Source organism: Cellvibrio sp. QJXJ (assembly GCF_024452345.1).
Lineage (GTDB): Bacteria > Pseudomonadota > Gammaproteobacteria > Pseudomonadales > Cellvibrionaceae > Cellvibrio.
Genome location: NZ_CP101662.1, coordinates 3,804,010 through 3,861,680, shown reverse-complemented (window position 1 = coordinate 3,861,680; position 57,671 = coordinate 3,804,010). Strand labels below are relative to the sequence as shown.

The window sequence follows — 57,671 nt, the reverse complement described above, 5'->3', positions numbered from 1 at the left end:
GCGGGATACAGCTTTCACCAAACGGATAAACCGTGCGGGGCGCTGATCGGCGGGGCGGGCAATCATCGCTTGCAAGTCGGCGGCGCCAGAGTTCATGGCGTTAAACGCACCGTCCAAATCATATACGCTGCGAATATGAAGCAGGCCAAGGTTGCGCGCCGCCAGATCCGGGTCGGTAGTGGGCTGGATAAAGGCCGGGTTATAGGCGCTTTGCTCCAATGCCAGCGCTTCGGTAAACACTTTGCCATCTTCGGCCAGCACTACCGGCAATTGGGTTTGATTGTTCAGGTCGTAAATCCACAGGCCATAAAAGGGTGGCGCCTCCTCATAACCTTCGGCAGGCACACCATCAATCAACAAGGTTGGTAAACAGGGCTGGAGACGCGCCGCCGTGGTGGCGGTCTCGGTCTGCAGTAAGCGGCATTGACTCCAACTGACCAGCAGGCGATTGGTACCATCATAGAGTGGCGAGAGCGAGGCAAAACGGCCGTGTAATGACACCAGATCGGTGGCGATATTGACCGGTTTCACCGACAGGGATTGCACCGCACCTTCCAGCGCGTCGGCACCATCCACTACCACCATATCGCCGCCCAATTGCAAGCCGTTTTGCAGATAGATAGCGGCAATACGACCGTCGGGCAATATTTGTGGGCGCAACAGACGCGGCACTTCGGTCATATCATCGGCGATGGGTTGATTGAGGCTTTCATCGCCGAAATAGCGTTGCACGTCCGTGCCATCGGGGTTGGCGCTGTAAAAGCTCAGTTGCTCGCCACTCCAGCGCATAAATACCAAACGGCCATCGGGCATAACTTGCGGCTGCAGGTCATGGCTGAGGTGATAGCTAAGTTGCTGGATATCGGTGCCGTCATCCTTCACGCTGTGCAGCAGGAAACTGGTGATGTCGTTGTCCTGGGTGGTGACGGCGCCAAATTGGGGCTTGCCTTCATCGAGCAGGATTTCCTTACTGCGTTTTTGGCGGTTGGAGCTGAAAATAATGCGGCCGTCGGGCAGGTAGCGAGGGCTGACATCGTGACCTTTTTCGGCTTCAAAATCGGAACTGATGACGCGGCGCAGAACTTTGGTGGCGAGGTGATACTCCCAGATATTCCAAGTGGGTTGATCCTCATCGTCTTCGTCCAGATCCGGGTCGAGCGGCGCGCGCATGGCAAATAACAAACGGGTACCGGCCGAATCGACCGCCACATCTTTTACGTCGTAGTTGGGGTTTTCCGCATCAAAAAATTCGTGCTCCGCAAACGCGGCGCGGGTGATATTCACCACTTCTGCTTGCGTCGTGGCGCGCGCTTTCAGGTAGAGCTCGCCGCCAGGGTTAAAACTGTCGGGCATAAACACATCTGGGTAGACCGGCTCGCCGTCTTCATCCAGCGGTATGGGGCGCTGGATATAGGCCACAGGAATATCCACCACCACCGGGTCTGGATCCTGACCACCGTTGGAACCGCCGCCGGAGCTACCACCGCCACAGGCGGTGAGTGTCAGCAGCGAGCCAAACACCAGCCAGGGGGACAGGAAAAACGATGGAGTAACAAATTGCGTCATAGCCAGTGGCCCAGAATCCGGAAAGTCATGTAAAGAGGGTGTTGCCCTGCGAAGGGCTTTGCTCATCACCCATAAAAGGCATTTCTTATCAAAAGTCACGCCAGTTGTGATTTGGGTGACGGGAATGGCGCGCATGCTAGAGCATAGTGACTAGCGCGTCATAGCGCGCACAATATTCAACCGCTGTCGCCTCAATGATTGTGACTCAGGTCTCGATTCTGCAATGAGCCGGTTGGAAGATTGAAAAAGACGAGGATGATGCCGCATTGCAGCACTTGCCCAGCTTCATACTAATCTGACATTTTTCGTCAGCTACTTTTCCCCGGCAGTATTCAGTAACCCTAACCAGGACGTTTTGCGTCAGCGCTCTCGCGGTCTGGCGCCCCGCCAATAACAATACCGAGCTGACCTTTGCCTTGGCAAAGGCCGAAATCTGGCGCCAAAAGGATATTTTGGAGAACTGTTTCTAATTCTTGAAAAGTATCCCGGCTGCAGCGGCCAGTCCAATGATGTCCGGCATATTCACTGCATAGCACGAACCTTAACAACACCAATAGCATCCGCGCCGTTCGGCGCCCGGATGCAGACCTCTTACCCAGGAGCAACCGTGATCAACACTAACTCCCGCTTATTTACCCAAGCGGCGCGCTGCCTACCCTACGCCGGGCTCGCTGCGCTGCTGGCGTTTAGCAGCGCCAGCTATGCCGGGTCGCGCGAACAAGCGCTGCAAATTCACAACCGCATTGCCGGGGTTCCACCCACCGAAACGGTACTGGCGCAAATGAGCGCCGAGATCGAAGCCGGGCAAGTGGCCAGCGCCGTGCGTATCGCTATGGATAACGAAGCCTTTTACAGCGTTACCTTGAAAAATATGGTCACGCCCTGGACCAATCGCGACCGCACGGTATTTGCGCCGCTCAATGACTACACCGCCACGGTCATCGGTTTGGTGCGCGATGAAGCCGACTTCCGCAGCGCGCTCTACGATGATGTGATCTACACCAGCAGCGCCGCTGGCCTGCCCGCCTACTCCAATAGCAACAACAGCCACTACGAGGCGATCGAAAACCAGGGCGTAAGCTTGAAGGACACCCTGGTCAGACGCACCCAGTCCAGCGTAAATGGCCTACCGGCCGATGCCACCTCGGGCGTAATCACCAGCCGCGCCGCCGCCAAGGCATTTTTTATCGCCGGTACCAACCGCGCCATGTTTCGTTTTACGCTCATCAACCACCTGTGCCGCGATTTGGAACAGGTACACGACACCAGCCTGACGCCGGATTTTGTGCGTCAGGACGTCAGCCGCAGCCCCGGTGGCGATAGCCGCGTATTCCTCAACAACTGCGTTGGCTGCCACAACGGTATGGACCCGCTCGCCAAAGCTTATGCCTATTACGATTACGAATTTGATGTAGACGCCGACCCAGATGGCCTGAATGGCAGCATTCACTACAACACCGAAGGCACCCTCGACCCGGATACCGAAAGCCGGGTGGAAAAGAAATACCGCATTAATTCCAATACCTTCAAATACGGCTATGTGACCACTAATGACGATTGGCAGAACTATTGGCGCCAAGGCATGAACGTACATTTGGGCTGGGACAGCAGCCTGCCCGGCAGCGGAACCGGCGCCAAAAGCATGAACAGGGAGCTGGCACACAGCCAGGCCTTTGCCAGCTGTCAGGTAGAAAAGGTGTTCCAAAATGTGTGCCTGCGCAAACCCGCCGATAGCACCGACCGCAGCAAAGTCAGCGAGATTACCGCCAATTTCGCGGCATCTGGCTACAACCTAACCCAAGTGTTTATCGACACTGCTGACTACTGCAAAGGTGAATAAGGTGATGAAAATGCGCATAACAATAGCATCGTCACTTTTACAGTGGCATAAACCCAAATTGGGGAGAGCCGCGCTCGCGATACTCACCCTCACTGCTGGCCTACTGGGTGGTTGCGGTGGTTCGGGCAGTGGCAGCGAAGTCACCCCCAATAACCCTCCCCCACCTGCCACCGGCGGCGACAACTTTACCTATCGCGGTGAAAAACCGGCGGGCACAGAAGACATCATCAAATTCCAGAACGAACTCTGGATCAACATGGCGCGCGAAGACCGCTGCGGCGGCTGCCATCAGGTTCAAGCCCCCACCTTCGCCCGTGGCGACGATATCAACCTTGCTTATGCCTCGGTGATTGATGAAGCACTGGTGACCTTGAGTGATCCGGCGTCATCGCGCTTGGTGACTAAAGTGGCTGGCGGCCACAATTGCTGGTTGGCCGATGCAGGTGCCTGCGCCGACATCATGACTGGCTGGATTAACAAGTGGGCAGGTCCGCGGGAAACCAGCGCTAACGATGTGGTGCTCAAGGCACCCGCTGATCGCGCCATCGACAATACCAAAAGCTTCCCTAGCGACAGCAGCAGTTTTGCCACTAATGTTTATCCGTTGCTGACCGAATACTGCGCCGCTTGTCACGCGGAATCCGCCGCGACGCGCCAACAACCCTACTTGGCGAGCAGTGATATCGCGGTTGCCTATGAGGCCGCCAAAAGCAGAATGCGCTTGGACAACCCGGCACAATCGCGCTTGGTACAACGCCTGCGCGCCGACTCCCACAACTGCTGGGACAATGACTGCGCCGCCAGCGCCAACCAAATGCAAGCCGCCATCCAGGCCTTGGCTGACAGCATCACCGCCATCGAAGTTGACCCCGATTTGGTGGTCAGCAAGGCGGTAGGTTTGGGCGATGCCTTTGTGCTCAGCAGCGGCGGCCGCATCGATAGCGACATCATCGCCAAATACGAATTCAAAACCGGCAAGGGCACTGTGGCGTTTGATACCTCAGGTGTAGACCCGGTTGCCGACCTCAACCTGATCGGCAATGTCAGCTGGAGCAGCGCCTGGGGCGTGAAATTTGCTGATACCGGCCGCGCCCAAGCGACCGTGAGCGGCAGCCGCAAACTCTACGACCTGTTACTCGGCTCCGGCGAATACACCATTGAGACCTGGATTATTCCCGACAGCCTTGACCAGGGCGCCAACGACAACAATCCGGCGCGCATCGTCAGCTACTCCGGCAGCACTACCGAGCGCAACTTCACCCTCGGCCAATACGATTACAACTACATCGGCATGAATCGCACCGGCGAAAGCGATGCCAATGGCGAACCGGTACTCGCCACCAACGACAACGACGAGCGCGCCCAGGCTTCACTGCAGCATGTGGTGCTCAGCTTTGACCCGATTCGCGGCCGGCGCCTCTATGTCAACGGTGAATTCACTGGCGACAACGACGCCACCGCTGGCGCCTTCCTCAAAGACTGGGACAATGGCCATGCACTGGTAGTTGGCAATGAGGTTTCCGGTAACCGCCCCTGGGCGGGCAGCTTGCGCTTCCTCGCCATTCACAAACGCGCCATGAGCGAAGGTGATATCAAAACCAACTTTGATGTGGGCGTGGGCGCGCGCTACCTGCTGCTGTTTAACGTGTCCGAGTTAATCGACCAGCCGGCCTGTTTTACCACCACGACAGAAGGCACCAGCGGTCAGTGTTTTATCGTGTTTGAAGTGCAGCAAATCGACGATTACGGCTACCAATTTGCCGTGCCGTTCTTCACCGTTCTGGGCGATGGTGCACTGACCAGCGCTGTTCCCCTCAAAGGCATTCGCATTGGGGTCAACGGCACCGAGGCACCAGTAGGCCAGGTATTTGCCAACATCAATACCCAGCTAGCCGCTGGCGAACTTACCGATGGCCGGCAAACATTGTCGCCCTTGGGCACTGTGGTTGAAGCCAAAAATGGTCCCGAGGAGGATGTATTCTTCCTCACCTTCGACCAGATTGGCAGCAGCTCCTACACCCGGGTAGTCGCTACACCACCCCCACCGGCAGCGCCGGCCGACATTCCCGACCAACCAACCCTTGGTCTGCGCGATTTTGCGGAGATCAATGCCAGCCTGGCGGCAATGACCGGTATTCCTGCCACCAATACGCTGGTTGCCAGCACCTATGAAAAGGTGAAACAGCAGCTGCCAACACTGACCAATCTGGACGGTTTCCTCGCTGCGCAGCAAATGGGCATCACCCAATTGACCGTGGCCTATTGCAACGCGGTAGTGGGTAACTCCAGCGCGGCCAATACGGCGCGTGCGGCGCTTTTCCCCGGCTTTGATTTCAGCGCCGCCGCCAATGTCGCCTTTGACACACCCGAAAAACGCGACTTGATTATCGAACCGCTGCTGACGCGCCTGTTAGCCAATGAAGTGGCCGATGGCGCCAATCCACACAGCCAACTCGATGGTCAAGCTGACCCCGCCGAGCTGCGTTTGGAACTGAACCAATTGATCGACAACATGACCAGCTGTGGCAGCGGTTGCGCCGCCGACCGCACCCTAACCACCGTTAAAGCCACTTGCGCCGCCTCCCTCGGAAGCGCCGTTATGTTGTTGCAATAATTACCGGAGCGAACCCGACATGGCCAAATTCAAAAAACCACTGCACCCGGACGCCCCGCTGCTGCTCAATAACCATCGCCGCCCGGTCACCCGCCGCGAGCTGATCGCCCAAGGCTTTAAACTCGGCTCAGGCACACTCATTGGCGGCTCCTTGATGAGCATCCTGACCAACCCCGCCTATGCAGCAGATGCCAGCCTCTCGCCCGATATCGCCGCCGCACGCGACGCCTGTGGTATCGCCGCGCAAGGTGCGGGCAAGATCCCGTTTATCTGTTTCGACCTGGCCGGTGGCGCCAACTTTGCGGGCTCCAATGTGCTGGTTGGCCAGCGCGGTGGCCAGCGCGATTTCCTCAGCGCCGCAGGCTACAGTAAACAAGGCTTACCGGCCGATATGGCGCCTACCAGTTCAACGGCAGGCACACTGATCAACGACAGCCTCGGCCTGTTATTCCACGCCGACTCGCAGTTATTGGCGGGTATTAATTCCAAAGTTCAAACCACCACCGCCGCTAATATCAACGGCGCGGTTATCGCTGCGCGTTCGGAAAACGACACCGGCAACAACCCGCACAACCCCATGTACGGCATTTACAAAGCCGGTGCGGCAGGCTCATTGGTGGATCTCATCGGCTCGCGCAATAGCGATTCCGGTGGCAACTCCATGGCGCCTGCCTCGCTGATCAACCTGGAAGTTCGCCCCACTAAAGTGGACAACCCCAACGACGTAACGGGCTTGGTGGATGTGGGTGATCTGGTGGATTTGATGAGCCAGGAAGACATAGTCAAAACCATGGAATCCATCTATCGCATCAGCGATGCCAAGCTCAACGCCATGGCCAGCCTCGGCACCAGTAAAGACGCCCAGCTCAAAGAAATGCTGCGCTGCGGCTATGTGAAAAGTGCTGACCTTGCGGCTCGCTTCGGCAACCCGGCGGATATCGACCCGATTGCCGATGCCGATATAGTCGGCGCCAACGGTATATTTTCATTCGACGAATTTGATCGCGACGGCGAACTGCGCAAAACCGCTTCAGTGATGAAGCTGGTTATTAACGGTTATGCGGGCGCAGGCACCATCACCATGGGCGGTTACGACTATCACACCGGCGACCGCTCCACCGGCGAAGTACGCGACGAACGCGCCGGCCGCTGCATCGGCGCCTGCCTCGAATACGCCGCACGCAAAAATATGCCGCTGATGATTTACGTCTTCAGCGACGGCTCGGTATTCAGTAACGGCATGATCGACGACTCCATGGCCGGGCGCGGCAAAGGCGTCTGGACCGGCGACGACCAACAAACCGCCTGCTCCTTTTTCCTCGTCTACAACCCTGGCGGCCGCCCGCAGCAATTGGACGGCAGCCTCACCGGAAAACAAATTGGTTTTATGCGCCCCAGCGGCGACGTAGAAACCTCCGGCAGCCCGGCGGCAAACAACGTCAATCTGCTAGTAGAAACTGTCGTACTCAACTACATGGCATTGCACAACCAACAAGCCGATTTCGGTACAGTATTCCGCGGCCACGGTCTGGGCAGCGCAACCATGATGGACAGGCTTACCGCCTTCCAACCCATCGTAAACGGCACCATCGGCAATCCGCCCGCCTAAACAATTTCTCTCCCCAGCAAGCGCTTAAGCCGGTAACCCTGTACCGGCTTTTTTATGTGATGCAATTTTCCTCCTACGCAGTTCACATCATCACCATTAAGTTTGGTTTCAACATTCCTCTTGTATCGATCAATTGGCTAATATCGCGCTTGTTTACACCTACCCCAAAAAGGAGATTTTTTTATGGATACCAGCATCAACCAATTCACCCAGCTAACATTCCGTTATGGTGCAATACAGACCTCGCCAGAGCATGTGGCGATGTTGAATTCGCAAGGGGTTGTACCATTTGCAGATACAGATCTAGAGAATGAAGCTAGCACGGCGGGCTACCAAGTGCTGCTAAGTGGCTACGCGGACTTCATTCTGAAAAAGGAAAGAACGTCACAACAACGCGGGGATTTGACGAGCTTATTGAAAAGCCTGCGCTCCATCCCTAGACCCAATCAAGCCAAAGTCTTAAAAGGAAGCGTCAGCACCTATAAACTGGAAAACAATTATTACCGAGCAGATTATAGAATCGCGAATGGCCAAATAATTGTTTACAACATACAACCAGTTGATCGCTTACAAAAGCAACGCGACAGACAAGAACAAGCAGCCCTCTACAAGATAAAGAGAAGTGAACAGGGTATTTGGCAAGTGAGTGCTCGTGTTGAGTCTGTCGCCACCCGTTACGCTGCCGTTAATGGTCAATCTAATAATTTGGCAAAAGCATCCTGGTTAATGGGCAGCCATTTGGAGTACGAATTCAAAAACCTGCAGGAGTACACGCTATTCCACAACCCGAGTGTTGGCGGCGCAGGTGATACTTGGGAATCCTTCCGCGACAAGATGGGAATCACAACACCAGTGACCAAAAAATTCGCACAAATTTTAGCTGAGACCCAAGCTGCCGGTAATGAGACCGGCTGGATTGCACATAGCCAAGGCGGTGCTATTTTCGCAGAAGGAGTACGTTATTTGTTGAATAGCCAGAGCAGTTGGGCGCTTAACAAGCTTCGACTGAACGGTATACGCAACCCGGATAAGGGTGAACTATTGAATAAACAAAGCGTCGCCTTCCATGCTAACGCCAATAACAATATGCGTTCCAAGCCGTTGTTTTCCCGCGCAGGAATTAAAGTTCTCGCTATTCGCGCCAATGACTACGATATGGTGCCTAACTTAATCGGGATGAACACCTTAAATCCACGTAAGTTGTTAGGGTCACTGGTATATTCCAGCCATGTATTTAATGGCTCAGTAGCGCAAAGCCCTCATACCTTAATGCAAGATCAGAAAGCTTGGGATGCCAACATGGACAATGGCCCCGGCAAAGGCCGGAACATCATCCAAAAAGCATTTAACAAAACCGAAAAAACAGCATCCAAGCTCGTAAAACCGCGCCCCAATTATTTACCCTAAACCTGACGAAAAGAATCATTATGCCAACTAACAGGGTCTACAAATTACTAGGAATAATCATGATGTCCGGACTGAGTCAACTATTAGGATTAACTGCTAACGCCGCACCAACAATATATCCACGGCAGGTAGATCTATCAGGCAATATTTTTCATTTTGCAATGCCTGAAAACTTTAGCAAAGATATGCCTGCGGAAAACATGGTAGAAAAACTGGATATTGAGGATTTGAAAAAATTCGACAATCCCGAATACGGCAACATCATTCGCCGCTGGTGGGACATTAAAAAGCCTGGATTTTTTGGCAAAGAACTGGGCACGGTAATGATGGATATTTCTGTTCAGCGAGTACCGAATAACAAGAAAAAATTAATTCATATCAATGCATACAATATTGCAAACCGTCTTGATTTTTTATTGATGATCAATGACACATTGCATCAACGCTACGATGAGCTTAATAAAAATTACCGGGGACAGGGCGGGATCGACGGCGATTATAGCGTAGACTTTTGCTACCTACTTGGATCAGAAATAGAATCTGATTACAGGGACTATAATTATAATGGTCAAAAATGGATTGGCTATACAGTTACTGCTCCTAACGCTCAGCTAATTGTGGGACTGGTAACACCAGTCACTCAAGATACTTATATTGAGCTGGTTTTTACATTCAGCCCCAATCACGACGCTAGCCCCAATGAATTTTTAGACGTCGCACATATGACAACTCAACTAATAGAAGATAGTCTGCGGGTAAATTACGCGGCAAATAACCCAATCAAACAAGTGATAGAAAATGAGTGGCCTAATACCACCAACAATGAAACACTAGCATTACATAAAGATAAATTATTAATCCCTCTTTTTGGGCCAAACATTTATCAACGATTGGAAGAAAGCCAAAAAAAGGCACTTGAATTAAAGAAAGAGCTGGATCGTCCTTTAGAAGAATAAAACCAATCTATCTGAAACTATCAAATACCTAACAATTTGGGTATTTGATAGCAAGCAACGCAGTTCATTATGCCGACAAATAAAACCCTTCAATTAATGATAATTTCTATGACGATTGGACTGAGCCAATTATTAGGATTAACAGCTAACGCCGAACCAAAAATATACCCACGCCAAGTGAGCCTGTCGGGTAACATTTTTCATTTCTCCATGCCCGAAAATTTCAGCAAAGACATGCCTGCTGCAAACATGATTGAAATCCTTAACATTGAAGATCTGCAAAAATTCGACAATCCGGAATACGGCAACATTATCCGACGCTGGTGGGACATTAAAAAACCAGGTTTTTTTGGCAAAGAACTTGGGACTGTAATGATGGATATATCCATTCAAAGAATCCCCAAAAATAAGAAAAAAGTCCTTAGTGAAAAAACATTTAATATTACCAATCGCCTTGACTTCATGATGATGATCAACGAGCAACTCCACAATCGATTCGACCAACTAAACCGTGAAATCGAACCAGAGCTGCCGGGAACATATGCATACTATTTCAGTTGCTGTTCCTTACTAGGAGAAAAAATACTTTCAAACTATCGAGACCATATTTATGGCAATCAAAAATGGCTTGGATACTCAGTAGCAGCGCCACTGAACCAGTTAATTGCTGGACGTGCCTTACCTATTAACAAGAACAGCTATTTGGAAGTTATATTTACTTATAGCCCCAACCAAAACGTACTCCCTCGAGAGTTTCAAAATATCGCCCATCAAACAACTCAACCTATAGAAAATAGTTTTAAAGTTGATTATCTACCAGAAAATGAAATAAAGAATCTGGTGGAGAAAGCATGGCTCAATAAAACCAACGATGAAGTCATGAATGAAAACTACAACGCTATTTTAGTACCTTTGTTTGGCGCTAACATTCATCAAGAAATTGAGGAAGGAAAGCGAAGTGCGCTGGAATGGCAAAAAGAAATGAATAAACCTTTAGAAGAATAAACCCAACCTTTCAGTTGCTATCACATGCCTAAACAATTTCGGCATGCGATAGCAACTAACGAAATTCATTATGCCAACAACTAAAACCTTTCAATTGATGATGATTTCTATGATGCTCGGACTGAGTCAATTATTAGGATTAACCGCTAACGCCGCACCAACAATGTATACACGGCAGGTAGATTTATCAGGCAATATTTTCCATTTTGCAATGCCTGAAAACTTTAGCAAAGATATGCCTGCGGAAAACATGGTAGAAAAACTGGACATTCAGGACTTGGAGAAATTTACCGACCCCGAATACGGAAACATTATCCGCCGCTGGTGGGACATTAAAAAACCAGTTTTTTTTGGAAAAGAAATTGGTACTGTGATGATGGACATATCGGTTCAGAGGGCCCCAGACAACAAACAAAAGCTACTTCATGATAAAAAGTTTAATCTTGCAGATCGCATGGACTTTATAACAATGATTTATGATCATTTACATCAGAGATATAATCCATTAAACATTGAAGCCAAAAAAAATTACGGCGAAGAAAATGCATATCACTTTGGAATTGGCTCATTAGTTGGCGATCAATTGCGATCACATTATCGTGACTACACCTATAATGATCAAAAATGGATAGGATACAGTGTATCAGCCCCCTTAAATCAAATAATAATTGGCTTTGTCATGCCACTCACTTCCGATGCGTATTTAGAGCTGACATTTACCTACAGCCCCAATCAAAATATTTCCTCCCATGAGTTTTTTGAGGTTGCAGACAAAACAACACAACCAATAGAAGATAGCTTACGGGTAAATTTCATTTCGAATAACCCTATTAAAAATGCCGTCGAAAAAGACTGGCTGAACACCACCAACAATGAAACCCTGGCATTACATAAAGATAAATTATTAATCCCTCTTTTTGGGCCAAACATTTATCAACGATTGGAAGAAAGCAAAAAAAAGGCACTTGAATTAAAAAAAGAACTGGATCGTCCTTTAGAAGAATAAAACTAACCTCACCAGCAATCATCAAATGCCCAAAATTTTGGGCATTTGATAGCAACTAGTTCCTCCCCGAATACAAAAAATATGCATGACGCAAAAATAACACTTCGAATCCTTGCTTTCTTAATTCCCCTATTGTGCTCATGCAAACCAAACGCCGAGCCTATATTGAAAGAGGAAACATACGAAACAAAAACTATATTCTTCACTAGAGAAGATGACGCTTCTCCCATGGGACACTGGAAAACAAATATCGAATACCCAGTAATATTAAACAACAGCCCAACAATTAAGAAAATCAATGCTTCCATTTTACAAATGACCACAGAGTTTCAATGCGATGATCAAAATGGGGATAAACAATTTCATGCAGAAGTTACTCTGACAAATGGCAAAATTTTCAGCCTCAAGTTTTCAGACTCTTGGTACTGCCCTGGAATGCCGTATACTAAAGGTAGAACCGGCGCAATAACATACAACTTGAAAACTGGCGAAGAAATTGAAATCAATAATGAAATTGAACGCAGCATGAGTGTAGAGTTAAATAAAAAGCTTAATAGCGGCCTGACCAAAGCATTAAAAATAAAGCAAATAGAGGAGGGGTGCCCAACCGAATCAGGTTACTTCTACTTAACAAGACATGATGTGGTTTTTGTGAACAAAAGTGATGACCAAGAAACCTTGCAATGTGAAGTTGAGTTTAGGATCAACCGCGAAGAAATGAAAAAATACATCACAGAGAACTCTGCCCTTCTGTAAGCCTAGCTGCGGAAAGCATTCGCATTTGGCGACTGCTATCCACTAGCGATAAAAAGCAGAGCAGGCAAGCTACATGTAAGACTTAATTATCGCAACAACCCTACAGCCAAAGAAAATAACGCCCATGAAACAAGCACTCCAAGCAGCAACCCTAGCCTTATGTTTTTACACACTCAATGCCAGCGCCAGTATTCTCTGGCAGGGTGATTTTGAAACCGGCGATATAAGCCAGTGGAGCACACCGATTAATCCCGCAGGACATTCGGTGATTTCAGACTGCGTATTTGACGGCAAGTACGCCGGAAAAATCACACTCACCGGTGATGAATCATTTTTGTGGCACGGCAATAAAGATTTGAACCGCAGTGAATTTCACCATCGCTATACGGTAGGTGAAAACAATGAAGGCGGGACACAGGAAGGGAGCGATGCTTTTTTTGCGTTTAGTTTTTATTTGCCGAAAGAATTGAGCAAACACAAACACGAATTGGGTTATTGGGAATCCGACAAAAGCTGGCAACAAATGTTTCGCTTCAACATTCACGGCAGCGAATTGAGTTTTCAGGAAACTGCCGCAAAAAATGTGCTGTGGAAATTGCCCAAGGGCGCCGCACCCGGCCAATGGCACCGCGTCGCCTTGCATATTCACTGGTCAACAAACCCAAAACTGGGTTCAACCGAAGTCTGGGTCAACGGCAAACACATGGGCAAAAATAATTTCCAAACCCTGCCAGTAAAAGACGCCCTGATGTTTACCCAAATCGGCATTCTGCGCAGCCAGGAAAACAGCACCGAAGAAATATTAATTGATGGTGCCCTGCAAACTGACAACCTCACCGAGTTGTTGGAACGCAATCGTTATTTGATAGGCAAAACCTGCCAACCAACAGCGACCGTATCGCACTGATCATTTCAGTGCAATGCGATGCACCATACAAAATAAAAAGCACAACAAAAGTGCAGTGGACTATCAAATTTCATTGCTACGTCTCAACTAAAGCACGCCGTTGGGCGGCCACCCTAAATGGCACATGAGTTGCAAAACTACCTTCATTCATATCAAAGGTGGTGCTTATGCGATTCGTTTATCTTGCACTTGCTTTCTTTCTCTCCTCGCTCAGTGCCGGCAGTCATGCCAGCGAAACTTCCATCGCCGATTTAAGCAGCTCACTTAACAGCAGTTGGGTGGTGCTCGCAGGTGTTCTTGTGTTTTTTATGCAGGCCGGTTTTGCGCTGGTGGAAAGTGGCATGTCGCGCGCGAAAAATGCGGTGAATGTCATTATGAAAAATTACATGGATGTGTGCGTGTGCAGTTTAATTTTTTGGGCACTGGGTTACGGATTGATGTTTGGTATTAATACTACCGGCTGGTTTGGCAGTAGTCATTTTTTACCGGCAGATTTAAGTGATTGGGATTGGACCTTTTTATTTTTTCAAATGATGTTTGCCGCTACCACAACAACAATCGCCAGCGGCGCCATGGCAGAGCGCGTGCATTTTTATGCGTATTTAATTGGCGCCTGCGTGATTGCCGGGTTCATCTACCCCGTATTTGGCAGCTGGGCATGGGGCAGTAATTACGAAGGCGATGGCTGGCTCAAAGCGATGGGGTTTATCGACTTTGCAGGCTCAACGGTTGTGCATTCCATGGGCGGCTGGATTGCCTTGGCCGCCGTGATAATTTTAGGGCCGCGCCTCGGCCGTTTTAGTCACAGCGGGGAAGCGCGACGTATTCCCGGCCACAACTTAACCATGGTCGCACTGGGCGGATTTATTCTCTGGTTCGGTTGGTTTGGTTTTAACGCCGGCTCCACGGTGGCGGCCAATAGCAGCATCGGCAAAATCGCACTGAATACTCACTTGGCGGCCTGCAGCGGCGCGCTGGGTTATATGCTCATCAGCAAATTATGTAAGCAGGCGATTTTATTAACCGGCACGGTCAATGGCAGCCTCGGCGGTCTGGTTGGTATCACCGCGGGTTGCGCCACCATGGAGCCGCTGTTTGCCATGCTCACCGGAGTGATCGCCGGTGTTATTAGTTTCCTCGGCCCGAAATTATTAACCAGTTGCAAAATCGACGACGTAGTGGATGCAGTGAGCGTACATGGTTTTTGCGGCGCTTGGGGCACATTGGCAGCGGGAATTTTTTATGCGGGCGACATGTTTGATATGAGCCGCATTACCGTACAACTTATTGGTATTGGCGTCGCCTTGGTGTGGGGCTTTGGAATTGCTTATTGCGCATATCTTTTAATTGACAAATTGGTGGGCATGCGCGCCAGCAGTTTGCATGAACAACGCGGGCTGGATTTCACCGAGCACGCCGAAATTGGCTACCCGGAATTTCAGGATACCCGCGCACTGAATCAAGAGGCGTTAAACGCCCAGCGCTAACTGCGCACTAAAAACCACTCGCTAATCGCTCTCTATAAAACCGAGGCTCATGTGACACCCGAACAAAAACGCAAAGCCGTTGAAGTGGCATTAATGCCCTTTATTCACGGCCAAACGCTCGCGCAAGCGTTGGTATTGTGGGATGAAAAATATGCCCACAAACCTACCTTTGCACTGCAACATTATCTGCGCGAACTCTGTAGCGATATTGAACTCGCGCATATGCGCTCGCGAATGCTGCAAGCATTAGTCACCGCTTTTTCATCATTGCAAGACAATCGACAGGAACAGCATAACGCGCCCATTGCGACAGCAACCAAAAATGCGGCCAACAAAAACCACAGCTCACCTGAACTACAAATGTTTATGGCATTAGTAGAGCAACTAATCAACAGCGCTAAAGGCGACAACGCAACACGGGTGCGTTTGTACGTATTGGAAAATATAGAAAAAATCCCGCTGCCACCCAACGACCGCCGCGCATTACAAAGCTGGCTCAATCAAATCGAACCACTCACCGGCACCACCCCTACTATCCCTTTAATGCAGCAGGTGATTAATCTCACTTACGTGGGTTTGTGTGAATATCTCGGGCCAATTAAAGCCGACCAACTATTGCAGCAAAGCGTAAGCGCAGTGCAACGCGCTTATCCGTTATTGAAAGTGCAAAGCTTGTTGTGAATGAGTAGCGTGGAAAATTATTCCGCATCTGGATCAGTTTTACGCCCCGCACGCGGATGCGCTTTGTCGTAAACCTTGGCGAGGTGTTGGAAGTCGAGGTGGGTGTAGATTTGGGTAGTAGAGATATTGGCGTGGCCGAGCAATTCCTGCACTAGACGTAAATCACCGCTGGACTCGAGCATATGGCTGGCGAAAGAGTGACGCAGCATATGTGGGTGAATCGGGTTATCCATACCCTGGGTGATGCTTAATTGTTGCATGCGCATTTGCACCGCGCGATGGCTGATGCGGCCGCCGCGCTGGGTGGTGAAGAGGGCGGGCTCGTTGTCTTGGGTGTATTGTCGGCGCGCGACGAGCCACTCTTTTAGTGCGGTGATTGCCATGGCGCCGACGGGTAGCACGCGGGTTTTGCGGCCTTTACCGGTGACGGTGAGCATGGCTTCGCCCCAGTCGATATCGTTCAGATTCAGACTGGTCACTTCTGCCAAACGCAAACCGGATGAATAAATTAATTCGAGCAGCGCGCGATCGCGTTTATTAATAAAGTCATCGCCTTCCACCGCCACAAATTGTGCAGTTTGATCCACGTCCATGGTTTTGGGTAACAGCTTGGGGGATTTGGGTGCACTGATGCCATCGGCAACATTATTTTTCATCCACCCGCGACGAATACAAAATTGAAAAAAACTGCGTAGCGATGACAGCCAGCGCTGTAAACTTTTCCCGCCCAAGCCTTCACGATGCAAATGCGCAACCGCGTTGCGCACATGGCTCATCGCTACCAGATTTAAATCCGTGAGATTTTTTTGCGCACAATAGTTGCGGAATTTTTCCAAGTCGCGCTGATAGTTTTGTTGGGTGAGCGGAGAGAATTGTTTTTCACTGCGCATGTAGGTGAGAAACGCAGCCAATTCATGCGCAAAAGGCAATGCGGGCACCGCAACAGGATTTTCAGCACTGGTAGGAGAGGAAAGCTTATGGTCAGGTGGCCGTTGCTCAGTCATGCAGTTGATCAGTCATAGTAGTTCCGGCACGCCAGCTGCGCGGGGGTATCAGCGTGGCAAATATTTAGGTAATAAACGGTTCAGAACTTCTGCAATATAACCTAAAAATAAGGTGCCCATACTAGAGCGATAATAGTTTGGATCGCGGTTGCCAATGGCAAGCAGGCCAAAGGCGCTGCCGTGCATCAGCGGCACTACCGCCACCGAGCCAATTTCACTGGCGTGATTGCCAAATACAAACTCCAATTCTTTGCTGCCCAGCGTACCGCACACCGCGCGGCTATTTTTTAACAGTGCGCCCAAATGCTCACGGGCTTCAGCAATGCTCACGACACGGGCCTGACTGCTGGGCACTTTTTCCAGGTTGCCAAACAAAATAACGCTGGTGAAATGAATCGAGAAATCTTTATCAAAACTGTAGTGCAGCGCATCGATAATATCGCCCATGTCTTGCCCTTCTAACAGGGTGAGCACGAGGCGTTTGGTTTTATCGAATAATTTGTCGTTGTCGCGCGCATTGTCGAGCAGTTTGCTCAAGCGATGACGCATATCGATATTGCGCTCACGCAGAATCGCTACCTGCCGTTCCACCAGCGAAATTGCCGAGCCAGATTCGTGCGGCAAGCTCAATTCGGCTAATAAATCCGGATGGTTTTCAAAAAATTCCGGATGCTCGCGCAACCAAGCTTCGATTTGTTCCGGCTCGAGAGGATCGGCAAGTGTCGGTTTATGTTCGGTCATAGCCTTTAGTTCTAGGTTATTAGATTTTTATCTGCCCATGGAAAACGGTAACCGCTGGCCCCGTCATAATTACCGGCTGACCTTCGCCCGGCCAATCAATCTGCAAACTGCCACCGGGCAAATTTACCTTTACCTGTTGATCCAGCAAGCCGCGCAAACGCCCTGCGACTACCGCGCCACAGGCACCAGTGCCGCAGGCAAGAGTTTCCCCTACACCGCGCTCAAACACACGCAAATTAATTTCATTGCGCGACACAATTTGCATAAAACCAGCATTAACGCGCGCCGGAAAACGCGCGTGGTTTTCGATCAGCGGGCCAAGCTCCGCCACCGGAGCAGTTTTTACATCGTCCACCAACAGCACGCCATGCGGATTGCCCATGGAGACGGCGGAAATGTCGTAGGTTTTACCGGCAACTTCAAACGGATAGGTCACCGCTTGCGCCTCGGCGACAAACGGGATTTGCGCAGGCTGCAAACGCGGCGCGCCCATATCCACACTAACTTGTTCATCCTGCTGCACACGCAGTTCAATCAGGCCACCAGCAGTTTCTACTTTAATCACACTTTTGCCGGTGAGTTTGCGCTCACGTACAAACACCGCAAAACAGCGCGCGCCATTGCCGCAGTTTTCCACTTCGCTGCCGTCGCAATTAAAAATGCGATAGCGGAAATCCACATCGGGATTCTCGGGTGTTTCTACTAATAAAATTTGATCACAGCCCACACCAAAATTGCGGTCGGCAATGTAGCGAATTTTTTCCGGTGTTAAACGCACACTTTGACCCACGCCATCGATCACTACGAAGTCGTTGCCCAAACCGTGCATTTTGCTAAAACGTAACCGCATATTTTTTCCCGCTTATTCTGGCAACACTTACTCAGGCAAAAGGGCTTCGCCGCGAATCATATCTTCAAAGGTTTCGCGCGCACGCGCCAAATGGATTTGATCGCCATCCACTACCACCTCTGCTGCGCGACCGCGAGTGTTGTAATTAGAGCTCATGCTGAAACCATAGGCGCCAGTAGACATTACCGCCAGTAAATCACCTGCTTCAATTGCCAGCTCGCGATCTTTACCGAGGAAATCACCCGTCTCACAAATTGGGCCCACCAAATCCCATTTTTTCGCGTCGCCCACACGCGGTTTTACCGGACGACTCTTCACCGGACGAATGTCTTGCCATGCCTGATACAAGGACGGACGAATATTGTCGTTCATCGCTGCGTCAATCACCGCGAAATTTTTGTGCTCGGTGGGTTTTAAAAACATCACCTTGGTCAAGAGCACACCGGAGTTGGCAGAAATGGAACGGCCGGGTTCAAACATTAAGGACAATTTACGATCGCCCAATTTGGTTTTGATCGCCGCCATGTAATCCGCCACCGGTGGTGGGGTTTCATTGCGATAGGTCACACCCAAACCGCCACCTAAATCCAAATGCGAAATAGTAATGCCGCTGGCAGCAAGCTCATCGACCAACAATAATAAACGATCGAGCGCATCCAAAAACGGTGTGAGCTGGGTGAGCTGGGAACCTATGTGACAATCCAAACCTTTAATCGCCAAACTGGGCAACTGTGCCGCGCGTGCATAAACCGCGGGTGCGCGCTCAATGGCGATACCGAATTTATTTTCTTTCAACCCGGTGGAAATATACGGGTGGGTATTGGCATCCACATCCGGGTTTACACGCAGCGAAACGTTGGCGATTTTGCCCTTCTCGGCGGCGATTTGCGCCAGCAATTCCAGCTCCGCTTCGGATTCAACATTGAAGCAGAAAATACCTACATCCAACGCGCGCGCGATTTCATCGGCACTTTTACCCACGCCGGAAAATACAATGCGCGATGGCTGGCCGCCGGCGCGCAATACACGTTCCAATTCACCACCGGAAACTATGTCAAAACCGGCGCCGAGTTTGGCGAGCATATTTAAAACCGCGAGATTGGAATTCGCTTTAATCGCATAACAAATCATGCCCGGGTGCGAACCCAATGCTTGCGCGTAAGCTAAATATTGCTGGGTAAAAGCGGCGCGGCTGTAAACATAACAGGGGGTGCCAAAGCGTTCGGCAACAGCGCTCAGTGGAGTGTCTTCAACGTAGAGTTCGCCGTTGCGTTCAGTGAAATGCTGCATAAAAAATCTCGATCTGGAAAGCGGTAAGACGGATTAGGACGGATCAGTATTTGGCTCAGGGGCAACAACCGGTGCAGGTTTTTCGGCAGGTGCTGTTTCAATCTCAGGCTGCGGCTCAACTTGAGGTTGCGGTTTGCTTTGTTGTTGCGGCAAGTAGAGCGGGCCTTTCTGGCCACAGGCGATAAGCCCTCCGGTAAACACTACAGTCAACAGGGATAAAACCAGGGCTTTTTGCAGAACTACTTTGTGCATAACTACTTTTTGCATAACCAAAGTCCGATGACACCCCGATTCCTAAGTGGAAAAAAACAGGGGCAGAATAAAAGAGTCGGGATAAGAGACGGGGCAGTATAACCCTGCACCCTCAGGCTCACAACAAAACACCGCTGTGCCGGAGTGCAGAATACTGTGAGGGAAAGGAATAATCAGGAGCGGTCAGGTCAGGCAAGAAACCCAAGCGACGCACTAATGGCGAGGCAGCAATGCTCCCACATCCGCGGCACTCACCAAATCGCCGTTGTTGCGCAGTGCCAATTGTTTGATGAGATTTTTCAGGCCTTCCACATGATCGGGAAACGGGTGATTTGCCACCAATTGCACGGCAGCCTCATCCAGCACCAACTCACCGGCAAGTGCAAATTCGGCGATGAAAAACTGCACTAGATCGCGCAAATCATCCTCGCGCTCCACCAGTGTGGGCAGTTGCAGGCTATGCACAAAATGCATCATCCACCCCAAGCCTATGGCAACCGGGTCGATGCTGGCGCGACTCAAGCTAAATACCAAACCGAGGGAGTTACCGCTGCGTGTAGCAGCCATCCACTGCAGACAAAAGTGTCGCAGTGCGTGGATATCGCGCACCGAAAGGGCATCGAGGTTGCGCAAAAACAAAGTGCCGCCGGTGGCGCAGCTGCGCAGGGATTGCAGAATCGCGGTGGCCGTACCCTCTTCCCACTCGCGGCAATCCGATTCAATAAACGGCGCGTTTTCACTACAGGAAATGTCGTGCAAGCGACGCGCGGCAATAATTTTACCCGTGCCCTTATCGGCGCGAATAAGCACCGGACATTTCCTTTTGGCCAATTGATCTATCCACTGATCTAATTGGCGCAATACAGTACTGTTGCCGACCCAAAAACATTGGTCGCCATACCAGTGAATTGAGCGATAGCGGGATTGATAACGGCTAATAACCCGCACAATTTCCTCAATTACCAACCCCAACTCCTGTTTGACCTCGCTATCATTGGGGTGAACACCGGGTGCCATTTGCACCACCAAATAGCCCAGGCGCTGAGATGCATTTTCCGGCGTATTAAAATTAACCGGCAAACTCAGCGCCGCCTCGGCATCAAAGCCTTGAAAAGGTGAGCTGTTTGCCTCTTGGGTAGAAATAATAAACTCTTCAGCACCGCCGGAAGCCGCGACAAATAAATCGCGCACATCATCAACTAATAATAAATGGCGATAGCCCTGGTGATTCAGGCAGCGCAGAGTCACTGCCGCCTGCTCAAGGCCAAGGCGAGCAGCAGCGGAGCGCAGGATCATTTTAGTCAGCGCGATAAAACTTTTATTCACCGGCACCCAGCGCGGCACCGAGGACTGATTAAACTTGCGTGTTGGGCGCGCCCGACTTTTGTAACTGCTTACGGCCTGAAAAAGGGCAATCATAACGATATTCTCATGACTCACAGGGGCGATAACTGGGAAAACATCGGCATCTTGTGGCAATCTATGAGCCTTGAGCGCTTTTGACCATTACACGCAATTACACCAATACAAAGAAAGACTTGATCCGGACCCGCTATGGCTTATTTGTTGGATGTCGCTGCAGAGGCCTATTTTCCTCTCGCCCCTCATCACACCTTTGGCAGACTCGCCAACAGTGTGGACACCCATATCGACAAACCCTACGTATCCAAATTGCATGCCGCCATTGAATGGAATGGCGAACAGTGGCGCATTAAAAACCTCGGCCTTAACGGCACCTGGATCAATGGCATCGCCATGGCGCAGGGCGAGACCCGCGAACTGGCGGTTAACGATGAAATTGTGCTCGCCGCGCAAACCGACCCCGGTTTTCGGGTGATGGATCTGCGGGCGCCCAACGATATCTTGTGGCCGTTAAATCGCTCGCTGAGCGAAACCTCACCGATTTACCTCAGCCGCTATCACCTGCTGCCCGATGGCGACGCTCCCGAATTAGCACTCTATTTTGACGAGCAGGCGCAACAGTGGTTTCAGGAAGCCATAGCCGAACACAGCGAAGCCCTGCCGCTTAACGATGGCGACCTGGTGCAATTCTCTACCGGCCACTGGCAATTTGTACGCGCCAACATTTACGGTCCTACCGAAATAAAAAGCGCGCGCCACATTAACGATTTTGAATTTGTGTTTAATTTGAGCCTGGATGAAGAAACGACCCAGCTTGAATTGCGCCAGCAACAAGTGCTGGACCTGGCCGTGCGTACCCATCACTACCTGCTATTGCAACTCGCCCGCCACCGCGCTGAAGACGCCGCACGTGGGCTGGATAGCAAAAGCCAGGGCTGGGTTTATGCTGATCAACTCGCAGCGGAACTGGGGCTGGACAGCACCCACATGAATATTCAAATTTTCCGTGCGCGCAAACAATTGGCTGACCTATTGCCCGATGCACTGGGCCAGCAGTGCCTGCTGGAGCGACGCGGTGGCAAAATTCGCTTTGGCTGCGATAAATTTAAAATCTACAAAGGCGATCAACTGACCGCCACCTCCATCCTGAAGGATTGCTGATCGCCCTATGGACAGCAAGCCACACACCACCATCCCTCTGCAAATCGGGCACTACCAAGTGCAGGAGGCGATTGGCCGTGGCGGCATGGGTTTGGTATACCGCGCACGCGATACCCGCCTGGAGCGCGAGGTAGCGATTAAATGTTTGCGCACTGAATTGTTTGAAGCGCATTACATCGAGCGTTTTAAGCGCGAAGCCTTGCTACTTGCCAAATTAAACCACCCGAATATTGTGCAGATTTACGATTTTATCGAGGCGCCCGACCAACTGGCGCTAGTGATGGAATTAGTGGATGGCCAGAACCTGCAAACTTATTTGCGTGAACATGTAACACCGCTATCGCAGCGTTTGCACTGGCTGACCCAAATTGCGGAAGGCTTGGCCATCGCCCACGACGCCGGCATTATTCACCGCGATTTAAAAGCCGAAAATATTCTGATCAATAAACGCGGCCAGGCAAAAATTACCGATTTAGGCATCGCCAAATCCCAGGATTTTAATGCGACGCTCACCGACCATGTCGCAGGCAGTTATTGCTCCATGTCGCCCGAACAGGCGATGGGTGAAAGCATCAGTTTTAAAAGCGATTTATTTTCGCTCGGCATTTTGGCCTACCAATTATTGTGCGGCGCACACCCCTTTGGCGATACCGGCAACAAGCTGCAAATAATGCAGCGCATTATTTCGCACCCGCCCACTCCACCGCACCAACACAACCCGGACTTACCCGCCGAGTTTGTGGATTTGCTTGGGCAATTGTTATCCAAAGACCCGAACAAACGCCCGGATAATACCCATTGGGTAGCAGCGCAGTTTAAAAAACTCAGTGCAATGAATGTGCACGACAATATTGCCAGCGATGACACCCAAGCACTGGCAATGCCGCACACCAACATTAACAAGAGCATTACGCGCAGCGCACGCACACAAGACCACCCCACCTTTGAAACGCGCTTTGCAGCGGTTGCACTACCCAGGGTTTCACCTTGGAAAAAAATTAAAAACTATATTGCTGCCAATAAAATTGTAGTGAGTTCCGCAGCACTGAGCGTATTGATGATTACCGGTGTGATTGTGTGGCAATTGCAACCCAAACCGCCCAAGTATATCGCGGTGATTCCACCCAAGTTGACGGCAGAGGGGATGCAGGAGTCGCAGCAGGAATTAGTGAAATTAGCTGTGTTTGATTCTATTCAGCAAGGTATCTTAGCGATAGAAGATGGCTACTATCTCATCCCCCGCGAGGAAATAATTGACACCAATGGTGATATAGATAACATCCGTCGAGCGACAGCTGCCGATGAAATAATTAGCACCGATATCAATTGCAAGGACGACATATGCAGAATAGCGTTAACACGTATCAATGCCGATCATTCACGCTTGCGCACATCCCACTCAAAAACGTTTGATGTCTTAACCGACAACTATCTCACGATGGCGAGTTTAGTATACAAAAATATCGAATTGATCTATCAGCAAAATAGTATTGCTCATCACACTCAATTCACACCAAGCGATTACACAACTTATCTGTCAACCTATCAGGATTATTTACTCAATGGAGCAACGCCTGAAGGACTGTCAGCGATAGACTCAATTAATAATGTTAGCGCATTGATCGAAGCACAAACATTATACCGAGACTTGGCGCTTGATCTTTACTATGAAACATCGGAACCTATTTATCTCGAAAAATTTAAACGCATTGTGACTTCCAACCAACGAAAAAATGCAGAAAGCACTCAACACTTAATTAATATTTTTTATCTGGCTGATGCGGAAAACGACAAGAAAAAAGCAGAGGATATCATTGAACAACTAAGAGACAGGGAGTCCAATTTGGGAGTTGTTTTAAGCCTGGAAGCTTATATAGAGCTGGGAAAAAGCAATTACAAAAAGGCAATAGCCATTTACAAAAAGCTACTGAAAATCAAACCATCAGCAACAAACTATCAGAACATTGCTATCACCTACTGGCAAGCAGGCAACTTAGCTGAAGCGAGAAAGTATTTGGCGTTGGCGCTTGAAAAATCACCTGACTCTTACAAAGCAAACCAAATCCACGGCGCTATTTCGTTATCTGAAGGCGATACAAAAAAAGCGATTGCATCTTTTAATACTGCAATTAAAAATCGCATCGACGCAACAAACTTGAGCAATCTCGGGCTAGCTTATCTACTCGACAATAATTTTCCACAAGCTGCGGCAAAACTACAGCAAGCAAATTCACTTGCCCCGAATAACATGGTAATACTATTAAATTTTGCCGATGCACTACACCATAACAATCAAAAAGATTCTGCATTTAAAAAATATCGAAAAATTATCAACTCAATTTCATCGACAAGTGAAAACCCAGAAGAATTAAAGGCGAAGATATTGGCGCACAGCCATTTGGGGGAACACTCACAAGCAATTGAACACTTGTTACTTCTTCAGAAGCTAGACAAAGAAAATATTGACACACCATACACAGCAGCAATTGTTTACACACAAGCAAATGAACGAACTTCAGCACTAGTCAACATCAAAAAAGCACTGGAGGAAAAAATCCACCCAACTTGGTTTAATTTTTCCTGGTTTAACTCGCTCTGCGAAAGCACTGAGTTCATAAAATTAATGAGCGCCTACGGTGCACCACAGCGATGCACCGGAGAGAGAACCAACTAGCGCGGACGAGTGATAATTACGCGCGGATCCTGTGATTCATAAATCGTGACAACACCGGTGTTTTGGTTCGTCAAGGAAGCAACAAAACCAAATGGAATATTTTCTGCATCATTCTCCAGCGCGTGCACATAGACGATCATAGTGTAGCCATTGTCGATGATATCCAAGGCTACATCGTTGTTAGGGTCACTATCAGGGTTGTCAGTTGCTACACCGCCCAGCGCAAAACGCCAGGTGCCACCGGAAGCAGGGTTCTGTTTGATTTTCACAACCAGCACTGCACGCTCAAACTGACGGTTTAATGCAGAAGGGTTTGGCTCAAACGTCACTTCCAGATTTTGTATATCGGTAGTGCTGCCCTCTTCGGTAAAAATCCAATCCCCCGGCCCAGTCGCGAGGCTTTTCGCTGGCATCAATTCAAAGGTCTTAATAACCTGACCATTCAACGGCACGTTGATTACCAAATCAGTAGTTGTCAGTGCTTTGCTGGTTTTTTTTGCTTTTACTGGTTTAGCTGCACTGGCGGCGACTTTTTTAACAGTCTTTTTTTCCGCCTTTTTGTCACTGTCTTTCTTTTTTTCTGCTGCCATCTTGATTATTTCCTGTCATTAAGTATGTGGAATCCCTAGGTGAACAACACATCAAAAACAACGGCCTTTTGATTGTGTAGTCGCCCTCTTCCCGGAAAGCGACTGAAACGATACCGCGTGATTATTTAAATAACGGTACTATCAATTGTTAATACTCATAGCTCACCGACAGACCAACGGTGCGCGGGCGAGTGACGTATTCGAACTGACCTTGGTCACCATAAAAATCATCCGCGCGGCCGCCGGTAATCCCACGGGTATTGGCGATGTTATTCACAAAAGCACCCAAGCGCCAATTACGCAGTGTTACACCAACCTGTGCATTGGCAGTGTTGTAACTATCCAATTGTTGATAATTGAAATAACTTTCGTTGAGTGCGGTGTATACCTCGCCCATACGTTGGAAGCTCAGGCTACCATCCCATTCCACGCTGCCCATCGCTTGCAAATAATCCAGCGCCACGCTGAACTGAGTGCGTGGTGAACCGGGTAAACGGTCACCGTCAAACGCGTCAATAGCTTCCACGGTTTCGGTTAGCTCGGCATCGATAATGGTGTAATTGCTGCGCAGGCTAAAACCGCCGGGCAATTGTGCAAATACTTCCAGCTCAACACCTTGGGAGCGCGCTTCGCCCGCGTTGGCGGTAATGGAGCGGCCATCATCTTCAGCGGTGGTGCTTACTTGGATGTCTTCCCACTCGGTGGAGAACACCGCGGCGTTGAATTGCAATTGTTGATTGAACCACTCGCTGCGTAACCCCAACTCATAGCTGGTGGCTTTATCCGGATCATAAAAGGTATTAGTAGTTACACCGGGTGGTGTCAGGTTTGCGCCGCCACGGCGAAAGCCTTCGGCTGCACTGAAATAAATACTCAGATCTTCATTAAATTTATAGCGGCTGCCCAATTTGCCCAGGGTGCCATCGATAACATCATCGCCCCGCTCAACACTTGCAAAATCTTCAAAGGGGTAAGCCTTAGTCACATTCAATTTATCGTCGTAACGGAAAAAGCGAGCACCGCCACTGATTTCCCATTTTGATGTCAAGTCGTAAGCCAACTCACCATAGGCTGAATATTCATCGAGCACTTCCTGCTGGGTCGCTATGTACTCTGCATCACTTGCTAGGCCGGCATCCAGATAGTCATTAAAGCCGGGCACAAAATCGCTCATATAAACATCAAGATCATCGCGGCTATAAAAACCACCGATTAGCCAGCGCAAAGGCTGCTCACTGTCAGAGACCAAACGCAATTCAGCACTGTCTTTCACCACATCCACCGTGCTGGCGTTGTAAGCGGAAAGATCTTCAAAGGGTGTAAAGTAAGCATTGTCGTAGTAAGCAGCATCCAGACCTATGTACAAATCCGTCTGATCCGCACGCTCGTTATGCGCATAATCGTAGCGATTCACGCTCGCGGTGAGTGTGGCAAAACCCATATCGTAAGTGGCGTCGATGCTTGCTAATTGCAGTTCGCCTTCCATGGGTTGCAAGTAGCGACTGGAGGCGGTGTAGTCGTCGCCCGTAAAACTTTCATTCGCGGCCTGGCGATCACCGACATTTATTTTTTGATAGTGATAGCTGCTATTGAGCGAGAAATTATCGCTCGCTTGCCACAGCAAACTAACACGCGCCTGTTTGGTTTGGTCGTCGTTGATGTCCTCTTGCGCGCCGCTCAATAAATAGGGGTTGTCGATAAAACCGGCATTGTCGGTTTTGCCGAGCAATAAACGCAGGCCAAGGGTGTTATCGATTAATGGCGTGTTCACTACCAGATCTGTGTCGTAACTTAAATCGTCGCTGTGTTTGGTTTGTGACAGCTCACCGCTCGCGCGTACTGAATATTTTTCCAAATCCGGTTTGGCGGTCACGTAGCGAATCAAACCACCAACAGACGCATTACCGTAAAGTGTACCTTGGGGGCCGCGTACCACTTCTATTTGCTGCAGATCTTTCAGGCTGAAAGACGGCGGTACAAAATAGCCTTGCAGCGGAATATTATCGACGTAGCTTGCCACCAAAGAGCCATCGCCGCTCAAATCACCGGAGTCAATTTCATCCATGCGCAGGCCGCGAATAATTAAGCCGGTGGGGTTGCGCGGGCCGGCATCCACAATATTTAAACCCGGCACTTGCGCGGCGATATCGCCAATGTTTTTTACGCCTTGAAAATTATTCACCACACTGAGTGCACCGGCATAATCCTGCAGGCGCTGTTCGCGTTTGGCGGCGGTGACAATCACTTCTTCTACCGCTGCCGATTCGCTTGCTGCCCAGCTGGGTGCTGCAAGTAATGGCAATATGGCACAGGCAATCGCCAGTGGTGTTTTGGTGCTGATTTTTTTTGTAGTTTGCTTGCTGTGTGTGCTGTGGCTGTTGATCATGTTTTCCTTAGCTCCAGTAGTGAAATTATTTAGCGGCCATCGCCACCTTCTGCGGGTTTTGGCGATACTCAGACGGTGTTTTCCCTACCAGTTTTTTAAAGAAGGTATTAAATACCGATTTACTGTTAAACCCCACTTCCAGATAAATGTCGGTGATGGTTTTGTCCTTATTGGCCGGATCCAGCAGGCGCTTTTGCACTTCCTCGATCCGGTAGCCGTTGATGAACTCGTAAAAATTTAAATTGAAATGGCGGTTGATAATCATGGATAAATCTTTCGCCGGGATCGACAAATTTTCAGCCAGCATATCCAGTGTTAAATCCGGATTGAGATAGGTTTTTTGGCTGCGCATGATGCTGTCGATTTTTTCTGCATACTCGGGGTTGAGCAGTTTTTCCTGCGCGGATTTTTTAGCCGGTTCACGACCGCTATTGCTACTGTCTTTTTGGCGCACTGCTTCAAAATTGCTGAAGTAGCGCATGCTGGTAAATACCAGGGTGCAGACCAATACAAACAGCGCGTAGTAACCACTCAAGCCGATGTATTCAATCACGTTGCCGCTGGGGTGCGGCGCCTGAAAATCATAACCGGCGGCAAAACCAATCGCTTTGGAGAGCGCCAGAAATGCCTCCATCGCGGTGACCACCAAAAAGCCCAACACCAATATTTTGAGCCAGAGGATATCCACCTTTTCAATATTGGAGTGGGTGTTTTTGAGTATGCCTTTGTATTTGTAGATCAGCAAAAAGCCTGCCACGCAGTAGCCAACACGCAGGAACTTACAAAAGAAATCCATCCCGATGTAACCAAAACTGTACACAAAGGCTTCGCTGTTGATCCACTCCAGGCGTGTAGCGGCAGGGAAACGGTAGAAGGCCAGCAGCATAAATACACCGAATAATGCGAGCGGCAGCAGGTGCAGATAATCCTTGGGGCGCAGGTGGAAATCGCGGAATACCAGTGATTTCACATAAAAGTAGAGCAGCACGGCATCCAGGTAGTAGGCGAAGCCGCCAATAAAATAAATACCAGGCGCATGGGTGCGCACCTGCAATTTGAAATCGGCGCCCCACAGAATTAATTCATGCAGTGGAATAAAGGCATGGGCGATTAAAAAAGCCGCGAGAAAATAATTGCTGATGTTATTGGGCGGGTTGGTAGCAATCAGCAGTAGCGCAAAAAAACCGCAGAGCATGGCGGTCATCAGCAAAATAACGTCGTGAAAATTGAAAACTACAAAATCCATAGGTGATCCCCGAATACTTTTTATTGTGACGCTGTTGTAGTGGTTGAACGCGCCTTGGTTGTGTCACAAGGGATACTATAGAAACTGCCAGCCCTGAGCCAGCATAAATCTATTGCGGCAGCGAAGTGGCACACCACCGTCAGGTTCAGTGCAAACGGGTGCCTCTACCCCCATCAATTCCCGCTATTTAGCGGCTTTTACGCCCATGGTTCGAGCAGTTTTTGTTTGCTCGAACGGGTTCGCTTTACATTTTTTTGCACCCTTTCGCCGCTGTCGAACGACAGCTGTTACACGCTTGCCTAGAGTGCAGCCAACGCCGCCCGACCGACATCAATAAGAACCACAACAAGGAAACGCAGTAACGCGGAATAGGGGGCGCGTAAACCGTAATAACAATAACGTCACAGGTATAAACCCATGAAACCATCAGCAATTCGCACCTGGTCAGTGCTTGCACTGGGCCTTTCCAGTGCACTCCTGAGTCAGCTCGCAACCAGCCAAGTCAATGTGCCCGCCACCATACAAGCCGAAGCCTACAGTCATATGAATGGCATCCAGCTGGAAAATACCAGCGATAGCGGTGGCGGCCAAAACGTCGGCTGGATAGATGCCAACGACTGGCTCTCCTACAGCAATAGCCCGGTCAATATCACAACTACGGGCGCATACGACATTGAATATCGCGTCGCCAGTGCAACCGGCGGTGGCAACATCACCTTTGAAGAAGCGGGCGGCACACCGGCCTATGGCAACTTCGCCCTGCCCAATACCGGCGGTTGGCAGAACTGGACGACGGTAAAACAGCGCGTGAATTTGAGCGCGGGTGTGCATCGCTTTGGCATCAAAGTAAATGCCGGTGGTTTTAACCTCAACTGGTTCAGGGTTGTGCCGGTGCAAACCCAAAGCTGGACGCCGCTGCCCGCGATCAAACAAAGCGGCCACCTGTGGGTGAACGCCAATACCAACCAGCGTGTGGATCTGCGCGGCACCAATCTGGGCAACTGGTTGATTCAGGAATTCTGGATGATGGGCGGCATCATCTCCCACAGCGGCGGCGCAGTGAACGACCAGTGCACACTGGAATCGGTGATGGCGCAGCGCTTTGGCAACGGGGAAAAAGAACGCTTGATGAAAGTGTTCCGCGACAACTACATCACCGCGCGCGATTTCGACATGATGCAGGCCATGGGCATGAACGTAGTGCGCATCCCCTTCCTGTACAGTTTGATCGAGGACGAATACAACCCCTACACCTTGCGCAGTGACGCCTGGCAATACCTGGATTGGGCGATCAATGAAGCGGAAAAACGCGGCATGTACACCATCCTCGATTTGCACGGTACCGTCGGCGGGCAAGCGGCGGCCAGTGAGCAGCACGACGGTTGCATCGGCGCGGCGCAGCTCTGGACTAACGCGAGCTACTGGGACCGCACCAAATGGCTGTGGGACATGATCGCCCAGCGCTACAACGGCCGCAGCGCCGTCGCCGCGTATGACTTGCTGAATGAACCCTGGGGCACCGACGCCACCACCCTCGCCAACCGCTCCTACGAACTGTTCAACGTGGTACGCGCCAAAGATCCCACCCGCGTGATTTTACTGCCCGGCCATAACAGCGGCATCGATGCCTACGGCAACCCCAACAGCCGCGGCCTGACCAACGTATCCACCTGGATGCACTTCTACCCCGGCCTCTGGGGCTGGAACGACACCGCCGCTTACGGCGCCGGTCAAGCCAACATGTACGCCAACTGGCTGCACTGCAATCCCAACGGCCTGGGTGAAAGCTGCGATTGGCGCAACAAAATCACCAGCTTGCAAACGCCCTTCCTCGTCGGCGAATTCCAACCCTGGACACTGCTGGGCAGCTACGGCGGCCAGATGACGCGCAAAGCCTACGACATCTACAACAGCTATGGTTGGGCGGCGACTAACTGGGCGTGGAAAACCACTTCGCAAAACGGCTCCAACGGCGATACCAGCGGCTGGAACTGGGGCATGGTCACCAACAGCAGCAATGGCGGCGGCATGAGCCCGATCAACGTGAGTAATGCCAGCACCGCGCAAATCGAAAACTGGTTCCGCCAATTCTCCACCCAGCCCTTGGTGCGCAATGAAAGCATCGCCACCTGGATGAATTGGAAACCAACCGTGGGCACGCGCATCGAAGCGGAAATGTTTAAAGACCACAACGGCATCCGCATGGAAACCACCACCGACGCTGGTGGCGGATTCAACGCCGCCAGCACCGACGACAACGACTGGATGAGCTACCCCATCAACATCCCCAGCACCGGCAATTACACCCTGCAAGTGCGTGTGGCATCGCCCTACACCGGCGGCATTTTGGTGCTCAGCAGAAACGGTTCGGACTTAGGCACCATCAACGTCCCCAACACCGGCGGCTGGCAAAACTGGCAAACCGTTTCCACCACTGTTTACCTCACGGCGGGGCAACAGGATTTATCGATTTTTGTCAGAAAAGGCGGCTGGAATATCAACTGGTTCCAATTAAACCCGCTGTGATTTTTTAACAAAACATTTTCTCTCTAGCCCTGTTGTTAAGGCAGTTAATTAACAACAGTCCTTTGCCGATGCAGCAATGCATCGGCTTTTTTGTTTGTGCAACACCACCATAAAATCACTAGACTGCGCAATCTCAATCAGGACAAGGCACGCGAAAAACTCGCATTATGCGCTGCACCTGAAACGTGAAGGATTGGCATGAGCAATAACCCGACAAACCACTACGACAAACGCATCGCCCGTGTTTGCGAATACATTAATCAGAACCTCAATCAGGATTTAACACTTGAGCGAATGAGTGATGTTGCCGCCTTTTCCAAATACCATTTTCATCGGGTATTTATGGCCTACACGGGCATGAGTGTGACACGCTTTATTCAGTTGACCCGACTGAAACGAGCCTCCTATCGCTTAGCGTTTGAAAGTGAAAAACGGATTATTGATATTGCATTGGAAGCCAGCTTTGAAAGCCCGGAAGCATTTGCGCGGGCCTTTAAACGCACTTTTGATCAATCGCCTTCTGAATTCAGGGCGGAACCCAATTGGCCAGAATGGCATATGCGGTTTCAATTTCAGCCTAAACCTTACGGAGAAATAACCATGAAGGTCAACGTCATTAATTTTGAAAAAACAAATATTGCATTCATTGAACACCGGGGAGCACCAGAAAAAACACTGGAAACTGCGGCAAAATTTATTGCATGGCGTAAAGCTACCGGACTCTCGCCGGTAAAAACCAGCAAGACATTCGGCATTCCCTATAGCGACCCCAAAACCACTGAGCCAGAAGAATTTCGTTGGGATGTATGCGGCACCATCGATACAGAGATCCCCGAGAACGATTACGGTGTAAAAGCAGGAATAATTCCCGGCGGAAAATGCGCCGTTATTCGCCACACCGGCAGCTACAATACCCTCGACACGATCATCTACGCGTTTTATCGCGAATGGCTGCCGAACAGTGGCGAAGAAGTTCGCGACTATCCCTGCTTTTTCCACTACGTAAATTTCATCCATGAGGTCGACGAATGCGACCTTATTACCGATATTCATTTCCCATTAAAATAAACACCGCGCCTTGGCTCACCCAAAACCAAGGCACCAACCTTCCCGAAAGCGCGTTGCACAGATTGTAATAAGCTGTAATATTACCCCGCACACCAAACCGCCTACCCTATGCGGTTCCCGTCACAGGAATGACGACAGCAGTAAGCACCACAAGGAAATGTATTACGGATTTTGGATACACGACTTGGCTGCTATGGATTACGGATATTAAAAGCACTGCACCTTCCCCACTCCAAACACCCTCGCTCGTTTTTTGCTTGCTTTGGCAACGCAGATTTTTTATTTCCAATTATCCAAAATATTTGCAAGCTGATGCGGAAATTAATACCGGCGGTGTACCTGTAGGTTGTGGCGGGTCGCGTCGACTGAGTTTACGAACCGCAACGGATTTGAAGGGCGAGTTTGTGACCAAAGCGAAAAGTCGGCCAAATGGGCACTGCAACTAATTGAGATTATTTGTGCCGTATAACTCCATAATTAATTCGGAGTGATAGCTAACCCTTTGATTTAGCACGAGCCAAATCGATTGAGAGTTCATCCACTTTTTTGGAGTTATACAGCACTACAACAAATTAGTTGGAATAACGTTCTACGGGTTATATTGTTGGTGCAATTTAATAAACTGTTATGAAGTCTTAGAAGGAAAGTATGAATACACAAATTGAAAGAATCAGACTTAATTCAAAACATATATCAGCCGGCACATCTCTTGCGGATAATCCTTCCTTTAAAGAAGGTAGGCTTGAAACTCTAGCGAAGGATATCGCAGAGCTTTGTTCTGGGGTTCAGTTGACTGACAATCAGCGCTCATACTATGAAGCGGTATTTAAAACTATATCAGAATTAAAGAAATCTGAAGGGGAAGCCTTTAGAGGTAGAGCTTTAGGTTTGGCGGGGCAGGTTAATTTGCTTTTGAATTCTTTTTCATCGTAGCATCGCATTTGTAAAACTAAAATTCATAACAAGGCGCAGCAACTCGCCACTGCGCGGCTGGACAGTTTGTAAGTCGCGCTTATGTGGTTTGCTTCGCAAAGTATTCCACAACGCACAACTTACAAACTGCCGTTGTGATTAACGTTATGATTTACCAATTCGGAGACAATTTATGCCAACAAGAAGAACAGGAAATTTTAATGTCGCAGAAGTGGTGCTGGAAAGAACTAAAGCTAAGCTTGCTACATTTTTAAGCGAAGAGGAAATGGCTAGAACACAAATACGCCTAGAGAACGGTAAGTTATCCTTTAACGCTGATAAATCTATACTTGAGAAAATAACATCTAAATTTGGCGAGCCAGCATCAAGCGAGTAAAAATATTATGGAAAAAATACCAAAAAACAATGGAACACTTATTGTTAATGGCTCACAAATAAACAAATCCACACCACAAGAAACTCAAGCAATTCTAGCCAAATATCAATTTATGTATTCTTTGGCGGGCTTGTTGTTGGGGTTAGTCGCTATCATTGGTGGAATTTATCTTTTTGTAATTGGGGTTTCTGGAGCATCCGACTGGTATATAAAATTATTAGGTGCCGAATCTAAAATTCTTCAGGCTGCACCTGGCGCAATTCTTTTTATTGTTGGTGTATCTCTGGTTTTCATAACTCGCTATAAATACAAACACATTGTGGCAAAGTAATATCATAACAAAGTGTAGCAACTCGCGCACTTCGTGCGCTGGACAGTTTGTAATAGGAATCAATGATGGAATCATTGTCAGATATTTTCTCGCACCCAGTGCGAAAACGAGCATTGATAATTCTCGCTGCACTATCGCTTATTCCGGTTCTATCTGACTTTCTTTACGAAGAATCTGGGGTATCTCTATTTTTACTGTTAGTTTACTTCATATTCAGCATTTTATATTGCTTCTGGTCGGTCTACTTGATCGTCAAAATCAGAGGAGTAATGAAGACCAAAAGATCATCCAACGTAGTACTGGAAATTGGAACTTGGGGGTACGTTTGGCGCTCTTGGCTCTTGTGCTCTGCTTCTTCAGTAACCACGCTTATTGCGTTAAGAGTATTACTTGGAGTTCATTTCGACAAAACTCTTTTCGCAGAAGCAGTTATTTTTTCTATATTGGTTATGGCGTTTATGACAGCATTTTGTTGGCTGTTCTATTCGAGTAATAGAAAGCAACAATTTTATACCGGTCTTAAATATTTTAGAGGCTATTAAATTGAAATAAGCACATAACAAGCGACTATGGTAAAAAATAGCACGTAGGTTGGGCATTACCGCCCAACCTACGTTGAGGGGCTACTTGCGCTTGGCCGAATCACAACAACTTGCTTCATGAGATGCGCACTACATTTAGGCCGGGCTCTTGACCAAGATCTAACAATAAAAACAAACCCAAAACACAGGACGTACTTATGCAAGACAATATTTACGCCGCACCGGAAGCAAACCTTGTCGATACTGAGGTAGGTGCAGTAGACCCCGCTTTTTATGTGGTATCTCCAGCGAAATTTTTTACCCTGTTCTTTTTTACGATTGGTTTGTTTGGCGTGTATTGGCATTACAAGAACTGGACGCTATATAAGGCTGCGTACAATGACCACAAACCTATACCGGTTATGCGGGCGATATTTTCGATATTTTTTACCCACGCATTATTTTCCGTGATTGACAGGCGCATTACAGATACAGGCAAGGATTTCAAATGGAATGCTACTGCTTGGGCGACTGTAGGGGTAATCGCGCTTGTGACTTCAAATGTTATTGATAGGATTCCTGCATCGGGCACCCTGGGTGCGCTCTTTGCATTTATGCCAATACCACTAACACTGGTATATGGACTGACGCTACTCAAAGCGCAGCGCGCTATTAATGTGAGCTGTAATGACCCGCAGGGGAAATCCAACCGGACGATTACCTGGGCAAATTGCATCTGGATCTTTTTGGGCGCAGCTCTTTTTACACTGGCATTGTTGGGAGTTTTTCTACCGGAGGAGTAGGTTGATCTCAACCTATAGGCCATTATGCTGACCTATAGGTTAAACGAGGCCACGTCCATGCCAGCAAAAATTGATATCTCCGAAGCGACAATAAAGCTCCTCGAAATAACTCTCCGTGGCGCGCACTGAACCAGCCCTCACAACCATTTATCAAAACCATTCCTTACCCGGCCAAACACCACTTTGGCCGATTTATGTCGGAAGTCGCTGCGCTCTTCCAACCTACGTCCCACTTACGATAGATCCACATCCAAAATAACAAGGTGGGACGTTCGCCTACGCGGATGGCTGGGGTGCGTTTACCCGAACGTCACTTTTTTCGGTTCGAATAAATTTAGTCGGGCGCGGGAGAGCATTGTCTTGGGGAAAGATGCGTTTAGCACCCGTGTGGGTGCAAACAATAAGCATCAACAGAATAAGAGACAATGCTATGACTCAACAGAATTTATCCCCCCAAGACACAACTCTCACCAACACAAACCGGCTTTCTTCCATCATCGCCCCTGCTTTTAAATTCAGCCTGCTCAGCGCCTGCTTGCTGGGTTTAGTGGCCTGTGGTGGCGATAAGGGTGACAAGGGGGTGCGGGCCGGGTTGCCTTCCAGCTCATCGATGTCATCGTCGGTTGCGCCGTCGTCGTCCAGCGCGGCGAGCAGCAGCCTCGCGCCGGATACCGAAGGGCTGACCATGCTCAAAACCGATGGCACCAAGTGGGTGAAAGCCAGCGGTAGACAGGTTCACCTGAAAGGCACCAACCTGGGCAACTGGTTGGTACAGGAATTTTGGATGATGGGCCAGGGCGGCAATGGGGTGCATGACCAATGTACGCTGGAGGCCGAGCTGACCGAGCGTTTTGGTTACGACGAAAAGGAGCGGTTGATCAAACTATTCCGCGACAACTGGATCAAGGAGCGCGATTGGGATCAGTTGCAGGCCTTTGGTTTTAATGTGGTACGCCTGCCGATTTTGTGGAACGTGATCGAAGACGAAAAGAACCCCAAAACCCTGCGTGCAGACGCTTGGCATTACATTGACTGGGCAATTGCCGAAGCGAAAGAGCGCGGCATGTATGTGATTTTGGATTTGCACGGCGCACTGGGCGGCCAAACGCCGAATGATCACACCGGCTGCTCCGGCCAGAATCAGTATTGGACGAACAGCGAATATCAGGATCGCACCAAGTGGCTGTGGGAACAGATCGCTACCCGCTACAAAGACGAACCCGTCGTCGCCGCTTATGACCCGCTCAATGAACCTTGGGGTTCCACCCCGGAAGACATGGCCGAGCGCGTGCTGGAGCTGTACGACACCATCCGCGCCATCGACGATAAACACATCATTATGTTGCACAGCCATTACGGCAGCATCGATGTGTATGGCGACCCGGCTGAACAGGGTATGACCAACGTTGCCTTTCAACTCCACCCCTACCCCGGCCTGTTTGGCGATAGACCCAACGACAGCCATTACGATATCCATCGCGACTGGCTGAAATGCGGTCAGGACGGCAAAGGCGGCGTGTGTTTCTGGGATACCAAACTCGAGGAACTGCAAACCCCGATGCTGATGGGTGAATTCCAGCCCTGGCAGGGCGCTGGTTTGGAGCTGGGTGGCAAAATCGGCCGCGCGACCTACGATATTTTTGCGGGCTACGATTGGGCCTCCACCAGTTGGTCGTACAAGTTGGTGACGATTGCCGGCGGCCAGGGCAACGGCCTGTGGGGCATGGTGACCAACGAGATCAACACCAGCCTGGACACAGGTGTGGGCATGATCACCAAAGCCAGCACCTGGGATTGCAACAACTGGGACTCCAGTTTTGCCGAGGCCTGCGCCAAAAAAGCCACCACCATTACCACCGGCGGCACCGAGGATAAAACCTATTACCTGGTGATAAAAACCGGTGCCAACGGCGGCGCGAGCCCTGATGTGACCTTCGACAGCATCAGCCTTAAAAACACCGCCACCAACGAGGAGCTGATCGCTAACGGCAACTTTGGCGCGGCAGGCGGTTGGTCTGAACTCACCATCAGCGGCGCGCTCAACTTTAACTACAACAATACCGACGCCAGCAAAGCCCCAACCGGCAGCGACGGCGCGGTACTGCACATCACTCGCCCGAGCGGTGTAGAGGGTGAAATCAACGGCGCGCTCTACCAGCAAATCACCCTGAAAGGCGGCCAAACCTACAGTTTCAGCGGCGTATTTAAAGGCAATGGCAGCACCAATACCTGGGCCGAGATCTACCTGATTGAAGAAGAACCGGTCGCCGGTAAAGATGTGGTGGATAGCGCGGGCAAAGTGGATTTCACCACCGCGCCCATCGAGGAGATTGAAGCGTTATTTACCAGCTACGGCGAAGTCGGTTACGACGTGCATGAAGGTCTGGCCCATTGGCTGGTGACCGATGAACACAACGATGTGTTCGACTACCCGGATCGCCCTACCGGTTTGGCACTGACAGTAACCGGCACCAACGCATCGCTGACCTGGACTGCAACACCGGGCACCGACATTAGCTATAACGTCTACCGTTCCAATTCGGCGGGCAGTAAAGGCACGTTAATCGCCGAAGACCTCGCCGTCACCAGTTATGCCGACAGCAACCTGAGTGAAGACCAAACCTATTACTACTCAGTGACCGCGCGCAACAACATCGCCGAAAGCTACGCCAGTGATGCAGTGAATACACCCGTACTTTTCACCCCGGTGCCCGCCAAAATCGAAGCGGAAAATTACACCGCACAGAGTGGCAGCCAAAGCGAAAATACCGGTGATAGCGGCGGCGGACAAAACGTGGGGCATTTTGAAGCGGGCGATTTTGTGGAATACAAAATCAAAGTGGAAACAGCGGGCAATTACATCATTGAGTACCGCCTCGCGTCACAAACAGGTAGCACCGGTTTTAATGCGCTGATTGACGGTGCGATTGTGGATACCCAAACCCTCGCACCCACTGGCGGCTGGCAGACTTATATCACCCAAAGCAGTGGTGCGATTGCTCTGCAACCCGGTAATTACACACTCAAGCTCAGCTCCATTGGCCAAGAGTGGAACCTCAACTGGATCAACATTAAAACGCAGTAAATGTTAATCCTACGCGCAGTATTTTTTAGCTAAGCCCTGTTGCCTCGCGCTGAATGTTTTATCACTCAGCACGAGGCTTTTTTATTTTTTATTTTTCTTATTTGTTTTATGCAGTTATTAACGGAGAGATGCTCTATGAAAAAACCATTACACCGATTGTTTATCGCCTTGGCATTCGCAGGGGCAAGCGGTGCACTCCAAGCCGCCGACACCACCACTACCCCAGCCAAAACCCTGAGTGTTTACACCACCGCCAAAGACAGCAATTTGCGTTTGAGCCAGGGTGAAAACCTTGTGCTACAACCGGCACAACAAGCACCGGAAACAGATATTGCGATTTTTGTGAATCCGCAAAAACACTATCAAACCTTTTTGGGTATCGGCGGTGCCATTACCGATGCCAGCGCCGAGACTTACGCCAAACTCAGCCGCACGAAAAAAGCGGAATTTTTGCGCGCTTATTACGACAAAAAAGACGGCATAGGTTACAGCCTATTGCGCACCACGATTCACAGCTCCGACTTTGCCAGCCGCAGTCACACCTACATCAAAGAAGGCGATAAAGAATTAAAAACGTTTGATATAGCACCTGACAAAAAACATCGCATTCCCATGCTGCAACAGGCCATTAAAGCGGCCGGTGGAGAAATCACCACCTACGTCAGCCCCTGGAGTGCGCCGGCGTTTATGAAAGACACCAACAACATGCTGCAAGGCGGAAAATTATTGCCCGAGTACCGCGACGTCTGGGCCAATTATTATGTGAAATTTATTCAGGCGTACGAGAAGGCAGGCATCCCGATTTGGGGCCTGACACTTCAAAATGAACCCATGGCAAAACAGACGTGGGAATCCATGATTTATACCGCCGATGAAGAGCGCGACTTTTTAAAAAATCACCTTGGCCCTACGCTCAAAAAAGCCGGCATGGGCGATAAAAAAATTATTGTGTGGGATCACAACCGCGATTTAATTGTGCATCGCGCCAACACCATTATGGGCGACCCGGAAGCGGCGCAATATGTGTGGGGCATCGGCTTCCACTGGTATGAAACCTGGGCTGGTGGCAAACCTATGTACAACAACGTTGCCGAAGTTGCCAAGGCATACCCCAATGTGAATTTATTGCTCACCGAAGCAACGGTAGAGAAATTCAACGCCGAGCGCTATCACTACTGGCCCAACGCCGAACGTTACGGCGATTCCATCATTAACGATTTTAATTCCGGCGCTGTCGCCTGGACGGATTGGAATATTCTGCTCGACCACACTGGCGGCCCTAACCATGTCGGCAATTTTTGTTTCGCACCGATTCACGCGGACACCAATGGCGAATTAATTTACACACCGACTTATTATTATTTGGGTCACTTCTCCAAATTTATCCGCCCGGAAGCCAAACGCGTAAGCGCTGCCGCCAGTCGCAGCTTGTTACAAGTTACCTCTTTTATAAATACCGACAACACACTCGCCACGGTAGTGATGAACAGCAACGACACCCCCATCAACTACCGCCTGTACATCGGCGATCAGGAAACCAAAGTCACTATTCCTGCACATGCAATGCAGACCTTGGTGTATTGATTTAAATAACATTAGGCCCAAAAAAACCAAACCCGCCGGATGGCGGGTTTGGTTTTTTGTTTGATACAGAAGGCTAGATTAGACAGGGTCACTTAATAAAAATAACGTGTCATTACTGAAGTCCTGCTCGTTAGGCCATTCAACCGCCCCGGCAACAACCTGCACTTGTTTAAAGTAACTTTTATCTTTTAGTTCCGAGAAAATTCCCTTATCAAGATAGGGAGACACATCAAATACTTTTGCCTCACCATTGGTGAAAAATAGCCTCAACTTATAGTCGGCCAAAGGTTCAACCTCTTTTACAAAGGGATTCATCAAAATCTACCTCAGTGGTTCAATCTTAAACACAGGCTCACCATTTAAAGCGAGTTTCCAATCTGCCATTAGTTCTTCATGGTGAATTTCCACCCAAGCGCTAATCAGTTTAGTTTTATTCGTAGGAAGCCCACCGGCAATTACCCTGCCTGAGGGTATCTCAATAATCGCATGCTGCTCCTGATACTCCACATGAATATGAGGCATGTTGTGCTGCTGATTATCAAAGTAATACATCCTTATAATTAACCCATAAAACATCGAAATAGTTGGCATTCTTCCCTCCTTGGGATTGTCTTAAGTGAGAATTATACGACGCTTTACAAAAAATAATTATCTCCCTGCAAAAATCTGCGAATAATGGACATCCGTTTTGGTGCGGATTACGAATCCATTTGTTAATGCAAAATTTGCAAGGAGTTTACCCATGAAAAAAATCGCCCTATTGGCTGCAGCCATATTGCTTCACGGCTGTGCTACCGACAGCGACGGCACTGGCTTGAGCGCACAGAATAAACAGCAATTGCAAACGATTACCCAGGCCATGCCGGCGGAACACCAGGCCCGTCACGCGGCACGTAACCCGGTGGAAACGCTGGCATTTTTTGGTATTAAACCCGGTGATGTGGTGATTGAAGCCCTGCCGGGCGATGGCTGGTATTCCAAAATCCTGATGCCTTACTTGGGCGCGAATGGCCGTTTGATCGGGGTGGATTACAGCCTGGCGATGTGGCCGGAATTTGGTGGTTTTGCCACGCCGGAATTTATCGAAAAGCGCAAAGCGTGGCCCGCGCAATGGAGTAGCGATGCCAAAAATTGGGGTAGCGCCAAGGCCGAAGCCTATACCTTTGCGGATTTACCCGCCGAATTAACTGGCAAGGCGGATGCGGTATTGTTTATCCGTGCCCTGCACAATTTGGCGCGTTTTGACGCCAAGGGCAATTACCTGCAACAGGCACTGGCCGAGACCCATCGCGTATTAAAACCGGGCGGTTTGGTGGGCGTAGTGCAACATGCCATGAGTGAAGATAAACCCGACGCCTGGGCGGATGGCAGCCGTGGTTATTTGAAAGAGTCGGCGATTGTTGCGGCCATGACCGCCGCCGGTTTTGAGTTAGTGGGCAGCAGCGACATCAACAAAAACCCCAAGGACAACCCACAAGCGGACGACAATGTTTGGCGCTTGTTGCCCAGCTTGAGTGGCACCGAGGCGCAGAAAAACCAGAACCGGATGATTGGTGAATCCAACCGCGTGACTCTACTCTTCAGAAAGAAATAAGCTCGTGCCCGCGTTAAATGGGGCTATATTGGGCACCATTAACGCGGGCTGTTGTCCGAGTATGCTGTTGAATAAACCGCGCGCATACCGCTGCGCGCACCGCCGCAATAGAGGAGCCCAATTGTGGATGATTTAGTGAGACTGGTGTACGCCAGTGAAGCGACCTTTGACGCTGCCGACCAGGGAATTGAGCTGGAAGTGGGGCGGATTCTGACCGAATCGCGCCGCAATAACGCCCGCGCCGAAGTGGGCGGTGTGCTCTATTACGGCAATGGTTATTTTTTCCAATGTTTGGAAGGCCAGCGCGATGCCGTGGTAGAAACCTATCAACGCATTTGCAACGACCCGCGCCACAAGAACGCTAAAGTATTATTGAAAGGTTTCACCAAGCGCCGCCTGTTTCAGAATTGGAGCATGAAATATTTACCCGCTGAAAAAAATCTGCGCGATTTTTTAGCGCAACACAGCCTGACGGAATTTTCACCCTTTGATTACGATCGCGAAATGGTGGGACGTTTGTTAATTTTTTTCCAACAGGCCAAAGAGTCGGGAGAGCTTGCCGAAAACAGCGCCGAGCAACAACAAGCTGTCGCCACTGAAACCAATGAACAATCCAGCAAACAAGCTAAAACCGGTTGGCGCCGGTTATTTAACCGTGGATAGTTGCCTGACGCATGAATAACCACAGCATTAATCCCGGCGCGATTTTTTGCCATTACTTGCAACAACTGAAAGTAATTGTGGAAAAAATTGATCGCCACAGCGGTGGCGACAATGCTCTGCTGCAACACAGTTTGCACCCAGGCATGTTGCCGTTATTGGCGCAGCTGCGCACTGCGGCCAACTTTTCGCTGCGCTGCTGTTGCCCGCTCAGTGCGCGCCCGCGCATTACTTTTGATAATAGCGATGACACTTACGCCGGAGTGCAGTTACAACTCACCCAAACCATTGATTATTTGCAAGCCATTCCCGCTACAGATTTTATTCACGCCACCACCATCATTAGCGACCAGGCAGGTTTCACCAAGTTGCATTTACCCGCCTCGGAATATGCGCAGCTCTATGCTCTGCCCAATTTTTTCTTTCATCTCAGCATGGCTTACGCCATCGCCCGCGCTGTCGGTGTGCCACTGAGCAAAGGCGATTTCGACGGCTATCACCAGTACCCGGACGGATTTTCGTTTGTGCCGGAAACAACTCGTTAACCATTTAAAAAATCGCGCGACTTTGCGTCATATCAAATAATTTTCAGTTAACTTTTTATTTTTTCCTGCGCCGGTATTGATTGATATATATCAATTTTAACAACGGGAATTTTCGTAACACTGCCTCTGTGAATCAACAACAGTTTTAACAGCAGAGGAAAAGAAAATGCGTCAATTAGTCATGGCATTGGTTATCGGCAGCAGCTGCGTTGCACCACTCGCACAAGCGCATGAAGCCGGGGACTTTTTAGTGCGTGTCGGTGTTGCCCAGGTTGCACCCGACGCCAGTAGCGGCACCGTATTAGGCGGCGGGGTGGATGTAGAAGATGCAACCGGCCTTGGTTTCTCCGGCACCTGGTTTGTAACACCGCACATCGGTATTGAAGTATTGGCCGCCCTGCCGTTTGAACACGACATTGTCGGCAGCGGTGCACTCAAAGGGGTGGATATCGGCAGTACCAAACATTTACCGCCCACCATCTCCCTGCAGTATTACCCGCTGAGCCAAGGCAAATTCCAACCCTATGCCGGTATCGGCCTGAACTACACCACCTTTTTTAACACCGATAGCAGCGCGACTCTGGATGCGGCGTTAAATGGCGATACCGATATCTCCCTGAAAGACTCCACTGGCCTTGCGCTGCAAGTGGGCGCCGACCTGCAACTCACCGACAACTGGTATTTGAATGCGGCCGTTTGGAAAATCGATATAGAAACCACTGCGCGTATTTATGTGGATGGCGCCCACGCCGCGAGTGTGGATGTGGCGATTGCCCCATTGGTGTTTATGCTCGGCGCCGCTTACTCCTTTTAAATAAAATTTTTGTGGGGTTATGACATAAATCCCGGACTGAATGGTTCAGTTCGGGATTTTTTGTTTTTGGAGAGCAATTAATCTGGATTTTTTGCTTTATTTGCGGGGGCCGATGGCGGAATATTCTTCGTCTATCGTCATGGACTATGAGGAAATCACCTTGGTGGCTAGAGCCCATGTCTAATAATCAAAAAATAACGAATCAACCGGCGCAGAACGATAGCATTGCGAATGTGTTTATTGCCCTGCGCAGCACCCTGGCGCGCGCGGTTTCGCGCCTGGTACCGCCAAAAGAAGTGGAAGACATAGTGCAGGAAACCTATGTGCGGGTGTGTCAGGTGGATGCGCCGGAACAGATCCAGTTTCCGCGTTCATTTATGTTGCGCACAGCGCAAAACCTGGCGCTGGATCACCTGAAGCGCGCCGAAACGCGGCTGAGCGTCAGCCTGGATGATGAATTGGATTTGGAAGTGGCGGGTTACACCACCCGCGCCGACGATACCTTTGACCGGGTAGCAGCGAACCAGGAATTTGGCTTTTTTTGCGAGGCCGTGCGCCAACTGCCACAACAATGTCGCAAAGCGTTTGTCCTAAAAAAGGTGTACGGCTATACGCAGAAAGAAATTGCACTGAGCTTGAACATCAGTGAAAACACGGTGGAAAAACACATCGCAACCGGCATAAAACGCTGCGCCCAATACATGGCCAGTTTGAAGCAGGGCGGCGATTCGCTATCAACGACGTTACCCAAGGCTCCGAGCGAGAGGAGCAAATCATGAGCAATATTATTGAGTTTCCCAACCGCGAGGCGATTTACGACCAGGCGAGCCTGTGGATCGCGCGTATGGATCGCGAACTGACCAGTGCCGAGCAACAAGAACTGGCGCAGTGGCTCGCCGCTAGCGAGCAGCATCGCAGCGTATTGTTTGAAATGGCCGAACTGTGGGACAAAATGGACAGCCTTGCCCGCCTTGCGGATTTGTTTCAGGCACCCGCCAAACCAGCGCGCCAACCGCGCTTTTACGGTGCTATTGCAGCATCCGTTGCACTTCTGGCGGTGGTGATCGGCTGGAACCTTGCGCCCCAAGTCCCCGGGCAATTGCTGGCGCTGCTGCCATTTCAGGAGCAAGTGGTGGATGGCGTTTATGAAACTGCGGTGGGCGAGCACTCCAACGTTAACCTACCCGACGGCTCGCAACTGGTACTTAATACCAACAGCCGCATCACCGTTAAATACAGCGATGATCACCGTTTATTTTTACTGGAACGCGGTGAAATTAATATTGAAGTCGCCCACGACAAGGATCGCCCCCTGAGCGTGATGGCTGGCAACAAAGTGGTGCAGGCAGTAGGTACGGCGTTCAACGTGCGTTTGCAAACCGACAATCAAGTTGCATTGCTGGTGACTGATGGCAAAGTATTGGTAGCGCAAAAAACGGTACAACAAACTATCGACAAAATCGTAGCCGAACGCTTACCTGCCAGTGCACTGGCAGTATCCAAGGGTGAAAAAATTATGCTCGGCGCCGAGCGCGAGACCATCGCCAAAGTGGATGACAATGAAATAGTCGCCAAGCTCAGCTGGCGCCAAGGCAATTTGGTTTTCCGCGGCGAAACACTGGAAGAAGCGCTGGTGGAAATTAACCGCTACACCTCGGTGCAGTTTGAAGTGGCAGATGAAAGCATCAAACAGGAGCGCATTGCCGGTTTATTTAAAGCGGGTGATGTGGATGGATTGCTCGCTGCACTTGAGCAGAATTTTAATATTCATAACCAGCGCATGGGCAACAATAAAATCCGTTTAAGCGCCAAATAATTAATCGCACACGGCTGGCCGCTTGCACTCCCTGTTGTTAGCGGCCAGCTTTTTAATATGTTGTACTTTTATCTCCCGTTTTGTCTTCACTTACCGCTTATTAACACTTTGACCAAAAGTCACCAACCCTGTTTTTATTCCGCACTTACAGACTGCAACCGATTACCACACAGCAAAATATCTGCCGTAAGCTAGGCTATGATAAAGATTAATGCGCCAACGCTTGTTCCCTGACACACAAGCCTTTAAGCTCCAAGCACTAGCCTATTGCTCTATTAACAAAAAACGCAGCCGCCAGCCACACTCCCGCCGCTGCGCATAACTAAAATAAAGTGTTTACTGTGCAAATATTTCCTATGAGATGGCGGAAAAAAAATGGCCCCTCGTCTATTAAGCACGCGAGCAAGATGCTCGCGGCTGAGGTAAACGAGCAGGCGATTTTTCGAATGTTACTGTTTGCCCTCGCGGTCGGCACACCGCTGTCCGCGCAGGCAGAAAATAATAGCCTCGACAAAATTATCCAGTTCAATATTCCTCAGCAACGGGCAGATCTTTCGCTCACTGAGTTTGCTGAACAGGCTGATATTACGTTGCTGTTTCCATTTAATGACGCAATGGAAATAACTACGAATAAATTAGTCGGTCGCTATTCCATCGAACAAGCCGCACGGCTTTTAGTGGCGAATACCAACCTCAGTGTAAAGATTGACGAGAAAGGTCTGCTGACTATCACGACCCATCAGTCTCTTGAGGAGTTGGATTCAATGCACAATAAAAATAAACTCAGCGCTATTATCGGTATTGTCACCTCCATGGCAGGTGTACAGGCATTAGCGCAGGACACCACAGCCCCGCTTGGCGCAAACGACCAAGTCGAAGAATTAATGGTTACCGGTATTCGCGGCAGTTTGCAGCGCGCAATGGATGTTAAGCGCGCCGCAGGCGGTGTAGTGGATGCCATCTCATCGGAAGATATTGGTAAGTTTCCCGACACCAACGTCGCCGAATCTTTACAACGCATTACCGGTGTATCTATCGACCGTTCTGGCGGTGAAGGTCAATTAATTACCGTGCGCGGTTTTGGCCCGGAATTTAATACCGTGTTAATTAATGGTCGCCAAATGGCTACCGAAAATATGTCGCGCGCATTTAGTTTCGATACGGTTGCATCGGAATTGGTGAGCGGTTTGGAAGTACACAAAACGTCAACTGCCACCATGCAATCTGGCGGTGTTGGTTCAACCGTTAACGTAAAAACGGCGCGCCCATTTGCAATTGGCGATTTCAAAGTTGCTGGCAGTGTAAAAGCGGCAATGGAAGAGAACAGCGAAGAAACCACGCCACAAATTTCCGGTTTGGTAAGCAATGTATTTAACGATGGTCAATTCGGTGTACTGCTTGCTGTTTCCCATCAAGAGCGCGACACCCGTTTAAATCAGGCGCAAATGGACGGCTGGTTAGAAAACGTAGGCATCCCCACTGAAGAATTAAATGGCGGCGCAGGTGTTCCCGCAGGCACTACCATTTTTTCACCGCGCAATTACGATCACAAAGTCACCTTTGAAGAACGCACCCGTACCAACGCATCCTTGGTATTGCAATTTGCCGCATCGGATGATTTAACCATTACCACCGATGCTATTTATTCTGATTTTGATATTGAAACGAACGCGCTCTCTTATGGCCACTGGTTTACCGCGCCTAACATCACCGATGCCATTACTGATGAAAATGGCACAGTGACTGATTTGCGTCAGGAAGTGGGTTTGGCCACCGACATGCACGCGAAAAAATTTGATCGCCTCACCGAAACATCGCTGCTCGGCTTTAACGCTGACTGGCAAGTGAGCGATAAATTAAATTTAAATTTTGACGCAACCTATTCCAAAGCTGAGCGCGATGCCAATAACGGCGGTGGCGATCAATTGTCATTGATTGGTTACGCCAACCGTGTTCGCTTCCAGGTCGATGACGGCATACTTCCGGTAGCAAGCGAATTTGATACCGCCAGTCCCGACATTTTTTCCGGTCAACAGGAATTGGATGGCACTGCCTATCGCGATCCGAGCGCGCCAAATTATGTTGCACCTGCGGGCGTTGGTGATTTCCTCGACAAAGACAACAGCCGCGCCCACGTAATGTTGCGCCGCGGTTGGGCCGTTGAAGATGAAGTGAGCCAATTAAAAATGGACGGCACTTGGGATGAAGGCACAGACTCAGGTTTGGTAAAAGTTAAATTCGGCACCATGTTTTCTACCGAGAGCAAAGCACTTGATCGCTGGGACAACGAAGGTGTAGGCATTCACTGTACTTATTGCGGCTACCCCGACTCGCCGATTATTCCTGCCGATATGCAATATGTGTTTGATGCTGGCAGCGATTTCCTGAGCGATGTCAGTGGCAGTGGCCGTATGCCTACCCAATGGTTGGCACACGACGGGGAAGCGCAATTTGCCTATTTGGAAAGCACCAGTGGTCGCAATTTTGACGCCGTAAAACGCGATAACTCATTTGTGGTTGATGAAGACACTATCTCGTTTTACTTGGAATCTGAGTTTGCAGGCGATCTGGGCGGCATGCCAATTTCTGCGATTGGTGGCGTGCGGGTTGAATCCACAGATGTAAAAGTACGTGGTACCGAAGCACCAGTAACCGGCCTGCGCATTCTGGATGAAACCGAAATGCTCGCCGAGTTTGGCACTGCTCAAGCAATTAGCGAAGACAGTAGCTACGATGCAATTCTGCCGAATATGAGCATCAAACTGGAAATCACCGATGACATGGTAGTGCGCGCTGCCGCTTCAAAAAGTTTGACGCGCCCTACACTCACAAGCATGGCGCCGGTAACCGTTATTACTACCACTCGCCAAGGTGGCAACCTGACCTCCACCAGTGGTAATGCTGCACTGGAACCCTTTGAGTCTGATAACTTCGACTTATCCTGGGAGTGGTATTACGACGATGCGAGTTATGTCTCCGCGGGTTATTTCAAAAAAGATGTAGCCAACTTTATTGTTAACTCGGTTGCCGATAAAACCTTCACCCTGCCCAACGGCAGCTTACTCACCGACCCTTCCACCGGTACCAATACCAATGCACCTGACGCGGGTGATTCAGTCGCGGTATTTAAAAATACCCTACCGAACAACGGCGAAAATGCCACCGTGGATGGTGTTGAATTAGGTATTCAGCATACCTTCGGCGAAACCGGTTTTGGTGTGATGTTCAACACCACGTTGGTAGATAGCGATGCCGAGCTTGACCCTGCAGATGTGACTCAAGTGTTCGCACTGACCGGTTTGAGCGACTCAATGAACCTGGTGGGATTCTATGAACAAGGGCCGATCCAGATTCGTTTGGCCTACAACCAACGCGGTGATTTTGTGCAATCGCTCACTCAAAGTAACGGCAATGGCCCAACTATTGTTGAAGACTACGAGCAGTGGGACTTGAGTGCGAGTTACGACATCACGGATGAAATTACCGTATTTGTTGAAGGCATCAACCTGACCGAAGAATATGTGCACAAACGTGGTCGCTACGCCAATCAACTCTTGTTGGTTGAAGACAGTGGCCGTCGCTGGGCACTTGGTGTAAGAGCCAGCTTCTAATGCAAAACCGGTTAAAAACTTTCTCCGTTGTTAAACAGCTCATAGCCATAACGCTATGATTTTAGGCCGTTGCATTTGCAGCGGCCCTTTTTATTTCAGCTGCTTTAGTTGTTTTAGTTTTTTAACTGCGAGCACACCATGAATAATAAAATTGCATCAGTTGTCATTGTCGGCGGCGGCACCGCAGGCTGGCTTACCGCCGGGCGTATCGCGGCGCAACATCGCACCCAAACCGGCAGCACGATTAGTGTCACACTGGTTGAATCCCCCACTATTCCCATTATCGGCGTTGGCGAAGGCACTTGGCCCACCATGCGCTCTACCTTAATGAAACTGGGCATTTCCGAAACGGATTTTATTCGCGAGTGCGACGCCTCGTTTAAGCAGGGTGCAAAATTTGCCCGCTGGGTCACTGGCACACCCGATGATTTTTATTATCACCCCTTAATGCTGCCGCAGGGTTTTGGCAAAACCAATATGGCGGCCCATTGGCAAGCGCTGCGCAACGAGCAACAGCTGCAAGAATCGTTTTCCGCAGCGACCTGTTTTCAGGAAGCCATTTGCGAATTAGGCCTTGCGCCTAAAATGATTACCACCCCGGAATTTAATTCCGTCGCCAATTACGCTTACCATTTAAATGCGGGAAAATTTTCCACCTTTTTACAAAAACACTGCACCGAAAAACTCGGCGTACTGCATGTGTTAGCCGATGTGGTGAGTATTAATTCCGCCGACAATGGCGATATTCGCTCAGTCACTACCGCACAAGCCGGTGAAATTTCCGGTGATTTATTTGTGGATTGCACCGGTTTTCAATCACTGTTGTTAGGCCAGCACTTGCAAGTGCCCTTTGTGGATTGCAGCGATGTGTTATTTATTGATAATGCACTTGCCGTGCAAATTCCCTACGACAGCGACGACGCTCCTATCGCCTCGCATACTATTTCCACCGCGCAGGACGCCGGTTGGATTTGGGATATAGGCTTAATTCATCGCCGTGGTGTCGGTCACGTATATTCCAGTCGTCATACCAGTGAAGACCAAGCCACCGCACAACTCGCCGCCTATATTGGCCCGGCGTTTAACAATTCCAGCTTGCGCAAAATCCCCCTGCCCTGCGGCCACCGCGATATTTTCTGGAAAAATAATTGTGTGGCCGTGGGTTTGTCTGCCGGTTTTCTGGAACCGCTGGAAGCCTCGGCGCTGGTATTAGTGGAGCTATCGGCCAGCATGATCGCCGAACAATTGCCCGCCTGCCGCGCGGTGATGGATATCACCGCCAAACGTTTTAACGAAACCTTCCGCTACCGCTGGGATCGCATTATTGATTTCCTGAAACTGCATTACATTTTAAGTAAACGCACCGACAACACATTCTGGATAGACAACCGCGACCCGGCGACTATTCCTGCAAGTCTGCAAGAATTAATGCAGTTGTGGCGCTACCAGCCGCCAGGTGATCACGACTTCACCAGTAATAACGAAGTGTTTCCAGCCGCCAGTTATCAATATGTGCTTTACGGTATGGGTTTTGAAACCTGTTACGACTACAGCGAACACCTGCTGCGCGACAACCAGTTTGCACAAGAACAATTTATGAAAAATAAAAAAACCATTGCACAGGTGACACGCAGTCTGCCGAGCAACCGCGAGTTGCTGCAAAAAATTCATCTGCATGGTTTGCAAACATTGTAATTATTATTTAATCGCACACGAGTCAATCACATGACGCAATTTGTCGCACTGCATAATCAACACCACCAACAACTGCGTATAGACCCGGAGCGCATTGAAGCGCTGGGTGCACACCAACATATGGTGCCGGTGGTGCTGAGTGAATTTTTAAAACTGGTGGTGCACTACCCCATAGTATTTAGCAAAAATAGCGAGACCGGCCAGTTTGTGTGTAGCGCATTGTTGGGGTTTACCGCTGGGGAAAATCTGTTTTGGCAAAACAATCAATGGCAGGGAATTTACACACCGCTACAAATTATGCGCCAGCCATTTTTTATTGGCGAACAGCAGGGGCAAACCATTATTTGTATCGACATGGAGAGCAATGTATTAACAACCGGCAAAGGCGAAGCTATTTTTGATAGCAGTGGGCAAGAGACCGATTATTTACAGCAAGCAAAAACACGCCTCGCCGCGCTCATTAACGGCGAAAATGAGACCCAGGTGTTTATCAAAACGTTACTGGCGCTAAATTTGATTATGCCCATGGCACTGGACATCAGTTTTGCCAACCAACAGCAACAGCGCATCCAGGGTTTATATACCATCAATGAAGAAACACTGGCACAACTGGGTAGCGAGCAACTGATGCAGTTACAGCAGCAGGGTTATTTAAAACCCATCTACACCATGATTGCTTCACTCGGGCAGATTTACGCACTGATCCAGAAAAAAAATGCACAACTTGGATTGGCGTGATATGCACAACCAGTGGCAAGTGCAGGTTCAATATTTAGGGCAGGAAAAAAATCCGCTGCTGGTTATCGACCAGTTTGCCACTGCACCGGAACAGTTAATTGCTGAGGCCTGCAATGCGCCGGGTTTTAGTGCGCAGGCCAGCGATTTTTATCCCGGCCTGCGCAAACCGGTCGATCCGATTTACGCACAACAAAGCCTTGCCTTGGTAGCACCGCTGGTAAAACAACATTTTTTAATTGCCGAACCCTCACGGGCCGAACTGAGCTTGTGTGCATTTTCACTCACCACCACACCCGCCGATAAATTGCGCCCCATTCAAGCCGTACCCCACATAGACACACCAGACCCACTGCAATTTGCGATGGTGCATTATTTATGCGAGGAACAATTTGGCGGCACCTCGTTTTACCGGCACCGTAGCAGTGGCTATGAAACCATTACCGAACCGCGCATGGCGGATTATTTCAAGACAGTAAAACAGGAATTGATGGCGCAGAACCGACGCGAATTTGATTACATCAATGGCGATACCGAACTTTTCCAACGCATTGGACAGGTGCCGGTAAAATTTAATCGCTGCATTGTTTATCGCAGCAATTTACTGCACTCGGGCGATATCAATCCAACACTGGGTTTAAGCGCAAACCCGCGCGAGGGGCGCCTGACCATTAACAGTTTTTTCCGTTTCCGTTAAAAGTCGCTGAATGCACTGCCAAACAATCCGTAGCAATCAACTCACTTAGCTTCTGGCGTTTTAATCCTCCTTAGAATTCCCACTTTGTGCACCAGTACTCCCTTCCCGCCATTCAAGCGCTTGTTGTTGGGGAATGAATGGGCTTAATATGTAACCGATTACAAACATTTACCCATCCCCCCAACAATAACATCAGGGTTTCGTTTTTCCGATAACCCATCGGGGCGATGGTCGGGTTTGTAGCTGTTCACCAAGCTCCAGGCACCACCTAATTACAACAATAAATCAACCACTTATACGACTCTGTTTGCTAACTCTAACGTTTGAACGCAGTCATTTGCCCATGGGGCAAAACCCGCACTGCCAAAAGGAATCATTATGAAAAACCTGACAACGCTCAAAAAATCTCTCGTTAAAAAATCTTCTCTGGCGCTAGCCACTTCAATGCTGCTGGCGTCCGCAATGGTCGCGCCGGCCTTTGCGGGCTGGACGGTAAATGGCACCCAGGTGCTGGACCCCAACGGCAATAGCTTTGTCTTTCGCGGGGTTAACCACGCCCATACCTGGTACACCGACCGTCTGAATAAATCGCTCAGTGATATCGCAGCGACTGGCGCCAACTCGGTGCGGGTAGTACTGAGCAATGGCACCCAATGGACGCGTAATAACGGCGCCGATGTCACCAACGTCATCAATCAATGTAAGGTCAATAAACTGGTCTGTGTGCTGGAAGTGCATGACTCTACTGGCTTCGGCGAGAGCGCGGCTGCCACCCATATCAGCCGCGCCACCGAGTATTGGCTGAGCGCCGATATCAAAGCCGCCATCACTGGTCAGGAAGATTATGTGATTGTGAATATCGCCAACGAACCCTTTGGCAATAGCACTTCAGCAGCGACTTATACCAATGACCATATCACTGCCATCCGTGCGCTGCGCGCGGGCGGCCTCACCCATATGTTGATGGTGGATGCCGCCAACTGGGGGCAGGATTGGCAAAACGCCATGCGCGACAACGCGCCCACCATTTTGGCGGCAGATACACTCCAAAATGTGGTTTTCTCTGTGCATATGTATGAGGTGTATAACAACGCGGCGATTGTGCAGAGCTATTTGAACAGCTTCCAAACCCGTGGCTTGGCGATTGTAGTGGGCGAGTTTGGCGCCGAGCATAACGGCAGCAATGTGGTGGAAGAGGCGATATTGCAATATGCGCAGGATATGGGCATAGGTTATTTGGGCTGGAGCTGGTCGGGCAATGGCAGCTGTTGCGTGCCGCTGGATATAGTCAACAACTGGAACCCGGCATCGCTCAGCACTTGGGGTAACTTCCTGATCAACAGTGCCAACGGCATCAAAGCCACCGCCAAACTAGCGACCCATTTCGGTAGCACCAGCAGCTCAAGCAGTGTTGTCAGTAGTTCGAGCATTGCGCCCAGCTCGTCTTCTGCGCCATCTTCCTCCGCGACAAGTTCATCCAGCAGTTCGAGTTCTATTGCTGGCAACGAAACCTGTAACTGGTACGGCAATCGCTATCCCATTTGTGTAACCACCGTGAGTGGGTGGGGCTGGGAGAATCAACAAAGTTGCGTCGGTCGCACCAGCTGTGCGGCATTGCCTGCACCTTGGGGCATCGAAGGTAGTGGCACGGCCAGTTCAGCACCGAGTAGCTCAGCCCCCAGCAGTGCAGCGCCGAGCTCCGTGCCAGCGTCCAGCAGCAGTGCGGCACCCAGCTCAATACCGGCATCGAGCAGCGCGGCGTCCAGCAGCCTTGCCAATACCGGCGGCGTGAGCTGCAGTTATGTGGTGACCAATTCCTGGGGTTCCGGTTTTACCGGTGCGATTCGGGTGACCAATACCGGCACCGCCAGCAAATCGGGCTGGAGCGCCAGCTGGCAGTATTCCGGCAACAACCGTATTACCAGCTCCTGGAATACCAACCTGAGTGGCAGTAACCCTTACACCGCCACCAATGTGAGCTGGAATGGCACTATCGCCGCCGGGCAAACCGTGGAGATTGGTTTTCAGGGCAATACCAACGGTGGCAGCGTGGAAGTGCCGGCAGTAACCTGTCGTTAATTGTTTAGATTGCTGCGATAACTGCAACACAAGAAATAAAAAAATCGCCCGCACTTTTTGAAAGTGACGGGCGATTTTTTTGCAGATAAATTGCAGATGAATTAACTGGGAGGATCAGATTATTTTCAACAATTCTTTTAAATCACTCACATGGCGCCGGCTAATAATCGGGCGCGCGGCAGTATCGGCCAAACGCACGTGGTACTGCCCCTGCCCGTTGCGCTCCAGCGCTTCAATATGTTTGATGGACACCAGCGAATTGCGATGAATACGCACAAAACGCCCGTTAAATTCTTCTTCCAATTCTTTTAGTGTTTCATCCAGTAAATGCTCACCGCCGCGATGAAAAACCGTAACATATTTTTGATCAGCCTGAAAATAACGAATATCGTCCAGCGCGATTAATTCCACGCCGCGGCGAGTTTTAGCGGAAATATGACTGCGCTGATTTTCTGTGGTTTTTGGTTGCTGCACGGCGAGACGCTGGATTTTATTGAGCTTTTTTGCTTTCTCCAGTACTTGCAATAATTGCTCTGCTTTGACTGGTTTTAATAAGTAGCCGACAGCATTGGTGCCAAAAGCATCAAGTGCGTATTGATCGAACGCGGTGCAAAAAATAACAACAGGCGGATCTTCCAGTTGGCTAATGTCCTTGGCAAGGCTTAAACCATCGCGGCCGGGCATGCGAATATCCAGCAATACAATATCCGGGTCGTGCTCGGCAATGGCGATGAGTGCTGCCTCGGCGTTATCGGCCTCGGCCACCACCTGAAAGCCATCAATCTTTTCCACCATGCGCAGCAAGCGCTGCCGCGCCAGAGTTTCGTCGTCAACAATCAGTAATTCCATACCCGTGGTTCCGAACAGTTGTTGGAAATAATCGCCGGTTAAATTTATGGTGTGAGCGGGCAAAAAATGTAAGTCGTAAACACGCCATTTTCTGCACTGCTGGAGAGCCGCGCCGTCGCGCCAAAATGGGCGGTCAGGCGGCGGCGGATATTATCCAATGCCATGCGGTTGTGACGTTGCGCCGGTTCGCTATTGGGTTGATTTTTTTTCGCGAGCATATAGGGGTTGGTTATAACAATGCTCAGCTGCTTATCGTTCTGCGATACCTTAACTGTAATTTTTCCGCCGCGCGGCAGTGGCCCCACACCGTGGAAAATCGCGTTTTCAACCAGTGGTTGCAGCATCAAACTGGGAATTTTTAGCTGTTTATTGCACTCGCCAATTTGCCAATCCACCTGCAGGCGCTTACCCAGGCGCAACTGCTCAATATCCAGATAGTGTTTACATAAACTTAGTTCACGTTCGAGCGGAATTAAACTCGGTTCGGCCAGACTGGCGCGAAATAATTCGGACAAGTCTTCCACCACCCGCTCGGCGGTATCCGGATCCGTCGCAATTAAACTGGCGATGGAATTCATGCTATTGAATAAAAAGTGCGGGCGAATACGCGATTGCAAGGCTTGAATGCGCGCCTGCATTTCCGCTTGCTGCTGATTCCGCAACTGCTGCTGCAAATATAGGTAGCGCAACAAAATGCCACCTAAAATGGCGGCAATAACCATGTTGTTCAGCAGCTGCCAGCTGTTAAATTCAAATTCGTAATCCTCGACTAACGCGAGGCCGCTCACGCCATAGATAATCCACTGCCCGGCACTGGATAACACCAGGGTAATGCCCAGCACCAAGGCATAACTGGCAATACCCGCGCGTACATGATCTTGCCGCCCCAGCCAAAAACGCAGGCGACACAGGGCGATTGCGCTAAACAGCACTACCCACTGGATTTGCACCGAGATCAGCGCCAGTTTGTCCCAGTCAAAATGCTGTAGCCCGGCCGAGGCGCTAATGGTCAGCAGCAGCGCCAGTAATTCCGCCACCAACACCAATAAAAACACCGACTGACTGCTGCATAAATCCGTCAGAAAGGGCTGCATTGGTTCGCTCGCGCCCGCGGCAGGTGTTTTGTCCTGAGTGTTCATCATAAATTCCTATTGCACAGCGGGATAAAAGCCATAGCGGCACCGCGACTTATTTACAGGCCATTGGGCTATAATGCCCGGCCTGCGGCGGCCTGCCTGGATTTGCAAGCTCTGGTAACTTGTCTTGGTAACTCACCTTGGTAAAAAGTACAGAGGTGAATCTTAGCCTATGCGCGCCCGTCATCTCTTTCATTATTTTTAGTTTGTGGACACTTCCTCATGAGCCAAAACGATCAGCCTATCAAACCCTGGGGCGGCCGCTTCAGCGAAGCTACCGACGCTTTTGTAGAGCGCTTTACCGCTTCTATCGGTTTTGATTACCGCCTTTACCATCACGATATCAATGGCTCAATCGCCCATGCCACCATGCTCGCCAAAGTGGGCGTGCTAACCGAAGCCGAGCGCGACCAGATCATCACCGGTTTGGAAGATATTCGTGCAGAAATCGTCGCCGGTAAATTTACCTGGTCAGTCAGCCTGGAAGATGTGCACATGAACATTGAAGCGCTGCTCACCCAGCGCATCGGCATCACCGGTAAAAAGCTGCATACCGGACGCTCGCGTAACGATCAAGTTGCCACCGACATACGCCTCTATTTGCGCGACGAAATCGATGCAATCGCAAAAGAATTGACTCGCTTGCAACAAGGCCTGCTGCAAGTTGCCGAAGCCAATGCCGATACCATCATGCCCGGTTTTACCCATTTGCAAACCGCTCAGCCGGTGACTTTTGGTCATCATTTGTTGGCGTGGTTTGAAATGCTGCAGCGCGATTATTCGCGCTTGATGGACTGCCGTGCGCGCATGAATTATTTACCGC

Annotated in this window: 47 protein-coding genes (2 of these 47 only partly in view); 33 read left to right on the top strand and 14 right to left on the bottom strand. The window is 49.9% G+C overall.

What is annotated here, in order from left to right; translation table 11 throughout:
• A protein-coding gene (locus tag NNX04_RS16625) for a hypothetical protein (protein ID WP_261946510.1) crosses the window boundary here: on the bottom strand, positions 1–1,566 show its 5' portion. It extends 1,326 nt beyond the left edge of the window; only the first 1,566 of its 2,892 coding nucleotides appear in the window; it begins with the start codon at positions 1,564–1,566; the stop codon falls past the left edge of the window.
• Positions 1,567–2,173: 607 nt separating this feature from the next.
• On the opposite strand from NNX04_RS16625, the gene NNX04_RS16620 reads away from it, so the two are divergent.
• The 11 genes from NNX04_RS16620 (at position 2,174) to NNX04_RS16570 (ending at position 15,834) form a co-directional block, all read left to right on the top strand.
• Positions 2,174–3,406: a hypothetical protein gene (locus NNX04_RS16620; protein ID WP_261946509.1), complete on the top strand. Its 1,233-nt coding sequence runs from the start codon at positions 2,174–2,176 to the stop codon at positions 3,404–3,406.
• A gap of 10 nt (positions 3,407–3,416) precedes the next feature.
• Positions 3,417–6,020: a LamG domain-containing protein gene (locus NNX04_RS16615; protein ID WP_261946508.1), complete on the top strand. Its 2,604-nt coding sequence runs from the start codon at positions 3,417–3,419 to the stop codon at positions 6,018–6,020.
• A 19-nt stretch (positions 6,021–6,039) separates the two neighbouring features.
• Positions 6,040–7,629 carry a general secretion pathway protein GspF gene (locus NNX04_RS16610; RefSeq protein ID WP_261946507.1) on the top strand — a complete coding sequence of 530 codons (1,590 nt, stop codon included), beginning with the start codon at positions 6,040–6,042 and terminating at the stop codon, positions 7,627–7,629.
• Between the two features lie 183 nt (positions 7,630–7,812).
• The gene (locus tag NNX04_RS16605) at positions 7,813–9,036 is read left to right on the top strand and encodes a hypothetical protein (protein ID WP_007638263.1); all 1,224 of its coding nucleotides are present in this window, start codon (positions 7,813–7,815) and stop codon (positions 9,034–9,036) included.
• A 59-nt stretch (positions 9,037–9,095) separates the two neighbouring features.
• Positions 9,096–9,992 carry a hypothetical protein gene (locus NNX04_RS16600; RefSeq protein ID WP_007638265.1) on the top strand — a complete coding sequence of 299 codons (897 nt, stop codon included), beginning with the start codon at positions 9,096–9,098 and terminating at the stop codon, positions 9,990–9,992.
• A 108-nt stretch (positions 9,993–10,100) separates the two neighbouring features.
• Complete coding sequence (locus tag NNX04_RS16595) at positions 10,101–10,997, top strand: hypothetical protein (RefSeq protein WP_261946506.1); 897 nt, start codon at positions 10,101–10,103, stop codon at positions 10,995–10,997.
• Positions 10,998–11,067: 70 nt separating this feature from the next.
• Positions 11,068–12,003: a hypothetical protein gene (locus NNX04_RS16590; RefSeq protein WP_261946505.1), complete on the top strand. Its 936-nt coding sequence runs from the start codon at positions 11,068–11,070 to the stop codon at positions 12,001–12,003.
• 165 nt (positions 12,004–12,168) lie between these two features.
• Entirely contained in the window at positions 12,169–12,759 is a 591-nt protein-coding gene (locus NNX04_RS16585; protein WP_261946504.1) for a hypothetical protein, read from the top strand.
• Positions 12,760–12,883: 124 nt separating this feature from the next.
• Positions 12,884–13,666 (top strand): polysaccharide lyase, encoded by a 783-nt coding sequence (locus tag NNX04_RS16580; RefSeq protein ID WP_261946503.1) that lies wholly within the window; start codon positions 12,884–12,886, stop codon positions 13,664–13,666.
• 167 nt (positions 13,667–13,833) lie between these two features.
• Positions 13,834–15,153: an ammonium transporter gene (locus tag NNX04_RS16575; protein ID WP_261946502.1), complete on the top strand. Its 1,320-nt coding sequence runs from the start codon at positions 13,834–13,836 to the stop codon at positions 15,151–15,153.
• A 51-nt stretch (positions 15,154–15,204) separates the two neighbouring features.
• The gene (locus NNX04_RS16570; RefSeq protein WP_261946501.1) at positions 15,205–15,834 is read left to right on the top strand and encodes a hypothetical protein; all 630 of its coding nucleotides are present in this window, start codon (positions 15,205–15,207) and stop codon (positions 15,832–15,834) included.
• A gap of 17 nt (positions 15,835–15,851) precedes the next feature.
• Here the strand turns inward: NNX04_RS16570 and xerC are convergent, their stop codons facing one another.
• The 6 genes from xerC to NNX04_RS16540 form a co-directional block, all read right to left on the bottom strand.
• Positions 15,852–16,838 (bottom strand): tyrosine recombinase XerC, encoded by a 987-nt coding sequence (xerC, locus tag NNX04_RS16565; protein WP_261946500.1) that lies wholly within the window; start codon positions 16,836–16,838, stop codon positions 15,852–15,854.
• A gap of 48 nt (positions 16,839–16,886) precedes the next feature.
• The gene (locus NNX04_RS16560) at positions 16,887–17,579 is read right to left on the bottom strand and encodes a DUF484 family protein (protein ID WP_007638285.1); all 693 of its coding nucleotides are present in this window, start codon (positions 17,577–17,579) and stop codon (positions 16,887–16,889) included.
• 19 nt (positions 17,580–17,598) lie between these two features.
• On the bottom strand, positions 17,599–18,429 hold the full coding sequence (gene dapF / locus NNX04_RS16555; RefSeq protein WP_261946499.1) for a diaminopimelate epimerase: 831 nt from the start codon (positions 18,427–18,429) through the stop codon (positions 17,599–17,601).
• 27 nt (positions 18,430–18,456) lie between these two features.
• Positions 18,457–19,719, bottom strand: coding sequence for a diaminopimelate decarboxylase (gene lysA, locus NNX04_RS16550; RefSeq protein WP_151055794.1), 1,263 nt, complete (start codon positions 19,717–19,719; stop codon positions 18,457–18,459).
• A 33-nt stretch (positions 19,720–19,752) separates the two neighbouring features.
• A complete protein-coding gene (lptM, locus tag NNX04_RS16545; protein ID WP_261946498.1) occupies positions 19,753–19,986 on the bottom strand; it encodes an LPS translocon maturation chaperone LptM in 234 nt (77 codons plus the stop codon).
• 198 nt (positions 19,987–20,184) lie between these two features.
• The gene (locus tag NNX04_RS16540; protein WP_261946497.1) at positions 20,185–21,390 is read right to left on the bottom strand and encodes a sigma 54-interacting transcriptional regulator; all 1,206 of its coding nucleotides are present in this window, start codon (positions 21,388–21,390) and stop codon (positions 20,185–20,187) included.
• Between the two features lie 135 nt (positions 21,391–21,525).
• Here NNX04_RS16540 and NNX04_RS16535 point away from each other — a divergent pair, with 135 nt between their 5' ends.
• On the top strand, positions 21,526–22,494 hold the full coding sequence (locus tag NNX04_RS16535) for an FHA domain-containing protein (RefSeq protein ID WP_261946496.1): 969 nt from the start codon (positions 21,526–21,528) through the stop codon (positions 22,492–22,494).
• 7 nt (positions 22,495–22,501) lie between these two features.
• Positions 22,502–25,168 carry a serine/threonine-protein kinase gene (locus NNX04_RS16530; RefSeq protein WP_261946495.1) on the top strand — a complete coding sequence of 889 codons (2,667 nt, stop codon included), beginning with the start codon at positions 22,502–22,504 and terminating at the stop codon, positions 25,166–25,168.
• Here NNX04_RS16530 and NNX04_RS16525 read toward each other — a convergent pair.
• The 3 genes from NNX04_RS16525 to NNX04_RS16515 all read right to left on the bottom strand — a co-directional run bounded on the left by NNX04_RS16525 (position 25,165) and on the right by NNX04_RS16515 (position 29,390).
• On the bottom strand, positions 25,165–25,758 hold the full coding sequence (locus tag NNX04_RS16525; RefSeq protein ID WP_007638293.1) for a DP-EP family protein: 594 nt from the start codon (positions 25,756–25,758) through the stop codon (positions 25,165–25,167). The two genes, NNX04_RS16530 and NNX04_RS16525, sit on opposite strands and share 4 nt — an antisense overlap.
• A 148-nt stretch (positions 25,759–25,906) precedes the next feature.
• On the bottom strand, positions 25,907–28,144 hold the full coding sequence (locus tag NNX04_RS16520) for a TonB-dependent receptor (RefSeq protein WP_261946494.1): 2,238 nt from the start codon (positions 28,142–28,144) through the stop codon (positions 25,907–25,909).
• 25 nt (positions 28,145–28,169) lie between these two features.
• The gene (locus NNX04_RS16515) at positions 28,170–29,390 is read right to left on the bottom strand and encodes a helix-turn-helix domain-containing protein (protein ID WP_261946493.1); all 1,221 of its coding nucleotides are present in this window, start codon (positions 29,388–29,390) and stop codon (positions 28,170–28,172) included.
• A 417-nt stretch (positions 29,391–29,807) separates the two neighbouring features.
• Between NNX04_RS16515 and NNX04_RS16510 the strand changes: the two genes are divergently transcribed.
• The 8 genes from NNX04_RS16510 to NNX04_RS16475 all read left to right on the top strand — a co-directional run bounded on the left by NNX04_RS16510 (position 29,808) and on the right by NNX04_RS16475 (position 40,617).
• On the top strand, positions 29,808–31,916 hold the full coding sequence (locus NNX04_RS16510) for a carbohydrate-binding protein (protein WP_261946492.1): 2,109 nt from the start codon (positions 29,808–29,810) through the stop codon (positions 31,914–31,916).
• A 198-nt stretch (positions 31,917–32,114) separates the two neighbouring features.
• A complete protein-coding gene (locus tag NNX04_RS16505; protein WP_261946491.1) occupies positions 32,115–32,984 on the top strand; it encodes an AraC family transcriptional regulator in 870 nt (289 codons plus the stop codon).
• Between the two features lie 648 nt (positions 32,985–33,632).
• Positions 33,633–33,917 carry a hypothetical protein gene (locus tag NNX04_RS16500; protein ID WP_261946490.1) on the top strand — a complete coding sequence of 95 codons (285 nt, stop codon included), beginning with the start codon at positions 33,633–33,635 and terminating at the stop codon, positions 33,915–33,917.
• A 172-nt stretch (positions 33,918–34,089) separates the two neighbouring features.
• Positions 34,090–34,293: a hypothetical protein gene (locus NNX04_RS16495; protein ID WP_151055778.1), complete on the top strand. Its 204-nt coding sequence runs from the start codon at positions 34,090–34,092 to the stop codon at positions 34,291–34,293.
• Between the two features lie 7 nt (positions 34,294–34,300).
• A complete protein-coding gene (locus tag NNX04_RS16490) occupies positions 34,301–34,624 on the top strand; it encodes a hypothetical protein (RefSeq protein ID WP_151055776.1) in 324 nt (107 codons plus the stop codon).
• 739 nt (positions 34,625–35,363) lie between these two features.
• Positions 35,364–35,948, top strand: a complete 585-nt coding sequence (locus tag NNX04_RS16485; RefSeq protein ID WP_261946489.1) for a hypothetical protein — start codon at positions 35,364–35,366, stop codon at positions 35,946–35,948.
• 430 nt (positions 35,949–36,378) lie between these two features.
• The gene (locus tag NNX04_RS16480; protein ID WP_261946488.1) at positions 36,379–39,033 is read left to right on the top strand and encodes a cellulase family glycosylhydrolase; all 2,655 of its coding nucleotides are present in this window, start codon (positions 36,379–36,381) and stop codon (positions 39,031–39,033) included.
• A gap of 135 nt (positions 39,034–39,168) precedes the next feature.
• Complete coding sequence (locus NNX04_RS16475; RefSeq protein ID WP_261946487.1) at positions 39,169–40,617, top strand: glycoside hydrolase family 30 protein; 1,449 nt, start codon at positions 39,169–39,171, stop codon at positions 40,615–40,617.
• Positions 40,618–40,695: 78 nt separating this feature from the next.
• Here NNX04_RS16475 and NNX04_RS16470 read toward each other — a convergent pair whose 3' ends face one another.
• A complete protein-coding gene (locus NNX04_RS16470) occupies positions 40,696–40,932 on the bottom strand; it encodes a DUF2442 domain-containing protein (protein WP_261946486.1) in 237 nt (78 codons plus the stop codon).
• Between the two features lie 6 nt (positions 40,933–40,938).
• On the bottom strand, positions 40,939–41,208 hold the full coding sequence (locus NNX04_RS16465) for a DUF4160 domain-containing protein (protein ID WP_261946485.1): 270 nt from the start codon (positions 41,206–41,208) through the stop codon (positions 40,939–40,941).
• Between the two features lie 151 nt (positions 41,209–41,359).
• Between NNX04_RS16465 and NNX04_RS16460 the strand changes: the two genes are divergently transcribed.
• The 11 genes from NNX04_RS16460 (at position 41,360) to NNX04_RS16410 (ending at position 54,863) form a co-directional block, all read left to right on the top strand.
• Positions 41,360–42,211 carry a class I SAM-dependent methyltransferase gene (locus tag NNX04_RS16460; protein WP_151055771.1) on the top strand — a complete coding sequence of 284 codons (852 nt, stop codon included), beginning with the start codon at positions 41,360–41,362 and terminating at the stop codon, positions 42,209–42,211.
• Between the two features lie 123 nt (positions 42,212–42,334).
• Entirely contained in the window at positions 42,335–42,874 is a 540-nt protein-coding gene (locus NNX04_RS16455; protein ID WP_261946484.1) for a BLUF domain-containing protein, read from the top strand.
• A gap of 11 nt (positions 42,875–42,885) precedes the next feature.
• On the top strand, positions 42,886–43,416 hold the full coding sequence (locus NNX04_RS16450; protein ID WP_261946483.1) for a DUF1993 domain-containing protein: 531 nt from the start codon (positions 42,886–42,888) through the stop codon (positions 43,414–43,416).
• 166 nt (positions 43,417–43,582) lie between these two features.
• Positions 43,583–44,230 (top strand): OmpW/AlkL family protein, encoded by a 648-nt coding sequence (locus NNX04_RS16445; protein WP_261946482.1) that lies wholly within the window; start codon positions 43,583–43,585, stop codon positions 44,228–44,230.
• 176 nt (positions 44,231–44,406) lie between these two features.
• Positions 44,407–45,009: an RNA polymerase sigma factor gene (locus NNX04_RS16440; protein WP_007638339.1), complete on the top strand. Its 603-nt coding sequence runs from the start codon at positions 44,407–44,409 to the stop codon at positions 45,007–45,009.
• Entirely contained in the window at positions 45,006–46,046 is a 1,041-nt protein-coding gene (locus NNX04_RS16435; protein ID WP_261946481.1) for a FecR family protein, read from the top strand. The genes NNX04_RS16440 and NNX04_RS16435 overlap by 4 nt, the downstream gene beginning before the upstream one ends.
• Positions 46,047–46,492: 446 nt before the next feature.
• Positions 46,493–49,657, top strand: a complete 3,165-nt coding sequence (locus NNX04_RS16430; protein WP_232283015.1) for a TonB-dependent receptor — start codon at positions 46,493–46,495, stop codon at positions 49,655–49,657.
• A gap of 138 nt (positions 49,658–49,795) precedes the next feature.
• Positions 49,796–51,352: a tryptophan halogenase family protein gene (locus NNX04_RS16425; protein WP_007638343.1), complete on the top strand. Its 1,557-nt coding sequence runs from the start codon at positions 49,796–49,798 to the stop codon at positions 51,350–51,352.
• Between the two features lie 30 nt (positions 51,353–51,382).
• A complete protein-coding gene (locus NNX04_RS16420; protein WP_007638345.1) occupies positions 51,383–52,090 on the top strand; it encodes a SapC family protein in 708 nt (235 codons plus the stop codon).
• Positions 52,068–52,784 carry a DUF6445 family protein gene (locus NNX04_RS16415; RefSeq protein ID WP_040390954.1) on the top strand — a complete coding sequence of 239 codons (717 nt, stop codon included), beginning with the start codon at positions 52,068–52,070 and terminating at the stop codon, positions 52,782–52,784. Before NNX04_RS16420 ends, NNX04_RS16415 begins: the two co-directional genes overlap by 23 nt.
• Positions 52,785–53,162: 378 nt before the next feature.
• Positions 53,163–54,863: a cellulase family glycosylhydrolase gene (locus NNX04_RS16410; RefSeq protein ID WP_261946480.1), complete on the top strand. Its 1,701-nt coding sequence runs from the start codon at positions 53,163–53,165 to the stop codon at positions 54,861–54,863.
• Positions 54,864–54,977: 114 nt separating this feature from the next.
• Here the strand turns inward: NNX04_RS16410 and NNX04_RS16405 are convergent, their stop codons facing one another.
• A complete protein-coding gene (locus NNX04_RS16405; RefSeq protein ID WP_261946479.1) occupies positions 54,978–55,712 on the bottom strand; it encodes a LytR/AlgR family response regulator transcription factor in 735 nt (244 codons plus the stop codon).
• A 44-nt stretch (positions 55,713–55,756) separates the two neighbouring features.
• Positions 55,757–56,854 (bottom strand): sensor histidine kinase, encoded by a 1,098-nt coding sequence (locus NNX04_RS16400; RefSeq protein WP_261946478.1) that lies wholly within the window; start codon positions 56,852–56,854, stop codon positions 55,757–55,759.
• A 216-nt stretch (positions 56,855–57,070) separates the two neighbouring features.
• On the opposite strand from NNX04_RS16400, the gene argH reads away from it, so the two are divergent.
• A protein-coding gene (gene argH, locus NNX04_RS16395; RefSeq protein ID WP_261946477.1) for an argininosuccinate lyase crosses the window boundary here: on the top strand, positions 57,071–57,671 show its 5' end (the start). The gene runs 800 nt beyond the window's last position; the window shows 601 of its 1,401 coding nt (coding positions 1–601); it begins with the start codon at positions 57,071–57,073; its stop codon lies off the right edge, out of view.

Bases quoted from the DNA above. Each gene is read 5' to 3' on its own strand.
- NNX04_RS16590 (WP_261946505.1), top strand. From the start codon at position 11,068: ATGCCAACAACTAAAACCTTTCAATTGATGATGATTTCTATGATGCTC.
- NNX04_RS16415 (WP_040390954.1), top strand. From the start codon at position 52,068: ATGCACAACTTGGATTGGCGTGATATGCACAACCAGTGGCAAGTGCAG.
- NNX04_RS16410 (WP_261946480.1), top strand. From the start codon at position 53,163: ATGAAAAACCTGACAACGCTCAAAAAATCTCTCGTTAAAAAATCTTCT.
- NNX04_RS16450 (WP_261946483.1), top strand. From the start codon at position 42,886: ATGAATAACCACAGCATTAATCCCGGCGCGATTTTTTGCCATTACTTG.
- NNX04_RS16445 (WP_261946482.1), top strand. From the start codon at position 43,583: ATGCGTCAATTAGTCATGGCATTGGTTATCGGCAGCAGCTGCGTTGCA.
- NNX04_RS16425 (WP_007638343.1), top strand. From the start codon at position 49,796: ATGAATAATAAAATTGCATCAGTTGTCATTGTCGGCGGCGGCACCGCA.
- NNX04_RS16535 (WP_261946496.1), top strand. From the start codon at position 21,526: ATGGCTTATTTGTTGGATGTCGCTGCAGAGGCCTATTTTCCTCTCGCC.
- lysA (WP_151055794.1), bottom strand. From the start codon at position 19,719: ATGCAGCATTTCACTGAACGCAACGGCGAACTCTACGTTGAAGACACT.
- NNX04_RS16515 (WP_261946493.1), bottom strand. From the start codon at position 29,390: ATGGATTTTGTAGTTTTCAATTTTCACGACGTTATTTTGCTGATGACC.
- NNX04_RS16405 (WP_261946479.1), bottom strand. From the start codon at position 55,712: ATGGAATTACTGATTGTTGACGACGAAACTCTGGCGCGGCAGCGCTTG.
- NNX04_RS16440 (WP_007638339.1), top strand. From the start codon at position 44,407: ATGTCTAATAATCAAAAAATAACGAATCAACCGGCGCAGAACGATAGC.
- NNX04_RS16400 (WP_261946478.1), bottom strand. From the start codon at position 56,854: ATGATGAACACTCAGGACAAAACACCTGCCGCGGGCGCGAGCGAACCA.
- NNX04_RS16470 (WP_261946486.1), bottom strand. From the start codon at position 40,932: ATGAATCCCTTTGTAAAAGAGGTTGAACCTTTGGCCGACTATAAGTTG.
- NNX04_RS16580 (WP_261946503.1), top strand. From the start codon at position 12,884: ATGAAACAAGCACTCCAAGCAGCAACCCTAGCCTTATGTTTTTACACA.
- NNX04_RS16510 (WP_261946492.1), top strand. From the start codon at position 29,808: ATGAAACCATCAGCAATTCGCACCTGGTCAGTGCTTGCACTGGGCCTT.
- NNX04_RS16435 (WP_261946481.1), top strand. From the start codon at position 45,006: ATGAGCAATATTATTGAGTTTCCCAACCGCGAGGCGATTTACGACCAG.
- NNX04_RS16420 (WP_007638345.1), top strand. From the start codon at position 51,383: ATGACGCAATTTGTCGCACTGCATAATCAACACCACCAACAACTGCGT.
- NNX04_RS16495 (WP_151055778.1), top strand. From the start codon at position 34,090: ATGCCAACAAGAAGAACAGGAAATTTTAATGTCGCAGAAGTGGTGCTG.
- NNX04_RS16600 (WP_007638265.1), top strand. From the start codon at position 9,096: ATGATGTCCGGACTGAGTCAACTATTAGGATTAACTGCTAACGCCGCA.
- NNX04_RS16480 (WP_261946488.1), top strand. From the start codon at position 36,379: ATGACTCAACAGAATTTATCCCCCCAAGACACAACTCTCACCAACACA.
- NNX04_RS16605 (WP_007638263.1), top strand. From the start codon at position 7,813: ATGGATACCAGCATCAACCAATTCACCCAGCTAACATTCCGTTATGGT.
- xerC (WP_261946500.1), bottom strand. From the start codon at position 16,838: ATGACTGAGCAACGGCCACCTGACCATAAGCTTTCCTCTCCTACCAGT.
- NNX04_RS16525 (WP_007638293.1), bottom strand. From the start codon at position 25,758: ATGGCAGCAGAAAAAAAGAAAGACAGTGACAAAAAGGCGGAAAAAAAG.
- NNX04_RS16505 (WP_261946491.1), top strand. From the start codon at position 32,115: ATGAGCAATAACCCGACAAACCACTACGACAAACGCATCGCCCGTGTT.
- lptM (WP_261946498.1), bottom strand. From the start codon at position 19,986: ATGCAAAAAGTAGTTATGCACAAAGTAGTTCTGCAAAAAGCCCTGGTT.
- NNX04_RS16500 (WP_261946490.1), top strand. From the start codon at position 33,633: ATGAATACACAAATTGAAAGAATCAGACTTAATTCAAAACATATATCA.
- NNX04_RS16530 (WP_261946495.1), top strand. From the start codon at position 22,502: ATGGACAGCAAGCCACACACCACCATCCCTCTGCAAATCGGGCACTAC.
- NNX04_RS16595 (WP_261946506.1), top strand. From the start codon at position 10,101: ATGACGATTGGACTGAGCCAATTATTAGGATTAACAGCTAACGCCGAA.
- NNX04_RS16485 (WP_261946489.1), top strand. From the start codon at position 35,364: ATGCAAGACAATATTTACGCCGCACCGGAAGCAAACCTTGTCGATACT.
- NNX04_RS16560 (WP_007638285.1), bottom strand. From the start codon at position 17,579: ATGACCGAACATAAACCGACACTTGCCGATCCTCTCGAGCCGGAACAA.
- NNX04_RS16465 (WP_261946485.1), bottom strand. From the start codon at position 41,208: ATGCCAACTATTTCGATGTTTTATGGGTTAATTATAAGGATGTATTAC.
- NNX04_RS16430 (WP_232283015.1), top strand. From the start codon at position 46,493: ATGTTACTGTTTGCCCTCGCGGTCGGCACACCGCTGTCCGCGCAGGCA.
- NNX04_RS16540 (WP_261946497.1), bottom strand. From the start codon at position 21,390: ATGATTGCCCTTTTTCAGGCCGTAAGCAGTTACAAAAGTCGGGCGCGC.
- NNX04_RS16575 (WP_261946502.1), top strand. From the start codon at position 13,834: ATGCGATTCGTTTATCTTGCACTTGCTTTCTTTCTCTCCTCGCTCAGT.
- NNX04_RS16615 (WP_261946508.1), top strand. From the start codon at position 3,417: ATGCGCATAACAATAGCATCGTCACTTTTACAGTGGCATAAACCCAAA.
- NNX04_RS16460 (WP_151055771.1), top strand. From the start codon at position 41,360: ATGAAAAAAATCGCCCTATTGGCTGCAGCCATATTGCTTCACGGCTGT.
- NNX04_RS16520 (WP_261946494.1), bottom strand. From the start codon at position 28,144: ATGATCAACAGCCACAGCACACACAGCAAGCAAACTACAAAAAAAATC.
- NNX04_RS16610 (WP_261946507.1), top strand. From the start codon at position 6,040: ATGGCCAAATTCAAAAAACCACTGCACCCGGACGCCCCGCTGCTGCTC.
- NNX04_RS16490 (WP_151055776.1), top strand. From the start codon at position 34,301: ATGGAAAAAATACCAAAAAACAATGGAACACTTATTGTTAATGGCTCA.
- dapF (WP_261946499.1), bottom strand. From the start codon at position 18,429: ATGCGGTTACGTTTTAGCAAAATGCACGGTTTGGGCAACGACTTCGTA.
- NNX04_RS16475 (WP_261946487.1), top strand. From the start codon at position 39,169: ATGAAAAAACCATTACACCGATTGTTTATCGCCTTGGCATTCGCAGGG.